General features: G+C 63.4%; 55 protein-coding genes and 2 tRNA genes (1 of these 57 cut by a window edge). 30 read left to right on the plus strand and 27 right to left on the minus strand.

Annotated elements, in window-relative coordinates; translation table 11 throughout:
- The first annotated feature begins 230 nt into the window (after positions 1 to 230).
- From pepN to AC1DS6_RS08460, 9 genes are all read left to right on the plus strand, one after another.
- On the plus strand, positions 231 to 2,930 hold the full coding sequence (gene pepN, locus AC1DS6_RS08420; RefSeq protein WP_477102405.1) for an aminopeptidase N: 2,700 nt from the start codon (positions 231 to 233) through the stop codon (positions 2,928 to 2,930).
- Between the two features lie 127 nt (positions 2,931 to 3,057).
- Positions 3,058 to 4,074, plus strand: coding sequence for a class 1 fructose-bisphosphatase (locus AC1DS6_RS08425; RefSeq protein WP_045238606.1), 1,017 nt, complete (start codon positions 3,058 to 3,060; stop codon positions 4,072 to 4,074).
- 345 nt (positions 4,075 to 4,419) lie between these two features.
- Positions 4,420 to 4,495 (plus strand) — tRNA-Thr (locus tag AC1DS6_RS08430).
- Between the two features lie 164 nt (positions 4,496 to 4,659).
- On the plus strand, positions 4,660 to 5,595 hold the full coding sequence (locus tag AC1DS6_RS08435) for a LysR family transcriptional regulator (RefSeq protein WP_477102406.1): 936 nt from the start codon (positions 4,660 to 4,662) through the stop codon (positions 5,593 to 5,595).
- 114 nt (positions 5,596 to 5,709) lie between these two features.
- A complete protein-coding gene (locus AC1DS6_RS08440) occupies positions 5,710 to 6,549 on the plus strand; it encodes an alpha/beta fold hydrolase (protein WP_477102407.1) in 840 nt (279 codons plus the stop codon).
- 8 nt (positions 6,550 to 6,557) lie between these two features.
- The gene (locus AC1DS6_RS08445; protein ID WP_477102408.1) at positions 6,558 to 6,848 is read left to right on the plus strand and encodes a YciI family protein; all 291 of its coding nucleotides are present in this window, start codon (positions 6,558 to 6,560) and stop codon (positions 6,846 to 6,848) included.
- A gap of 18 nt (positions 6,849 to 6,866) precedes the next feature.
- A complete protein-coding gene (locus AC1DS6_RS08450; protein WP_477102409.1) occupies positions 6,867 to 7,931 on the plus strand; it encodes a 2,5-dihydroxypyridine 5,6-dioxygenase NicX family protein in 1,065 nt (354 codons plus the stop codon).
- A complete protein-coding gene (locus AC1DS6_RS08455) occupies positions 7,928 to 9,583 on the plus strand; it encodes an FAD-dependent monooxygenase (protein WP_477102410.1) in 1,656 nt (551 codons plus the stop codon). The genes AC1DS6_RS08450 and AC1DS6_RS08455 overlap by 4 nt, the downstream gene beginning before the upstream one ends.
- A 42-nt stretch (positions 9,584 to 9,625) precedes the next feature.
- A complete protein-coding gene (locus AC1DS6_RS08460) occupies positions 9,626 to 10,609 on the plus strand; it encodes a Bug family tripartite tricarboxylate transporter substrate binding protein (RefSeq protein WP_477102411.1) in 984 nt (327 codons plus the stop codon).
- A 289-nt stretch (positions 10,610 to 10,898) separates the two neighbouring features.
- On the opposite strand, the gene AC1DS6_RS08465 is transcribed toward AC1DS6_RS08460, so the two are convergent.
- Entirely contained in the window at positions 10,899 to 12,242 is a 1,344-nt protein-coding gene (locus tag AC1DS6_RS08465) for a hypothetical protein (RefSeq protein WP_477102412.1), read from the minus strand.
- Positions 12,243 to 12,917: 675 nt separating this feature from the next.
- Between AC1DS6_RS08465 and AC1DS6_RS08470 the strand changes: the two genes are divergently transcribed.
- The 3 genes from AC1DS6_RS08470 (at position 12,918) to AC1DS6_RS08480 (ending at position 16,209) form a co-directional block, all read left to right on the plus strand.
- Positions 12,918 to 14,306 (plus strand): ATP-binding protein, encoded by a 1,389-nt coding sequence (locus tag AC1DS6_RS08470; protein WP_477102413.1) that lies wholly within the window; start codon positions 12,918 to 12,920, stop codon positions 14,304 to 14,306.
- A 738-nt stretch (positions 14,307 to 15,044) separates the two neighbouring features.
- Positions 15,045 to 15,647 (plus strand): recombinase family protein, encoded by a 603-nt coding sequence (locus AC1DS6_RS08475; protein WP_477102414.1) that lies wholly within the window; start codon positions 15,045 to 15,047, stop codon positions 15,645 to 15,647.
- A complete protein-coding gene (locus AC1DS6_RS08480) occupies positions 15,640 to 16,209 on the plus strand; it encodes a hypothetical protein (protein WP_477102415.1) in 570 nt (189 codons plus the stop codon). The genes AC1DS6_RS08475 and AC1DS6_RS08480 overlap by 8 nt, the downstream gene beginning before the upstream one ends.
- Here the strand turns inward: AC1DS6_RS08480 and AC1DS6_RS08485 are convergent.
- Positions 16,202 to 16,861 (minus strand): NUDIX hydrolase, encoded by a 660-nt coding sequence (locus tag AC1DS6_RS08485; RefSeq protein WP_477102416.1) that lies wholly within the window; start codon positions 16,859 to 16,861, stop codon positions 16,202 to 16,204. The two genes, AC1DS6_RS08480 and AC1DS6_RS08485, sit on opposite strands and share 8 nt — an antisense overlap.
- Before the next feature lie 133 nt (positions 16,862 to 16,994).
- Here AC1DS6_RS08485 and AC1DS6_RS08490 point away from each other — a divergent pair, with 133 nt between their 5' ends.
- The 4 genes from AC1DS6_RS08490 (at position 16,995) to AC1DS6_RS08505 (ending at position 22,841) form a co-directional block, all read left to right on the plus strand.
- Complete coding sequence (locus AC1DS6_RS08490; RefSeq protein WP_477102417.1) at positions 16,995 to 17,225, plus strand: hypothetical protein; 231 nt, start codon at positions 16,995 to 16,997, stop codon at positions 17,223 to 17,225.
- Between the two features lie 85 nt (positions 17,226 to 17,310).
- Positions 17,311 to 19,668, plus strand: coding sequence for an EcoAI/FtnUII family type I restriction enzme subunit R (hsdR, locus tag AC1DS6_RS08495; protein ID WP_477102418.1), 2,358 nt, complete (start codon positions 17,311 to 17,313; stop codon positions 19,666 to 19,668).
- 18 nt (positions 19,669 to 19,686) lie between these two features.
- Positions 19,687 to 21,156 carry a type I restriction-modification system subunit M gene (locus tag AC1DS6_RS08500; RefSeq protein WP_477102419.1) on the plus strand — a complete coding sequence of 490 codons (1,470 nt, stop codon included), beginning with the start codon at positions 19,687 to 19,689 and terminating at the stop codon, positions 21,154 to 21,156.
- On the plus strand, positions 21,153 to 22,841 hold the full coding sequence (locus AC1DS6_RS08505; RefSeq protein ID WP_477102420.1) for a restriction endonuclease subunit S: 1,689 nt from the start codon (positions 21,153 to 21,155) through the stop codon (positions 22,839 to 22,841). The genes AC1DS6_RS08500 and AC1DS6_RS08505 overlap by 4 nt, the downstream gene beginning before the upstream one ends.
- 147 nt (positions 22,842 to 22,988) lie before the next feature.
- On the opposite strand, the gene AC1DS6_RS08510 is transcribed toward AC1DS6_RS08505, so the two are convergent.
- Entirely contained in the window at positions 22,989 to 23,612 is a 624-nt protein-coding gene (locus tag AC1DS6_RS08510) for a hypothetical protein (RefSeq protein ID WP_477102421.1), read from the minus strand.
- 388 nt (positions 23,613 to 24,000) lie between these two features.
- Between AC1DS6_RS08510 and AC1DS6_RS08515 the strand changes: the two genes are divergently transcribed.
- On the plus strand, positions 24,001 to 24,273 hold the full coding sequence (locus AC1DS6_RS08515; protein ID WP_477102422.1) for a hypothetical protein: 273 nt from the start codon (positions 24,001 to 24,003) through the stop codon (positions 24,271 to 24,273).
- Between the two features lie 65 nt (positions 24,274 to 24,338).
- On the opposite strand, the gene AC1DS6_RS08520 is transcribed toward AC1DS6_RS08515, so the two are convergent.
- The 3 genes from AC1DS6_RS08520 to AC1DS6_RS08530 form a co-directional block, all read right to left on the minus strand.
- Positions 24,339 to 24,695: a helix-turn-helix domain-containing protein gene (locus tag AC1DS6_RS08520; protein WP_477102423.1), complete on the minus strand. Its 357-nt coding sequence runs from the start codon at positions 24,693 to 24,695 to the stop codon at positions 24,339 to 24,341.
- Between the two features lie 206 nt (positions 24,696 to 24,901).
- Positions 24,902 to 25,432 (minus strand): hypothetical protein, encoded by a 531-nt coding sequence (locus tag AC1DS6_RS08525; RefSeq protein WP_477102424.1) that lies wholly within the window; start codon positions 25,430 to 25,432, stop codon positions 24,902 to 24,904.
- Positions 25,429 to 25,710, minus strand: coding sequence for a hypothetical protein (locus AC1DS6_RS08530; protein WP_477102425.1), 282 nt, complete (start codon positions 25,708 to 25,710; stop codon positions 25,429 to 25,431). Before AC1DS6_RS08530 ends, AC1DS6_RS08525 begins: the two co-directional genes overlap by 4 nt.
- Positions 25,711 to 26,231: 521 nt before the next feature.
- On the opposite strand from AC1DS6_RS08530, the gene AC1DS6_RS08535 reads away from it, so the two are divergent.
- Positions 26,232 to 26,837 carry a lysozyme inhibitor LprI family protein gene (locus AC1DS6_RS08535; RefSeq protein WP_477102426.1) on the plus strand — a complete coding sequence of 202 codons (606 nt, stop codon included), beginning with the start codon at positions 26,232 to 26,234 and terminating at the stop codon, positions 26,835 to 26,837.
- A gap of 405 nt (positions 26,838 to 27,242) precedes the next feature.
- On the opposite strand, the gene AC1DS6_RS08540 is transcribed toward AC1DS6_RS08535, so the two are convergent.
- From AC1DS6_RS08540 to AC1DS6_RS08570, 7 genes are all read right to left on the minus strand, one after another.
- The gene (locus AC1DS6_RS08540) at positions 27,243 to 27,686 is read right to left on the minus strand and encodes a hypothetical protein (RefSeq protein ID WP_477102427.1); all 444 of its coding nucleotides are present in this window, start codon (positions 27,684 to 27,686) and stop codon (positions 27,243 to 27,245) included.
- A 14-nt stretch (positions 27,687 to 27,700) separates the two neighbouring features.
- Complete coding sequence (locus AC1DS6_RS08545; RefSeq protein WP_477102428.1) at positions 27,701 to 28,870, minus strand: DUF1376 domain-containing protein; 1,170 nt, start codon at positions 28,868 to 28,870, stop codon at positions 27,701 to 27,703.
- Positions 28,870 to 29,121, minus strand: coding sequence for a helix-turn-helix transcriptional regulator (locus AC1DS6_RS08550; protein ID WP_477102429.1), 252 nt, complete (start codon positions 29,119 to 29,121; stop codon positions 28,870 to 28,872). The genes AC1DS6_RS08545 and AC1DS6_RS08550 overlap by 1 nt, the downstream gene beginning before the upstream one ends.
- A gap of 390 nt (positions 29,122 to 29,511) precedes the next feature.
- The gene (locus AC1DS6_RS08555; protein ID WP_477102430.1) at positions 29,512 to 29,970 is read right to left on the minus strand and encodes a hypothetical protein; all 459 of its coding nucleotides are present in this window, start codon (positions 29,968 to 29,970) and stop codon (positions 29,512 to 29,514) included.
- Positions 29,967 to 30,176, minus strand: coding sequence for a DNA-binding protein (locus AC1DS6_RS08560; RefSeq protein ID WP_477102431.1), 210 nt, complete (start codon positions 30,174 to 30,176; stop codon positions 29,967 to 29,969). The genes AC1DS6_RS08555 and AC1DS6_RS08560 overlap by 4 nt, the downstream gene beginning before the upstream one ends.
- A 237-nt stretch (positions 30,177 to 30,413) precedes the next feature.
- Entirely contained in the window at positions 30,414 to 31,202 is a 789-nt protein-coding gene (locus AC1DS6_RS08565) for a hypothetical protein (RefSeq protein ID WP_477102432.1), read from the minus strand.
- A 104-nt stretch (positions 31,203 to 31,306) separates the two neighbouring features.
- A complete protein-coding gene (locus AC1DS6_RS08570) occupies positions 31,307 to 32,614 on the minus strand; it encodes a tyrosine-type recombinase/integrase (protein ID WP_477102433.1) in 1,308 nt (435 codons plus the stop codon).
- 284 nt (positions 32,615 to 32,898) lie between these two features.
- On the opposite strand from AC1DS6_RS08570, the gene AC1DS6_RS08575 reads away from it, so the two are divergent.
- Positions 32,899 to 33,081, plus strand: coding sequence for a GrpB family protein (locus AC1DS6_RS08575; protein ID WP_441628160.1), 183 nt, complete (start codon positions 32,899 to 32,901; stop codon positions 33,079 to 33,081).
- 116 nt (positions 33,082 to 33,197) lie between these two features.
- Here AC1DS6_RS08575 and AC1DS6_RS08580 read toward each other — a convergent pair whose 3' ends face one another.
- Positions 33,198 to 33,884: an HAD family hydrolase gene (locus tag AC1DS6_RS08580; RefSeq protein WP_441628162.1), complete on the minus strand. Its 687-nt coding sequence runs from the start codon at positions 33,882 to 33,884 to the stop codon at positions 33,198 to 33,200.
- 549 nt (positions 33,885 to 34,433) lie between these two features.
- On the opposite strand from AC1DS6_RS08580, the gene AC1DS6_RS08585 reads away from it, so the two are divergent.
- Positions 34,434 to 34,973: a hypothetical protein gene (locus AC1DS6_RS08585; protein ID WP_477102434.1), complete on the plus strand. Its 540-nt coding sequence runs from the start codon at positions 34,434 to 34,436 to the stop codon at positions 34,971 to 34,973.
- Positions 34,974 to 35,272: 299 nt separating this feature from the next.
- On the opposite strand, the gene AC1DS6_RS08590 is transcribed toward AC1DS6_RS08585, so the two are convergent.
- On the minus strand, positions 35,273 to 36,928 hold the full coding sequence (locus tag AC1DS6_RS08590; protein ID WP_477102435.1) for a DUF342 domain-containing protein: 1,656 nt from the start codon (positions 36,926 to 36,928) through the stop codon (positions 35,273 to 35,275).
- Positions 36,929 to 37,325: 397 nt separating this feature from the next.
- On the opposite strand from AC1DS6_RS08590, the gene AC1DS6_RS08595 reads away from it, so the two are divergent.
- Both AC1DS6_RS08595 and AC1DS6_RS08600 read left to right on the plus strand, forming a co-directional pair.
- Complete coding sequence (locus AC1DS6_RS08595) at positions 37,326 to 38,276, plus strand: bestrophin family protein (protein WP_441628168.1); 951 nt, start codon at positions 37,326 to 37,328, stop codon at positions 38,274 to 38,276.
- Positions 38,277 to 38,423: 147 nt separating this feature from the next.
- Positions 38,424 to 39,311, plus strand: coding sequence for a class I SAM-dependent methyltransferase (locus tag AC1DS6_RS08600; RefSeq protein WP_477102436.1), 888 nt, complete (start codon positions 38,424 to 38,426; stop codon positions 39,309 to 39,311).
- 67 nt (positions 39,312 to 39,378) lie between these two features.
- Here AC1DS6_RS08600 and AC1DS6_RS08605 read toward each other — a convergent pair whose 3' ends face one another.
- Positions 39,379 to 39,945 (minus strand): DUF1415 domain-containing protein, encoded by a 567-nt coding sequence (locus AC1DS6_RS08605; protein ID WP_035859476.1) that lies wholly within the window; start codon positions 39,943 to 39,945, stop codon positions 39,379 to 39,381.
- A 72-nt stretch (positions 39,946 to 40,017) separates the two neighbouring features.
- Positions 40,018 to 40,395, minus strand: a complete 378-nt coding sequence (locus AC1DS6_RS08610; protein ID WP_441628172.1) for a hypothetical protein — start codon at positions 40,393 to 40,395, stop codon at positions 40,018 to 40,020.
- Between the two features lie 170 nt (positions 40,396 to 40,565).
- Here AC1DS6_RS08610 and AC1DS6_RS08615 point away from each other — a divergent pair, with 170 nt between their 5' ends.
- Entirely contained in the window at positions 40,566 to 41,840 is a 1,275-nt protein-coding gene (locus tag AC1DS6_RS08615; protein WP_477102437.1) for a TIGR03862 family flavoprotein, read from the plus strand.
- Between the two features lie 17 nt (positions 41,841 to 41,857).
- On the opposite strand, the gene AC1DS6_RS08620 is transcribed toward AC1DS6_RS08615, so the two are convergent.
- Positions 41,858 to 43,480 (minus strand): NAD(P)/FAD-dependent oxidoreductase, encoded by a 1,623-nt coding sequence (locus AC1DS6_RS08620; RefSeq protein ID WP_441632072.1) that lies wholly within the window; start codon positions 43,478 to 43,480, stop codon positions 41,858 to 41,860.
- A gap of 231 nt (positions 43,481 to 43,711) precedes the next feature.
- Between AC1DS6_RS08620 and AC1DS6_RS08625 the strand changes: the two genes are divergently transcribed.
- A complete protein-coding gene (locus AC1DS6_RS08625; RefSeq protein WP_045238616.1) occupies positions 43,712 to 44,017 on the plus strand; it encodes a single-stranded DNA-binding protein in 306 nt (101 codons plus the stop codon).
- A 16-nt stretch (positions 44,018 to 44,033) separates the two neighbouring features.
- Here the strand turns inward: AC1DS6_RS08625 and AC1DS6_RS08630 are convergent, their stop codons facing one another.
- Together AC1DS6_RS08630 and AC1DS6_RS08635 are read right to left on the minus strand one after the other, a co-directional pair.
- Entirely contained in the window at positions 44,034 to 45,017 is a 984-nt protein-coding gene (locus tag AC1DS6_RS08630) for a threo-3-hydroxy-L-aspartate ammonia-lyase (protein WP_441632075.1), read from the minus strand.
- A gap of 60 nt (positions 45,018 to 45,077) precedes the next feature.
- A complete protein-coding gene (locus tag AC1DS6_RS08635; protein ID WP_477102438.1) occupies positions 45,078 to 45,434 on the minus strand; it encodes a hypothetical protein in 357 nt (118 codons plus the stop codon).
- Between the two features lie 174 nt (positions 45,435 to 45,608).
- Here AC1DS6_RS08635 and AC1DS6_RS08640 point away from each other — a divergent pair, with 174 nt between their 5' ends.
- The 3 genes from AC1DS6_RS08640 to AC1DS6_RS08650 all read left to right on the plus strand — a co-directional run bounded on the left by AC1DS6_RS08640 (position 45,609) and on the right by AC1DS6_RS08650 (position 49,378).
- Positions 45,609 to 47,105 (plus strand): aminotransferase-like domain-containing protein, encoded by a 1,497-nt coding sequence (locus AC1DS6_RS08640; RefSeq protein WP_477102439.1) that lies wholly within the window; start codon positions 45,609 to 45,611, stop codon positions 47,103 to 47,105.
- Between the two features lie 181 nt (positions 47,106 to 47,286).
- Positions 47,287 to 47,700, plus strand: a complete 414-nt coding sequence (locus tag AC1DS6_RS08645) for a hypothetical protein (protein WP_477102440.1) — start codon at positions 47,287 to 47,289, stop codon at positions 47,698 to 47,700.
- A 247-nt stretch (positions 47,701 to 47,947) separates the two neighbouring features.
- Positions 47,948 to 49,378 carry a sensor domain-containing diguanylate cyclase gene (locus AC1DS6_RS08650; protein ID WP_477102459.1) on the plus strand — a complete coding sequence of 477 codons (1,431 nt, stop codon included), beginning with the start codon at positions 47,948 to 47,950 and terminating at the stop codon, positions 49,376 to 49,378.
- Between the two features lie 93 nt (positions 49,379 to 49,471).
- Here the strand turns inward: AC1DS6_RS08650 and lpxO are convergent, their stop codons facing one another.
- Both lpxO and AC1DS6_RS08660 read right to left on the minus strand, forming a co-directional pair.
- Entirely contained in the window at positions 49,472 to 50,374 is a 903-nt protein-coding gene (gene lpxO, locus AC1DS6_RS08655; protein ID WP_035859469.1) for a lipid A hydroxylase LpxO, read from the minus strand.
- Positions 50,375 to 50,550: 176 nt separating this feature from the next.
- The gene (locus AC1DS6_RS08660; RefSeq protein ID WP_035859468.1) at positions 50,551 to 50,862 is read right to left on the minus strand and encodes a hypothetical protein; all 312 of its coding nucleotides are present in this window, start codon (positions 50,860 to 50,862) and stop codon (positions 50,551 to 50,553) included.
- A gap of 247 nt (positions 50,863 to 51,109) precedes the next feature.
- Here AC1DS6_RS08660 and AC1DS6_RS08665 point away from each other — a divergent pair, with 247 nt between their 5' ends.
- Positions 51,110 to 51,415, plus strand: a complete 306-nt coding sequence (locus AC1DS6_RS08665; protein WP_035859467.1) for a hypothetical protein — start codon at positions 51,110 to 51,112, stop codon at positions 51,413 to 51,415.
- 178 nt (positions 51,416 to 51,593) lie between these two features.
- On the opposite strand, the gene AC1DS6_RS08670 is transcribed toward AC1DS6_RS08665, so the two are convergent.
- Positions 51,594 to 52,277 carry a Fe2+-dependent dioxygenase gene (locus AC1DS6_RS08670; RefSeq protein ID WP_441632085.1) on the minus strand — a complete coding sequence of 228 codons (684 nt, stop codon included), beginning with the start codon at positions 52,275 to 52,277 and terminating at the stop codon, positions 51,594 to 51,596.
- Between the two features lie 266 nt (positions 52,278 to 52,543).
- On the opposite strand from AC1DS6_RS08670, the gene AC1DS6_RS08675 reads away from it, so the two are divergent.
- A complete protein-coding gene (locus AC1DS6_RS08675; RefSeq protein WP_276287725.1) occupies positions 52,544 to 52,831 on the plus strand; it encodes a hypothetical protein in 288 nt (95 codons plus the stop codon).
- A gap of 124 nt (positions 52,832 to 52,955) precedes the next feature.
- A complete protein-coding gene (locus tag AC1DS6_RS08680; RefSeq protein WP_441632087.1) occupies positions 52,956 to 53,402 on the plus strand; it encodes a hypothetical protein in 447 nt (148 codons plus the stop codon).
- 144 nt (positions 53,403 to 53,546) lie between these two features.
- Here AC1DS6_RS08680 and AC1DS6_RS08685 read toward each other — a convergent pair.
- The 4 genes from AC1DS6_RS08685 to AC1DS6_RS08700 form a co-directional block, all read right to left on the minus strand.
- Positions 53,547 to 53,622, minus strand: a tRNA-Met gene (locus tag AC1DS6_RS08685).
- Positions 53,623 to 53,788: 166 nt separating this feature from the next.
- Positions 53,789 to 54,028, minus strand: coding sequence for a hypothetical protein (locus AC1DS6_RS08690; protein ID WP_477102441.1), 240 nt, complete (start codon positions 54,026 to 54,028; stop codon positions 53,789 to 53,791).
- A gap of 273 nt (positions 54,029 to 54,301) precedes the next feature.
- Positions 54,302 to 54,583: a hypothetical protein gene (locus AC1DS6_RS08695; RefSeq protein ID WP_441632091.1), complete on the minus strand. Its 282-nt coding sequence runs from the start codon at positions 54,581 to 54,583 to the stop codon at positions 54,302 to 54,304.
- Between the two features lie 101 nt (positions 54,584 to 54,684).
- Positions 54,685 to 55,410, minus strand: partial view of a DUF1266 domain-containing protein gene (locus tag AC1DS6_RS08700; RefSeq protein ID WP_441632093.1) — the 3' portion only. It continues 111 nt past the right edge of the window; the window shows 726 of its 837 coding nt (coding positions 112-837); its start codon lies beyond the right edge, outside the window — the gene reads right to left on this strand; it ends in the stop codon at positions 54,685 to 54,687.

The raw sequence follows: 55,410 nt of genomic DNA on the forward strand, positions 1-55,410 counted from the left end.
TCCGGTCATGACGCCCCCACACCGATTGTTGTTAGCCACGTGATTCAGACCGTGCCGGGCGGGCGAAATTCCGCGGCGGCGCGGCGCATCCGAGCCGTCGTCCCGCCGCTTGGCTACAATGGGTTTTTCAGTGCCTGGGCGCGCGGCCCGGCAGGGGCTGCGCCCCTCCCTCCCCCGTGCCCATGGCGACCAAGCCGCCCAAAGTGGCCCACAGAGGACAGGATTCTTCCATGCTGCGCACCGACACGCCCGTTACCGTCCACCGCAAAGACTATACTCCGCCGGCCTTCGCATTTGAGCACGTCGACCTTGTGCTTGAACTCGATCCCGCCCGCACGGTGGTCACCAATACCTTGCGTTTCACCCGCCAGGGACCGGGCCCGCTGGTGCTGGCCGGCGAGGAACTGGAACTGGTCGGCGTCAGCCTCGACGGCAAGCCGCTGGATGGCGCGCGCCAGGAAGCGGACAGCCTGACCCTGCCCGAACTTCCCGCGCAAGGCACGCTGGAAATCGTCACCGCCTGCCAGCCGGCCGCCAATACGTCGCTGTCCGGGCTCTATGTGTCCAACGGCAACTTCTTCACCCAGTGCGAAGCCGAGGGCTTCCGCAAGATCACCTATTACCTGGATCGCCCCGACGTGATGTCGACCTTCCGGGTCACGCTGCGCGCGCAACGCGCGGCCTACCCCGTGCTGCTGTCCAACGGCAACCTGATCGGCGAGCGCGAGCTGCCGGACGGGCGCCACGAAGCCGTCTGGGAAGACCCGTTCAAGAAACCCGCCTACCTGTTCGCGCTGGTGGCCGGCAAACTGGAGTGCATCGAGGAACGCATCGCCTCCGCCTCCGGCAAGGAAAAGCTGCTGCAGGTCTGGGTGGAGCCGCAGGACCTGCCCAAGACGCGGCACGCCATGGATTCGCTGATCCACTCGATCCGCTGGGACGAGCGGCGCTTCGGCCTGGAGCTGGATCTCGACCGCTTCATGATCGTCGCGGTGGGCGACTTCAACATGGGCGCGATGGAGAACAAGGGCCTCAACATCTTCAACACCAAGTACGTGCTGGCCAACGCCCAGACCGCCACCGACACCGACTTCGGCAATATCGAATCGGTGGTCGGGCACGAGTATTTCCACAACTGGACCGGCAACCGCGTGACCTGCCGCGACTGGTTCCAGCTCTCGCTCAAGGAAGGCCTGACGGTATTCCGCGACCAGGAATTCTCGGCCGACATGATGGGCTCCGAATCCGGCCGCGCGGTCAAGCGCATCGAGGACGTGCGCATGCTGCGCCAGGTGCAGTTCCCCGAGGACGCCGGCCCCATGGCGCATCCGGTGCGTCCCGACAGCTACGAGGAAATCAACAACTTCTACACCGTGACGGTGTATGAAAAAGGCGCCGAAGTCGTGCGCATGTACCAGACCCTGCTGGGCCGCGATGGTTTCCGCAAGGGCATGGACCTGTACTTCCGGCGCCATGACGGACAGGCCGTGACCTGCGACGATTTCCGTGCGGCCATGGCCGACGCCAACGGGCGCGACCTGACCCAGTTCGGCCGCTGGTACAGCCAGGCCGGCACACCGGTGGTTGCCGTGCGCACCGCCTGGGATGGCGCCAACGGCAGCCTGACGCTAACGCTGTCGCAAAGCTGCCCCAAGGTGGGCATCGAAACGCATCCCGGCACGCCGGACAAACTGCCTTTCCACATCCCCTTTGCGCTGGGCCTGATCGACGCCGACGGGAAAGACCTGCCGCTGCAGCTCGAAGGCGAAAGCCAGCCCGGCGCCACCACGCGCGTGCTGGACTTCACCGAAGCCGAGCAAAGCTTCCGCTTTGTCAACCTGCCGCGCGGCGCCGAGCCCCCGCTGGCGTCGCTGCTGCGCGACTTCTCCGCGCCGGTCATCGTCGATGCCGACTACAGCGAGGCAGTGCTCACCTTCCTGCTGGCCCACGACAGCGACCCGTTCAACCGCTGGGAAGCGGGCCAGCGCCTGACCACGCGCGCCCTGTTGCAACTGGTGGCGCAGTCCCAGGCCGGCCACGAGCTCAACCTCGACCCGGCACTGGTGGCGGCACTGCGCACCGTGCTCAACGATGCGCAACTCAGCCCCGCCTTCCGCGAACAGACGCTGACGCTGCCGGCCGAGGCCTACCTCGCCGAGCGCATGGGCGTGGCCGATCCGGCCGCCATCCACCGCGCGCGCCAGTTCATGCGCGAAGCGCTGGCGCGTGCGCTGAAGGCCGACTGGCTGGCCGCCTTCGAAGCCAATGCCACGCCCGGCGCCTACAGCCCGGACGCCGTGTCCGCGGGCAAGCGCGCACTGCGCAACCTGGCACTGGGCTACCTGGCCGACAGCGGCGACGCCGCCATGCAGGCGCTGGCCGAGGCGCAGTACCAGGCCGCCGACAATATGACGGACCGCTTCGCCGCGCTGAGCGCGATGGTGAACACCTTCGCGCCGGGGCGCGAAGCCGCGCTGGCGGATTTCTACCAGCGCTTCGAGCAGGACGCGCTGGTGATCGACAAATGGTTCTCGCTGCAAGGCATGCAGCGCGGCACCGTCGGGCCGCAGGCCGCCGGCCACGCAGGCAAGCGCACCATCGAGACCGTGCGCGCGCTGATGCAGCACCCGGCCTTCAACCTGCGCAACCCCAACCGCGCGCGCTCGCTGATCTTCAGCTTCTGCGCGGCCAACCCGGCGCAGTTCCATGCCGAGGACGGCTCGGGCTATGCCTTCTGGGCCGAGCAGGTGCTGGCGCTGGACGCCATCAACCCGCAGGTGGCCTCGCGCCTGGCGCGGGTCATGGACCGCTGGCAGAAATATGCCCTGCCGCTGCGCGACCGCATGCGCGCGGCGCTGGAGCAGGTGGCCGCGGCCAGCGACCTGTCGCGCGACGTCCGCGAGATCGTCAGCAAGGCGCTGGCGGCGTAACGCAGCACAGCGGTTGGTGGCGGATGGCGGGCCCCCGCCCGCCCGCCACCGGCAGGCCGCGGGCCCGCCCCAGTGGCCGGCCGGGCTGGCGCCCATGTAGAATTGCCGCCATTCAAGGAGAATCCCCATGAGTCGCATCAGCCTCACCCGCTACCTGGTCGAGGAGCAGCGCAAGCACAACACGATCGAGCCCGAACTGCGGCTGCTGATCGAAGTGGTGGCGCGCGCCTGCAAGGCCATTTCGAATTCCGTCAGCAAGGGCGCCCTCGCCGGCATCCTCGGCTCCGCCGGCACCGGCAACGTGCAAGGCGAAACCCAGCAAAAGCTGGACGTGATCGCCAACGAAGTCCTGCTCGACGCCAATGAATGGGGCGGCCACCTCGCCGCCATGGCCTCGGAGGAAATGGACAGCTTCTACGAGATCCCGAACCGCTATCCCAAGGGCGAATACCTGCTGCTGTTCGATCCGCTCGACGGCTCGTCCAACATCGACGTGAACGTGTCGATCGGCACCATCTTCTCGGTACTGCACATGCCCAAGCCGGGCCAGACCGTAACCGAGACCGACTTCATGCAGGCCGGCAGCCGCCAGGTCGCCGCCGGCTACGCCGTGTACGGCCCGCAGACCACGCTGGTGCTGACCGTCGGCAACGGCGTGCACATGTTCACGCTGGACCGCGAAGCCGGCAGCTTCGTGCTGACGCAATCCGACGTGATGATCCCGGAAGACACCAAGGAATTCGCGATCAACATGTCCAACATGCGCCACTGGGCCCCGCCCGTGCGCCGCTATATCGACGAATGCCTGGCCGGCGACGAAGGCCCGCGCGGCAAGAACTTCAACATGCGCTGGATCGCCTCGATGGTGGCCGACGTACACCGCATCCTCACGCGCGGTGGCATCTTCATGTACCCGTGGGACAAGCGCGAACCGGAAAAACCCGGCAAGCTGCGCCTGATGTACGAAGCCAACCCCATGGCGATGCTGGTCGAGCAAGCCGGCGGCGCGGCCACCAACGGTGTCGAGCGCATCCTGGACATCCAGCCGGAGAAACTGCACCAGCGCGTGTCGGTGATCCTTGGGTCAAAGAACGAGGTGGAACGCGTCACGCGCTATCACCAGGAAGAGAAGACGGCGGGCTGATTGCCGCCAGCGAGCAGCACGCGTTGAAAGGAACGGGGCCAGTCGCTGGTCCCGTTTTTTTATGCTTTGTCCCTGTCCCGCACGCCAACGGACGACGCGCCCGCATGTGGCCGACATCGTCGCAGACGGTTGGTGCGGTCGGTCGCTGCATCGCGAATAACCTCCGCTGCATCCACCGCGGTGATCGTGCTGGCCTGAGCCAAGAACGCCACCCGAATGGCCGCGGCGCCACCCTGAGGCGGCAACCGCAGTTCGCTCCGAGGATTTTTTTGGCGCAGGGGTTCACAGGAAAAATAAACGCTGCTATTATTGCGGGCTCGTTCGGGTTGTCTTACGAACGATGTGGCCGAAGTAGCTCAGTCGGTAGAGCAGCTCATTCGTAATGAGAAGGTCGGGGGTTCGATTCCTCTCTTCGGCACCAGTAAAATCAAAGGGTTACAGCGCATCAGCCTGTAGCCCTTTTGTCTTTTACGGCACCATGTAGGCACCATGTAGGTTTTCGCCGGGAATGCTCGTCAACGTCTGCAATGCTTCCCAGCACCGAGAAAGTTCCTCGCCGCTCTTGCACATCAACCAAGAGCAAGGGTGAAGATTCCGTCAACCCCGGAGCGCCCGGTGCTCAATCCATCAGAACTCTTCAACCTATCGCGCGTGGTGCATACCGGCAGCTTCATGCGCGCTGCGGCGGAGCTGGGCATCAGCCAGCCCGCCCTGAGCAAGAGCGTGGCTAGGCTTGAGCGGAAGCTGGGCGTGCGCCTGCTCGAGCGCAAGGCCAGGGGTGTGGTGGCCACGCCGTTCGCAGAAGTGCTGCTGCAACGGACATTGCCCCTTATCGCAGACCTGCACGCTGCAGCAGAGGAAATTGAAGCTATGAAAGGCGGCGTCGGTGGCTCGGTCGCTATCGGGGTCGCGCCGGCCGTGGCCGCGAGCTTCCTGCCCTCGGTGGTCGAGCGCCTGCGCGAAAGCGGCCGCCCGATCGGCCTGCGCGTGACCGAGGGCCTGGTCGAGGACCTGCTTAACGGCGTGCGAAACGGCGTCTTCGACATCGCGGTGACCACGCGCACCGCGTCGGTGGCAGCCGACGAATTTCGGGTGCAGACGCTGTTCGAGGACCGCTTCGTGGTCTGCTGTGCGCCCTCGAACCCCCTTAGTCGGCAGGCCGCGGTCGAACCAGGCGAGCTCTCCGCTATGGCCTGGGTGCTGGCCCCGCGAGGCGGTGTGTTGCGCTCCGAGTTCGACGCCTGTTTCCGCCAAGTCGGGACACTGCCGCCGTCGGCCATGGTCGAGACAGCTTCTGGAGCATTGTCCAAGGCCCTGGTTATGGACCGTGGCTTCCTGAGCTTCCTGCCGCGCGAGCTGATCAGCTTCGAGATGCGCAAGGGCGACATCGCCGAGCTGCAGGTGCCGTGGCTGCAATGGCGCCGCAGCGTATTGATGGTGATGCGCCGGGGAAGAGTGCCACCTGGATCGCAACTCGTCGTGGCCCAGCTGATGCTTGAGACTGGCCAGGCTATGAGCTGAACCTTGGCGCAAACCATTCCCATTGGTTATAGCTTTTTAACCTAGGGCGCCTAGGTCGGCGCGGGCCCCGATGAAAGAATGAATCCGTCCCCCACTCCATACGGATTCAAGCGAATGTCAGTCACCCCCGAGCCGATGCCCGCGCCCCCACTTGAACGGACCAGCGGTACGCCGCGCATCGCCTTCGCGCGCAAGGGCTTCGGCGAGACGGTTGTCTTCCTCCACGGCATAGGAGGCAACCACGACAACTGGCGCGACCAGTTGCACGCCTTGGCGCCCACCCACCAGGCAGTGGCCTGGGATGCGCGCGGCTATGGCGACTCCGACGACTATGACGGCCCCTGCCGCTTCGAGGACTTCAGTGACGACCTCGCGCGCCTACTCGATTACCTAGGTGTTACGCGCGCACACTTAGTCGGCCTGTCCATGGGCGGGCGAATTCTCATGGACTTCGCCGCCCGCCACCCGGCGCGCGTTCAGTCGCTAGTTATCGCAGCCTCCTTTCCGAGCTTCGGTCGCACCTTGAGCCCCAACCAGCAGGAAGCCTTCATGCGCCTGCGCCGCGAGCCACTGGAGCGGGGTTGTACCTTTGCGGAACTTGCGCCCGAACTGGTGGAATCGCTCACCGGGCCTCACGCGACCGATGTGATGCGCGAGCGCATGCGTCAGAGTATCTGCCGGCTGCGACCTGGGTCCTACCTCAAGACCCTTGAAAGCACGCTGCACTTTGACCGTACAGAGGCTCTGCCTCTAATCCAGGCGCCCACTCTGTTGATGTTCGGCGAGCTCGACCAGTTAGTCACCCCCGCAGCCGGACGTCAGGTCCATGCTCTCATGCCCCATGCGGAATACCTAGTAGTAGCCGGCGTGGGGCACCTGATCAACATCGAAGCGGCCGAGGCTTTCAACCGCGCCGTGCTCGATTTCATCTCGCGCTATCCGGCGCGTGCCTGAGGCACACCATGCTCTACGTCATCCACTGCCTGGACCACCCCGAGCGTGCCGCACTGCGCCAGGCCAACGCCGACGCCCACGCGCAATACATGCGAGCTCACGCGGACAGAGTGCGCTTGGGCGGCCCACTGGTCGGCACCGATGGCCAGACTCGCATCGGCGTGCTTGTGGTGATCGATTTCGACGACCCGGACGCGCTGCAGGCCTTCATCGAACACGAACCTTACCTGCGCGCCGGGCTGTTTGCCCGTGTGGATGTGCACCCCTTCGCGCGCGTCATGCCCGCCCCCAATCATTGAACACCAAGGAGACATTACATGCTTGTCGAACGGATCGAAGGAAAATGGATCGCGATGTTCGTGCGGACGCTGCGTCTGTGCGGCATCGGTCCGGGCGATGCAGTCGCCATCCTCTCGGAGACCCAGTCGCGCGACATCAATGTCCAGCTCGCGGAGCTAGCGCTGTACGAGATCGGCGCACGCGCCTTCCACCTGAGGCTGCCCACACCGCCGCTGGTCGACCACGTGCCGGTGCGCTCCACCGGTTCGTCCGCCGCCATCGGCGAACTCGCGCCAGTGCTTGCCGCGCTGTCGCGCACACACACTGTGGTCGACTGCACGGTGGAGGGTCTGTTGCATTCCCGCGAACTTCCCTCCATTTTGCAGAGCGGCACGCGACTTTTCATGATCAGCAACGAACACCCAGAGGTGCTCGAGCGGCTGCAGCCCGCCACTTGGTTGCGGCCTTATGTCGACGAAGCCAAGCGCCGGCTCGCGGACGCCACGCGCATGACGGTTCGCTCGGCCGCTGGCACCGCGCTCGCGATTGACGTTCGCAATGCCCCGGTGCGCGGCGCCGCCGGCTATGTAGACCAACCCGGGCAGGCGGCTTACTGGCCAGGCGGACTCTGCCTGTGCTTTCCGAGCGCTGGCTCGGTCAACGGCACGGTGGTGCTCGACGAGGGCGACGTCAATCTGACCTTCAAGCGCTACGTCTCGCGCCCGGTCGAGCTGATCTTTGAGAACGACCATGTCGTCGAGATCCGTGGCCGTGGGCTGGATGCTGACCTGCTGCGCAGCCACTACGCAGCCTGGAATGACCCAAGCGCCTACGGTATCTCGCACGTTGGCTGGGGTCTAAACCCGCTGGCACGCTGGGACTCGCTGACCATGTACGACAAGTCGCAGATCAACGGCACCGAGCTGCGCGCCTTCGCGGGCAACTTCCTGTTCTCCACCGGCGCGAACGAACACGCGGGGCGCTATACCCGCTGCCATTTCGACTTCCCGATGCGCCGCTGCACCATCGAGCTCGATGGCGACTGCGTGGTTCGCGAAGGCGAGCTGGTGCACCAGCCCACGGCGGTGGGAGAGGCGCAATGAGCCAACCAGTCGACATCGAAGTGCCGGTGCTCATCGCCGGCGGCGGCTCGACCGGCCTGTCGCTTGCAGCGGAACTTGGCTGGCAGCAAACACCCTGCCTGCTGGTCGAGCCTGCGCGCCAAGTCAACCCGCACCCGCGCGCCAATGCGCTTGCCAACCGGACCATGGAGTACTTCCGGCGTTGGCAAATCGACCGCGCGCTCAGCGGCGCTGGCGTGCCTGCCGACTACCCGGCCGCCTACTACTGGGTGTCCACCCTGCACGGCGAGGAAATCCACCGCCTCATGCTACCCGGGCAGGCCGAACTCGAGCGCATGCGCCTCCAGAGCCGCGTGGACCCGACGCAAGAATTGCACTGGTCTCCCTACCTAAAGACCATCGTCGGGCAGCACGAGGTCGAGCGGGTGCTGCGCGAACGCGTCGCGCACTGCCCAACAGTCGAAGCGCGCTATGGCTGGGCGCTCGAAGACTTCGAGGAGGCTCCGGACCATGTGTGTGCGCGCATCCGCGACATGGCTACCGGCGATCTGCGCACGGTGCGTGCACGTTGGCTGGTCGGCTGCGACGGCGGACGCTCCACGGTGCGGGAACGCCTGGGCATAGGCCTGCAGGGGCAGGGCAGCCTCGCGCACTTCATCTCCATCTATTTCCACGCACCGGAACTGATGTCCTGCCACCGCTTCGGACCGGCCAACATCTACTTTCCGGTACACCGCAGGCACCGTGGCTTCCTGCTCAACTGGAACACGGGAACCACCTGGACCTACCACCTAATCCTGGAGCCGGGCGTCGATTGGAAGACCATCGATCCACAGGCCGTGATCCGCTCGCTGGTGGGAAGCGAGACGTCGTTGGACGTAGTCTCGGTGCAACCGTGGACCGCACACGCGCTAACGGCCGAGCGCTACCAAAGCACTGGCGGGCGGGTGATGTTGGCCGGTGACGCAGCCCACCTGTTCACCCCAACTGGCGGTCTTGGCATGAATACCGGCGTGTCTGACGCGATCGAATTGGCTTGGCGCCTCACCGCCGCCGTGCAAGGCTGGGCCGGCCCACGTCTACTGCCCAGCTACGAGACAGAACGCCGCCCAATCGGCATACGCAACACGCGCGAAGCGGCCGACAACTTCCATCGACTCTTCAGCGTGATGCAATACGGCGACGAACTCGACGCCCCCGGCGCCGACGGGAAGGCACTGCGGGCTGCGCTCAAGGCCGAACTGGTGACACAGGAGAAGCTGCTTAAGTCGTCGGGTGTGCTACTGGGCTACCGCTACGAGGATTCGCCGATATGCTGCCCGGACGGCACGCCCGCGCCACCAGACGACCCCCTGGTCTACGTGCCGGTCGCACGCCCCGGTCACCGCGCGCCCCATGCCTGGCTTGACGAGCAGCGCTCGGTGCTCGACACCTTCGGTCCCTGGTTCACCCTGCTGTGCTTCGACGGCGAGACCTCGGCTGCGGCCGAAGTCGAACTGGCCGCGCGAGCGCAGGGGCTGCCGCTGCAGCGCGTGATGATCGAGCGCCCCGACATCCGAGCCCTCTACGGCAATCGCTCGCTGGTGCTAGTCCGACCGGACATGATGGTGGCCTGGCGCGGCGATGTACCGGACGATGCGGCCGCACTGGTGGCTCGTGTGCGCGGCGCTTGAACACCGATTGACCCTTCCCTTGCCATCCTTGGAGAAAACCAAATGGTCGCGACCCTCCCCCCTCTCTTGCGCCGCCTCCTGGCCGCTATCGTGCTCACGGCGGCCAGCACCATCGCCCTGGCCCAAGCCTTCCCCTCCAAGCCGCTTCGCTGGGTTGTGGCCTACCCGCCAGGTGGTGGCACTGACCAGTTGGCGCGCACCGTCGGCGCCCAGGTGGCGCGCCAGACCGGTCAGAGCGTCGTAATCGACAACCGTCCCGGTGGTGCCGGGTTTATCGGCGCCGAGGCTGTGGCGCGTTCGGCCCCCGACGGCTACACCCTGTTCACCGGCGACAACGGCACCCTGGTCTACAACAGCGCATTGTTCAAGAAAACGCCCTACGACCCCCGCCGAGACTTCGCGCCGGTGACCCTGCTGGCGCGTTTCCCTCTGGTGCTGCTGGCGAACGTCAACACGCCTCACGCCTCGGCTAGCGCACTGTTCGACCAAATGCGCAAACACCCGGGCGCGCTGAGCTATGCCTCGCCTGGCCCTGGCAGCCCGCATCATCTAGCCATGGAGCTATTCAAGCAGAAAGCAGGCCTTTTTATCCTCCATGTGCCCTACCGTGGTAGCGGCGGCGCGATGCAGGATCTGATTGGCGGCCAGGTCCCCTTGTTCGTGGCCGACGCCGCGGCGGCACTGCCCATGATCAAGGCGGGCAAGGTCAAGCCTATGGCGGTATTCTCGCGCCAGCGCAGTAGCGCACTGCCGGACGTGCCTACGCTAATCGAACTGGGATACGCGGGCGTCGAGGCCTATGGCTGGCAGGGCCTAGTGGTGCCTAGTAGCACGCCCAAGGAGGTGATCGCAACCCTCCAGCGTGAGGTGGGCGCGGCCCTGAAACATCCGGACGTCGCCCGCAAGCTGCAGGAGTTCGGCCTGGAATTGATCCCCAGCGATCCGTTCACTATGGAGCAGTACATTGCCTCCGAAACCCAGCTCTGGCACGGGCTGATCAAGGAGCGCCAGCTGGGTCTGGATTGACGTAACGGGCAACGCGCGGGCCTCCTCAAATAGAAACAATAGGAAAATGGCTCAGGACGGGCCAATTGGGTAAATTGAGGAGACCCACAAGACTATGTTGAACCAGCCGTGAAGTTCTCTCTTCGCATCGATTGCCGTTCGTGTAGGCGCCATGCAGGAGGTCTTTTTCGGGAATGCCGGTCAACGCAGGCGAAGGTTCCCAGCACCGGGGAAGATGGGCCGATCAACCTGCGATGAGTCGATAAAATCTGGCGTATGATGGCGCCCGGCAAAGCTAGCGGCCCCAGCGTTAGATTGGCGGCGGTGGCGGTGACTGATGCCAAGCCGGCAAGTCGTTGTTGAGCCGCCGGGAGCGGCTGAGGATTTTCCGAGGCAGCTTCGGGCTGATCCCCTCGTGATTGAAGAAATCAACCGTCTCATCAATCAACCAGGAGTGTACTTCCGTCACGCGAGGCACAAAATAATGCAGGCGGATTGCAGCCATTTTGCTTTTGAACGCGAAATTGCTTACCGCTTCAAGATTCCGCTTTCGGCGTAGGTCTGCAGCCCGAGTATCGCGCTCTGCATCCATGGCGATATGCGCTATGCCGGCCGGCGAGGATTTCATCTGCCCGTCGACGTCAGCCAGCTTCGACAGGATGTAGCGCGCGCGCGCATTGATAGAGCCGGCTGCGATGCACTGCCATGTGACAACAGAGCCAAAGTCGAGCCGCTCCACAAAGCGAGCGTCGCGGGGGTCTGGCTTGGCTCCCGCGGTCATGTTATACGCCCCTTCGGATACGGGGGCACCGACCAGCAGGCGCGCCATCTTGGGGCCAAACAATAGCGACGAGGCTCGTATGTCTCGATGTACGGCGTTTATATCCGCCGGTTTTATTCGCCCCTCCCCGAACTCGTCTTTCCATGGAAAACCCTCCGGCAGGAGGATTCGGCAGCTTAACGACGCTTCAACCCATTTCGCGAGGTAGTCTATGGGAACATCCTTCAACTCCCGCGTGTAGACGACGTCGACATGAACGCTGAGTCGATGGCCGTCAATAAATTGAGCGAATGCACGAAAAAGCTGGCGCTGATACTTGGATTCACCTTTTTCGTATTCGCCCTTTTGCAGGCGCTTGCATTCAACTTCAGCAGCAAAGCGGCCCCGGTCAATGGCAAAGTCCGGGCGGCGTTCTCCGCCCGGCTCCTCGGGTATGAACTGAACCGAATAGCCCTGCTGCGCATACCTCACAGCGGCAGCCAATTCAAAGATTGCACTTTCCGGGTCTACTGTCTTCTGGCGCAACATCCGACTCGCGCGTTCCGCAGCACCCGGCATCTGCCGAAGCAACTCTATTCCGACGCCCAATTGCTTGATGAACGGCACGATGCGGGCGCCCAGTACAAGGTCATAAACGCCGCGGTTATGCAAGAGCGCGTCGGCCTGCGCCAGGTACGACGCGACCTTATCGTGGCCAAGGTCCTCAAGTCGCAGGTCTTGCCCATAGTTGGCAGGCTGAGCAACCGATTTGCCGTAAGAGTCTTGCGCTTTTTCTATGCGATGTCGAAACGCGGCGGCGTCACCCGAGACCGAGCCGAACCAATCCAGCACAGCCCGGACGTCCGAATCCTCTTCGACTGGACCCTTTAGCATTGAAGACCTCATTCGTCAGTAGCTGGATCCAAATACTGCCATATCGACAACATCAAAGGCCATTGCTCTGGCGAAGAGTCCCGGGAGTGTCCCAAACGACCAAGAATGAACAAAGGGCTTGCGGAAAACTACCCGCAAACCATTTGTTTGTATGGTGGGCCTCCCGTGAGCGGAACACGGCACCAACCGATTCTGAGTCTCAACCAAGGAACAAAGGGCGACTACAGAGAGACAACTAGCTCAATCAGATCAAAGACTTATGACTCTTGGTTGTTGCAGCGCCCTCCCCATCCCCATCCCCATCCCCCCTGAGTGTCCCATGACCGAAAGCCTACCAAACAAGTGGTCAAAATGCCCATAGATACAGAATTCTTGCCCGGCCGATTTCGAATATGCCCCCAATGTTGCCCCCACACACAACATGCTGTATTAGACACATTTTTATCCGGCTGCGGGCCAAGGCCATTCCGATGCCCTCCAGCGAGCGGTCTACCATGTCTTGACAATGATCCGCCGCGAGTTTTGCGCTACTGTAAACCTTGGAACTGTTGGTGCCGGCTGCGAAGATGTCCCTGATGACAATTTCCACCTGCGCGGGCGACACACTGCTCTGCGTCTCCCTCTCAATGCTTTCTTGGTATGATTCTTACCCCACTTTCGTACCGGAACCTCTTCATGCTTACTCGTGCCTTGGATCGCAGTGAGGCAATATTGTTGATCGAGCGCCCAGAAAGCCATTTTTTAGACAAAAAATCGGCGAGATTGTCAGGGGCATCCCTTCAGAAAATCGCTGTAGCTTTTGCCAACGCTGACGGCGGCGATATTTTGATCGGCATCGAGGATGACAAATTTGATCCCTCTCCTGAAAAACGATGGGCTGGCCTTGCGACTATTGAAGATTTCAATGGCTTGCTTCAGGCGTTCCAGGGGATTATCCCTCAAGTGCCGGCGTCGATGGAATTTCTTGTCGCAAAGGATCTTCCGGGGTATGTGTTATTCATTAACATCGATAAAAGCCCGCAGGTTCACCAGACCGCCGCTAGAGAAGTGTTTATACGGAAGGGTGCCCAGTCGCTTCCTATCAAGGATCCAGAGCAACTCGTCGCATTGAAATTTGCGAAAGGTCTTGCATCTTTCGAAGATGCTGCCGTCAACAATGTACCGACGGAAGCAGTTGTTGACTCAGTAGAGTTGCGAACTTTTCTGCTCGATTTCTCCCCGAAAACGGATGCATTAAATTTTGCCGTCAACGAAAATCTGATCGATTTGAAAACTTGGGACCCGAAGGTATGTGGATTGGTCCTGTTCGCACCCAACCCATCGGCACTGATACCTACCCGATCCGGCGTGCGAATTACTCGCTACGAAACTAAAGAGGATGATCCGGAACGCGATCATCTCGCATTTTCAGAGGCATTGGAAGGACCAGCTTATCGGTTGATTCAAGACAGTGTAAATCGCATTACGGCGATTATGTCTGATATCAGCGTATGGACTGTAGAGGGGCTCAAGAAAATATCGTATCCCCCAGAAGCAATCTGGGAAATCGTCGTAAATGCCATAATTCATCGTGATTACTCGATTTCGGACGACGTTCATGTGCGCATCTTTGACAACAGAATTGAAGTGCAAAGCCCTGGGCGACTTCCTGGATTTGTAACAGTCGAGAATATACTCGATGTTCGTTATTCAAGAAATAAGCAAATTGTTCGGACATTGGCACGCTATAAAACCCCTCCGAATAAAGATATGGGTGAGGGCTTGAATACGGCGTTTCAAAAGATGAAGGAATGGAAGCTCAAGGATCCCGATATTGCAGAGTCGCAAAATACCGTGATCGTGACAATACCGCACACCCCACTTGCGAAACCAGAAGAGCTAGTATTGGATTTCCTGAGAAAAAATGGAAAAATAACCAACAGACAGGGCCGCGATTTGACTGGGATCAAGTCAGAAAACGCAATGAAGAATGTGTTTTACGGCCTGCGAGATGAAAAAATCATTGAAATGATCCCGAAGGGGAATCGAACAGAATGGGTGCTGACCAATGATGTGAACACATAGGCCCAATTCCGTTAGGCCGCGCTTCCGGGGCATTGTCAAAATTAACAATACTCATTCGAAGGTAATCAAATCTTCGTTAGGGCCAGCCTCGTACTTGCGCCGGGCGGGCAAGCCGGTGTTCTTCTAGTTCACCCCGCGCCGCCATGCCGGCGACAGGCGCAGCGCGCGGGCCATGCTCAGGATTTGCGACGCGAGGGCATTTCGCATGGCCACCAGGCCGCAACGCACGCCCAGTTGCTCCATGTTCCTGGGCGATAGGGGCAGGTGGCCACGAAGAAGGCGACAAGCAATGGTTCGTCGCCGGCCTCGAAATGTTCGGCCGTTACCGACTTCCTGATATCGGTCCACGCCTGGCGCTCGCCTTTCGTTACTAAGCTCGGGGGTGGTTTGGATCAGCGGCAGCCCTGGTCAACTTATAACCGATCATGGAGGCGTCGCGCACCCTGACGCTGAAGTGTTCCCCGCGCACGCGGGGATGAACCGCATGGTGGATTGCGCAGGCGGCTCGCGAGCCGTGTTCCCACTCAAGCTCGATGAGAGCGCCGGGCCGCCTTCGTTGGTCACCACTAGGTAGCGCTCTCATCAAGACATACCAATCCTCTTCTTTTTCGAGATGAACTGTCCGAATACGACCGTCTACGTACTGGGGCCGCAGGTATGTACGTAAATTAACCTTTACTTATTTCGTACTGACCACATAATGCGTACACCCTCAACGTACAGATCAGGAACGCAGCCATGTCCCGAACCTTCGCCTACGCCCGGGTTTCCACCGCGGACCAGACGACCGATAACCAGGTACTCGAGATCCAGACGGCCGGCTTCGCGGTCGAGCCGCACCGCATCGTCGTTGAGAACATTTCCGGATCGGTCGCCGCCGGCGAGCGCCCCGGGTTCGCCAAGCTGCTGCACAAGCTGGAGGCGGGTGACGTGCTGATCGTCACGAAGCTGGACCGGCTCGGGCGGAATGCGATGGACGTGCGCACCACGGTCGAGCGTCTGGCCGCGATGGGCGTGCGGATCCACTGCCTTGCGCTCGGCGGCGTCGACCTGACCAGCGCGGCCGGCAAGATGACGATGGGCGTGCTAAACGCGGTTGCGGAATTCGAGCGCGACCTGCTGATCGAGCGTACCCAGGCCGGGCTCGCTCGCGCCAAGTCAGAGGGCAAGGCTCTGGGCCGCCCGGCGGCGCTCGCTGAAGCACAGCAGGCCGAGGCGCTGGCGAAGCTCGCCGCCGGCGTCTCGATCGCCCAGCTCGCCCGCGACTACGGCACGACCAGGCAGAGCATCATGCGCGCCCGGGACAGAGCAGCAAGCCGCCAGAGAGTCGACCATGCATGACGATCAGCGGAGGCAGCTCGCTGCGCTAGTGGAGCAGGCCCGCGAGGATCTGCTCAGGATCGGCAGAGCACTGATCGACGACGAGAGCGTCAAGGTCTCGAAATTGGTGGGCGAGCTCTATGAGATCCAAGAGATGGTCGATGATATCGGCAATCCCTACCTCGGCTTCTGCTCGCAGAGCGGCCGGCTGGGAGGCGTCATGTTCGTGATGGGCGAGATTGGCGCTGCCATCTTCGAGCTGGCCCGCACTGAAGCCGCCGAATCCGATCGGCAGCTGAGGCTCGAGCTGCAAGGCTACGTGCACGAATTTGGCCGGACTGGGAAGAGGCTGCTACGGATCAGCGAAAACGACGTCGTGTTCATCGTGGGCGATGCCCGCGTCCTGCACGACCTTCCTGATCTTGCCCAGGCCAATGAGGTCAGGAGGCGCTTGGCGGCGGCGACGGACTACCTGGAAGAGCAGTCGGAAGTCTGGTGGTTGATGGCCGAGGAAGCCCAAGAAATGGCTGCCGCCTACGAAGCGGCGCTGGCCGCCCATTCGTTCCCGCAAATGATCAATTGACTAGGTGCGTGCCAAGCCCAGCCTTGCTGGCCACGGTGCGATCGACGTCCCGGTTCACGTAGCCTGCCACCTCGGCGGCAGGCACCAGCGCGACGCCCTGCGTTTCCCAACCCATGGCCGCCGGCGTTCCGCCGACGCGGCGTGCGCGATAGTAGCGCGTCATGGTTTGCATGCGTTCCACGTCGCCGATCAGGCCAATGATTGCCACCTTGAGTCCCGATTCCTCAAAGGCCTCCTTGATGGCCGTGGCCTGCAGGGAGAGCTCCTCGTCGCCGTGCCCCTTGGGGAAGGTGGCGCGGTACCCGGCGAAGCCATTGGAAGGGTGCACAACCCAGACGCGGCCGTCCGGCTCCACCACCACTACGCCTGCTGCTGGCTTTTTGCCATTGGTCTGCATGGCGGGCTCCTCCAGGTCGTCCATCTGGCCATCGACGTAATCCCAGCCGGCTTCAGTCACCCGGTAGTCGGCCCAAGGTGTGAACGGCACGCCATTCAGCTCGGCCGGTACGGCGCTGTCGGGCGTCCACAATGCGATGGACGCTGGATCCGCCCAGGTTTCCGGCTCGGTGGGCGTCGAGGGTTCGTGGATCTTGAAAGGATTCCCGTGCTCGTCGGGACGCGGGTGCAGAACCCAAATGGGTGTTTTCGCCATGTTTCCGCCTTAATGTGCCGGCAATACTAGCATCGGGTCTTATGCCTGGCCGGCGTTTTGTTACACTTTGCCCCATTCTGTCAATCAGAATCCCATCCCTGCCACCACACCCACGGCCATGCCGAGAAGCGCTTTGCACACTCTGACTGAACTGCAACTGCTGGCCCTGGCCCAAGCCAACGCCATCACCCAGTGCGAACTGGTGCGCAGCCCGGGCGGCTGGGTCATCCGCGTCAACGGTGACTGGACCGTGCGCTCGGCCCGCAAGGAGGTGCGGCACTTTGCTCGCGCCGACACAGCCCTCGCCTTTCTGACTGACCTGCAGGTTTCCCGCGTCACGGTCGACCTCATCCGGCCCGCATAGCGCGATAAACAGCATCCGTATAGTTCGTCCTTAGAGTCGGGCTGAACGGTCATTGCGAAACAGGTACTCATCGCCAGGAATAAAAATGAACAAAAAAGCACTTTCTGAACGGGATATCTGCAGCAAATTCATTTCGCCGGCCCTGGCGGAAGCGGGCTGGGACCTGCACACGCAACTGCGCGAAGAGGTGGCGCTAACCAGCGGCCGGGTCGTGGTGCGCGGCAACAAGGCCCGCCGCGATGAGAAAACCATCCGCCGGGCCGACTACGTGCTGTTTTTCAAGCCGGGCATCCCGCTGGCCATCGTCGAGGCGAAGGACAACAATCACACGGTGCGCGACGGCATCCAGCAGGCACTGGCTTATGCCGAGATGATCGATGTGCCGTTTGCCTTTTCGAGCAACGGCGACGGCTTCGTATGGCACGACAAGACCGCCCAGGACGGCGTCATCGAGCGCGAGATCACGCTGGCGGAATTTCCGTCGCCCAGTGCGCTGTGGCAACGCTACCTGGCGTGGAAGGGCATCGCGCCCGAGGCCGAGCCAGTGTTCGCGCAGGACTACCATCCGGGCAAGGAGGCGCGCTATTACCAACTCACCGCCGTCAACCGGGCCATCGAGGCGGTGACCAAGGGCCAGTCGCGCATCCTGCTGGTGATGGCTACCGGCACCGGCAAGACCTACACCGCCTTCCAGATCATCTGGCGGCTGTGGAAGGCGCGCGCCGCCAAGCGCATCCTGTTCCTGGCCGACCGCAACATCCTGGTCGATCAGACGAAGACCAACGACTTCAAGCCCTTTGGCGGGGCGATGACGAAGATCGAAAACCGTACCGTCGAAAAGTCGTACGAGATCTACCTGTCGCTGTATCAGGCCGTCACCGGCACGGACGAGGCACGGAACATCTACCGCCAGTTCAGTCCGGATTTCTTCGACTTGGTGGTGATTGACGAGTGCCACCGCGGCAGCGCGGCCGAGGATTCGGCGTGGCGCGAAATTTTGGACTATTTTAGCTCGGCGACCCATCTTGGCCTGACCGCGACGCCCAAGGAAACGGCGGAGGTCTCGAACATCACCTACTTTGGCGAGCCGGTCTATACCTACTCGCTGCGGCAGGGTATCGAAGACGGCTTCCTCGCGCCCTACAAGGTGATCCGCGTCGATCTCGACAAGGATTTTGGCTGGCGGCCGACTGCCGGCCTAGTTGACAAGTTCGGGCAGGTGGTCGAGGACCGCATCTACAACCAGTCCGACATGAACCGCTCGCTGGTGCTTACCCAGCGCGACGTGGCGGTGGCCAAGCGCATTACCGAGTTCCTGCGCGTGACCGACCGCATGGCCAAGACCATCGTGTTCTGCGAGGACATCGACCATGCGGCCCGGATGCGCCAGGCGCTGATCAACGCCAATCCCGATCTGGCCAGCGCCAACGACAAATACGTCATGCGGATCACCGGTGACAACCCCGAGGGCAAGCTCGAGCTCGACAATTTCATCAATCCGCGCCGGCCTTATCCGGTGATCGCGACCACCTCGCGCCTGATGACCACGGGTGTCGATGCCAAGACCTGCAAGTTGGTGGTGCTGGACCGCACCATCAAATCGATGACCGAGTTCAAGCAGATCATCGGTCGCGGCACCCGCATCGACGAGGAGCATGACAAGCTGTGGTTCACCATTCTCGACTTCAAGAAGGCCACCGAGCTGTTCGCCGATCCGGCGTTCGATGGAGACCCGGTCGTGGTGTTCGAGCCGGGGTCAGATGACCCCATCGTCCCGCCGGACGAGCCCGACACCACTGGCGATGACATCCATGGCGGGGAAGGGGACGTCGGCGAGGAGATGACCGGCGGGCCGGACGGCCCCGGTCCAGGGCCTGGCCCGGGCCGCACCAAGTACGTCATTGACCACGTCACGGTCTGCGTCGCCAATGAACGCGTCCAGTACCTGGGCCCGGACGGCAAGCTGATCACCGAATCCTTGCGTGATTTCACGCGCATCCAGATCGGCAAGCGCTATGTCTCGCTCGATGGTTTCCTGCAGGCGTGGAACGCGGCGGAGCGCAAGCAGGCGATCCTGGCCGAGCTCGAAATGCAGGGCATCCTGTTCGACGAACTGGCGCGCGAGACCGGCAAGGAACTCGACCCATTCGACCTGATCTGCCACATCGCCTTTGGACAGCAGCCGCTGACCCGGCGCGAACGCGCCGAGCAGGTCAGGAAGCGCGATGTCTTTGGCAAGTACGGCGACAAGGCCAGGAAGGTGTTGCAGGTGCTCCTCGACAAGTACGCCGATGACGGCATCGCCAACATCGAACAACCCGAGGTGCTGCGGCTAGCGCCGCTCGACCAGTTGGGCTCACCGGTCGAGATCATCACGGCTTTTGGCGGTCGCGCCCAGTACCAGGCTGCGCTCCAGGAACTCGAGCGTGCGCTCTATCAATAACGTTTCTAGCAATTTTTCATGACCATCAGCTCGACCTTTATCAAGTCCATCCAGGACATCATGCGGCAGGACGCCGGCGTCGACGGCGATGCCCAGCGCATCGCCCAGCTCAGTTGGCTGCTGTTCCTCAAAATCTTCGATGACCAGGAAACGGAGCTGGAACTGATGCGCGACGCATTCAAGTCGCCGCTGCCGGACGGGCTGCGTTGGCGCAACTGGGCGGCCGATCCTGAGGGAATCACCGGCGAGGAGCTGCTGGCCTTCGTCAACGACGATCTGTTCCCGTCGATCAAGGCGCTCAAGGTGGACCCGCAGCGCAATGCGCGCGGCTTCGTGGCGCGCGAAGTGTTCAGCGACGCCTACAACTACATGAAGTCCGGGCAGTTGCTGCGCCAGGTGATCAACAAAATCAACGAGATCGACTTCAACAACCGCGCCGATCGGCACCTGTTCAATGACCTCTACGAGCGGATCCTGAAGGATCTGCAGAGCGCCGGCAACGCGGGCGAGTTTTACACGCCGCGCGCGGTCACGCAGTTCATGGTCGACCAGGTCAACCCACGGCTAAGCGAGCGCATCCTGGATCCGGCGTGCGGTACCGGCGGCTTCCTTGCCTGTGCGATCGAGCACCTGAAGGCGCAGCGCAAGCGCGCCGACGACGATATCGTGCTGCAAAATGCCATCACCGGGGTCGAGAAGAAGCAACTGCCCCACCTGCTGTGCATCACCAACATGATGCTGCACGGCATCGAGGTGCCGTCGCAGATCCGCCACGACAACACGCTGTCGCGGCCACTGGCCGACTACGGCAACCGGGATCTGGTCGACGTGATCCTGACCAACCCGCCCTTTGGGGGCACCGAAGAGGCGGGCATCGAGGCCAATTTCCCGGCCGACGTGCGCACCAAGGAAACGGCCGACCTGTTCCTGGTGCTAATGATCGAACTGCTCAAGCACAACGGGCGTGCGGCGGTGGTACTGCCCGATGGCACGCTGTTCGGCGAGGGCGTGAAAGCCCGCATCAAGGAAAAGCTGCTCACCGAGTGCAATCTGCACACCATCGTGCGCCTGCCCAACGGCGTGTTTGCGCCCTACACCGGCATCAAGACCAATCTGCTGTTCTTCACTAAGGGTACGCCGACGCGCGAGGTCTGGTACTACGAGCATCCCTACCCGGCCGGCTACAAGAGCTACTCGAAGACCAAGCCAATCCGCATCGAGGAGTTCGCGCCGGAGAAAGCCTGGTGGGGCAGCGAGGCCGACGGCTTTGCCAGCCGCGTCGAGAACGAATTCGCCTGGAAGGTCGACATCGCCACGCTGAAGGCCAACGGCTACAACCTCGACCAGAAGAACCCGCACCGTGGCGAGGCAGTCAGTCACGACCCGGACGAACTCCTCGCGCAGTACCAGCGTCTGACCGCCGAGGCGCAGGCGTTGCGCGACCAGCTCAAGGACATCCTGGCTAAGGCGCTGGAGGGCCTGGTATGAAATTCCGAGAAGGATTTGACCTACTGGCGGTGGCTCCGGATGGAGTAGAGCGTCTACGTGAGTTGATCTTGTCGCTTTCGATTCAAGGGAAGCTAGTTCGTCAAAAATCGGAAGACAAGCCGGCCGCTGAGTTCCTGAAGGGAGTTCGGGCCAACCAAGAAGCTCTTGTGTCCGACGGGACGATAAGGAAGAGTCTGCTTCTAGCTCCGATGACCGACGATGACAGCGCATGTGAAATGCCGGCCGGATGGACGTTGTGCAGGATTGGCGATCTTATCTACTCGATTAAGAGCGGAGGGACACCGAGCAAACACAATCCTTCGTTCTGGGAAGGCGATATTCCCTGGGCAAGCGTCAAGGATCTGGGGTTCGGAACCCCAGTGTGGGACACCAAGGACAAGATCACACCGGCAGGACTTGATGCCGGTTCCACCCTTGCCCCCGCTGGATCCCTGTTGATATGCACCCGAATGGGACTAGGTAAGATTGGGGAGGCAATGGTGGATGTCGCGATCAATCAGGATCTCAAGGCCATCACCCTCCCGCACGAGGTCGATAAGCAGTACTTTATCAATTACTACAAGACTCTCAGGATTGCCGGTGCAGGCATGACAGTAGCCGGCATTAAGCAAGAGCAACTACTGGACTTCAAAGTGCCTCTCCCCCCTGTGGCAGAGCAGAAGCGCATCGTTGCCAAGGTTGGCGAATTGATGCAGCTCTGCGACGAGTTGGAGTCCAACGGGCGCCTGGAGTCGGAACACCACAAGCGGCTGATCGTGTCGCTGTTCGATGCACTAGCCGCCAGCGAGTCGGCGCACGCCTTGGCAGAAAACTGGTCCCGTGTCGCTGCGCACTTCGACCTGCTGCTCGACCGCCCGGAAGCCGTCGACACGCTGGAGCAGACTATCTTGCAACTCGCCATGCGTGGGCTTTTGCTTCCGACCGGCGATACGAAAATATCGCCTTGGTCCGGCGAGAACTCTGTCCAGGACGCTGCCGAGCAATCGATTGAAAACAACGCACGCTTTGATCCGCCATATGAAATTCCATCGTATTGGGCATGGATCCGGTTTGGCGATGTAATCGGCGAATTGCGATATGGTACGTCTGTGAAATGTGACTACGAGATCGATGGTACCCCTGTTCTCCGAATACCGAACCTCAAGGACGGGGCGGTTACAATTGATGACCTGAAATTCGGCCCCCTCAGCCCGGAAGATGCGGATCGCTTAGCCCTTGTTCCCGGAGATCTGCTAATTGTCCGATCCAACGGTAGCGCGACTCTGGTTGGATCGGCTGCACTGGTTGAAGAAGATGCTCGGGGATTTGCCTTTGCCGGTTACCTGATGCGGGCAAGGCTTCGAGAGGACCTTGCGCTCCCAAAATATGTCCTCCTCGCACTGGCAACGAAAAGCGTACGAGCGCAGATAGAGGGTCCAATTCGAACCACGTCGGGCGTGAAAAACATCAATAGCACAGAGGTATCTCGCCTAGCATTTCCGCTTCCTCCGCTATCCATTCAATCCCACATTGTTGAGAGTGTCGAAGCACTGCGTCGTGTGTGTGCCAAGTTGCGCGTCCGGTTGAACGATCGGCAAGCCTGCCAGGCCCACTTCGCCACGGCGTTGGTCCAGCAGGCAGCGGCGGCCGACCCGGAAGAGAGCCGCCTGGAACTGGCGGCATGAACACGAGGGCGGCCGGGCCCCTCCCGGCCGCCCCTCAATTCTTCCCATCCTGAAACGATCCTTCGTTCGCCAGCCGAACAGGTGGAGGCCAGCCGGCCAACTCGCGATAAAAGGTGTTATCAAGAGTGGGCGCACTTGGCGTGCCCATCAGGTGCCACCCCGGATCACTGTGACCTTCACGGGGCCATCGTCGCCCGAATCCAGCCCCCAGGCCTTGCGCTCGCTGTCCTGGATAGTCTTCACCGCCTCCGCGGCGGTCTTGGCCGTGCGCGCCTTATCCAGATCCTTCGACTTGATCGCGTCGTAGGCGAGGTTGCGCACGGCGCCCCACTCCCGGCGATGGCGGGTCAGCAGCTCGGCGCGCGCATCGATCGCAGCAGCCGAGGTGATCTGGTGGGCTTGCTTAGGGGGCGCGTCGGCTGGAAGAACGGGGCGCGACAACCCCGCAAAAACAGGTCCTGGAGCGACAACCCGCGGCGTCTCTGCGTGGCTGGCGTCCGCATCACGCTCCATACTCCTTACAATCTCCTCATCAGCTTTCGCGTGGGCTTTGGCAATGAGGGTTGGCATGTCCAGTCTCTGGCGCCAGCCGAAGCGCTGAGCGTGTTTCGCCACAGCCTGCTTTGAAATTCCAAGCAATACGGCGACGTCCGAGAACGTCATCTGAGGCTCGGCCTCCCAGCGCGCCCGCGCCAATACCCACTGCTGTGCCTCTTTTTTCCCTTGCGCCACGACCATCGCTCCTGATTGACCTTGCTCCATGCCGAGCATGGCGTCACGACAACCGACAACCGTTTTCGGGGTTGTCCCTCTCGACTGGTCGTGACCCAACGCTCTCTCCACCAGAACACCTGGGGAAAGAGCAGTCCCGATGCAAGTTCACTACGAAGAGAGTCCCGACTATCCAGGCGTACGCCTTTTCCGATGCGAGCCCCTGAAGGCGAATCTGACGCCAACCGCCTGCGCTCGAAACATCGCCACCAAGGCGACAATTCAATGCAACGCATGCCCTATCGGGGAGATCCACACGTCGGAGTGTCTGCCACAGCCAGAGGCAAAGCGAGAATGGATGGGGCTCCCGTACCGGGGAGTCGAGCCCGCAAGGCGTTGCGTGCGATGCAGCACCGCAACATTCCGCCTCCTCGGTGGGGCGCTGTGCGTGAGCTGCTATAACCGCGAGCGAGAGTTGCGAATTGGTGCCAACTCCAAGGGGGCGCAACCCAAGAAAGCCGCGGAGCTCCTACATCGGGCCGTCTGCCTTGTCGAACTAAAGGGGGATGCACTGCTGCTCGAGCTGGAATACTGCACCGGCTGGGCCGAGGCCAAGCAGGTCATCAAGCACCGGTGGCCAGGCGCAAGCCTGGTGGACTACGAAGCCCAGCCGGCCAGGATAGGGGCGGGGAAGCAGGCGACGGAAGCGCCTATGAATTAGGGAAATCCGACGAGCCCAGGAACACCAGACGGACACAGAACGAGCGACAGGCGGCGCCTGGCCGCTCATGCGCTGCACGCGTCGCCACACCCCACTGGCCGGGCAAACATCTGACCATGCGCACCAGCTCGCTGTATCGCGTGATTCGGCAACCAGTAGCGAGCCACCGACGCCAGCCGGCCATTGTCACGTGTCGGCACCTCAATCTCCGTCGTCATGATCGGCCAGCCGAACTCCCTGCGAAGTTGATATATGGCCGAGCCCAGGCGCGACGTGGCCCAGCGACAAAGAGCATCGGTCTGCGTGATCTGCTCACCGCGAAGCAGCGCGGCAAGCACGCGACCGCGAACGCTGCCGGCGGTCGGATAAATGAAGCCCAGCCCTTCCTCAGCCAGTTCCACGGGGAAAAAATCCTGCTTCACAGCGCGCTCCTGAATCCCAAAAATATGAAATTCAGGTTGAGGTCACGACCAACCGAGTACCTCCCCGCGAAGCTGAGGCCGGCCATGCGCGATGCGCTGCGATACCTACCGGTCCCGGCCGGCGGCCGATTAGACGCCAGCCATACCGGACTGCGCCCCACGACAACCAGATGCGCAGCGCGGGAGGCCGGCCTCCCCTACAGATATCAGCTCGCCGGGGGCGGGGGCACCTGAAACACGACCGCCCGGTGAAGGGCTTCGGATGGCTTCCAGCTTCGATTGAGTTGTTGGTGGCCACCGCCGGCCTGCTCGATGCCGAGCTGGTGCAGCTCGGCGATTGCTTGGCACAGCATGGAATCGAGGCGCGCGATGCGCTCGTCCAGGCCCTTGATCACCGACTCGCGCTCCGCGCGCGCTAAACCCTCCTCGGCGTGCCGCAGGGCTTCCGCGGCGGCATTGCGGACCTGCTCCGCGTTGGCTGCCTCGGAGCGTACCTCGGTGGCCAGCTGCTCGAGGTCTGCGATATCGGCCTTCGCGACCGCCATCCGCGCAGCGCCGACATCTTCCTGAAACTCACCAGACCGCAGGCCAGCGAGAGCGGCCGCCATACGCGACTGTGCATCAGCGATGCGCTGAGCGGCTTCGCTGAGGCGCAAAGCGACACCAGTGACGGCCTGGGTGGCGTCCGAAAGCTTGGCGCGTGCGTGCGCCACCCGAACGGCGTTCTGCTCAATCATTGTTGCGAATCCTCAATGGAAAATGCCGCCAAAAGTGCCTGCACTCGCTCGGCCGACTCAGCGGCAATACAGCCTGCGTCATATTGAATTGATGCCTCGGCAGCTCTCCGTGCGTCTTGCACGGCGGACGTCGCGGCCTGAGTCTCCAAGGCTCGCTGGTGGGCCAGTTCGGCCTGTAGGCGCCCCAGTTCGGCGCGATGGGTGCCGGTGTCCTGCCCTGCCACCAAAGCGGAGCGCAAGCACTCTTCGGCGGCCTTGATCTGCGACTCAATGCTCATGGCAAGCCCTCAATGACTTCAGCAGATGATCAGCCTTGTCACATAGCTGGTCCAGCGGGCTCCTCTCCCTGGCTCCGACCACGAGGGGTGCCCTCCGTTCGTGCCACCACCCTGGAACAGGAGCGCGCGGCGATGAGCCTGCGGCCTTGTCCCCCGATTTCGTCTTCATTGCGCCTCCTTGGCAATTTGATCGACACTCAGGATTGAGTCACGACCAGGTGCCGGGGAAGGCAGCGTGCTGGGGCTTCGTGAGCGCGGCAAAACGCCCGCGCTGCTGCACCTTGGCTATAAGTTGCCGTCGAGGCATAGTTGCGGTGAAATCACAACGAGTTGGGAGGAAGTCTATGTCGCGTCACTGGCCTTGGCTTGCAGCCATGCTTGTGTGTCTTTCGAATATCGCGGGATGCTCAAGATCGGAGCCAGCAGCGCCCTCGCCTGAAACTAACGAGGCAGCAGCGCAGGTTGCCCGTGCTGTTGGGCCGAGATACGCGCCCAGATACTACGATAGCGAGGCGAAACGCGTGCACTGCTTGCCTGTTTACGGGGACTATGAAAGTGATACTGTTGCAAACATCGAGGGGGCGGAGGGCCGGCGTGTAGCGAACCACGAATCGTTCTCGGACGGCATTATCGTGACCTTTAAGGATGGGGGCCGCTTACTCGTGTGGGATAAAGCGATCGACTGCAAAGACCTGCCATTTGATCCTCTGGCAAAAGCAGAGCCAGCGCCCGCTATCAACCCCGCACCCGCCCAGGAGCCGAGAGGCGAACCGACGAGCCAGAGCCCAACACCACCAGCCACAGCGCAAGCCACTTTGTCCCCCGGCTTCGACTGCAACAAAGCAAGGACTCAGGTCGAGCACATGATTTGCGCAGACCAGGATCTATCTGCGGCCGACCATCGAATGGTCAAGTTCTACAAGGAGGTCATGGCGGCAACCATGGACAAACCAGCGTTCAAGCGCGAGCAGGACAACTGGAGATCAATGCGGCGCGACACATGCCCCGATGTTGCATGCGTGCGAGAAGCGTATGTAAAGCGCAATGAGGAATTAGAGAACCTCGTGGCACTTACACAGCGCCATATATTCGTCGGCCCAGCGGGCACCGGAGAAGCGACTCAATGAATGCCCGAGCCGCCTGCGCGGCGCGCGGGCTCGAGGCGCAGTCTCGGAAGAATGCCAGACTCGCGGGGATGGCGTGAAGCGGTTCCCGAAGCGCATGAGATTGGACGGCTGCCGGTCGCGAGGTCTCGCCCAAGAGCACCGAGACCTCCCCGATCAGCGCAACCAACTCGGCCCGCAGCAGCATTTCCGCCTGCGGGCCTGCCACTTGCGCGCCAGCCGGATCCGTCCCGGTAACCAGTGCCTCGTCAACGAGTTGTAGCGCGGCGACAATCTCCGATTCGACATCGGCAATCTCGTCCACTAGCACGCGCACCATGCGCGGTGGCCCCGAGACATTGAGCTGGCCATGGTCAACCCGAAGGTCGACGCCCAACACCCTGGCCCGGCTCAAGATTACCGACGCGCTCACCAGAATCCCCCCTGCGCCACTTCCTCGCCGGAAGCTGCCAGGCGGCCGGCCTGGGCACACTCCAGGCCAGAGGTCGCCAAGACGAGTCCAGCAGCCGCCAGATCGGCAACGTCTCGGCCCCCTTCCAGACGAACGGCATCCAGCAGCGCGCGGATTGACGAAAACCGCTTGACGGCCAGATCGAGGTAGTCGATCGCATCGATCTCACAACCGTCTTTCAGATGCGGCAGGTAGCCGGCGCCCTCGGTGACTCCATCTGCAACGCGGCGTGCCGCGACCTGCGCCACCGCTCCGGCAATGCCATCTGAGCAACCATCGGCGGCATAGGCGGCCTCGACCCGCGTGATCGAGCCCAAAATTTCTCGGAGCTGGGAGAAGCGATCAGCCGAGAGCTTGGCAACCGCGATAGCGATGTCGTTTGGGTTTTCGCCGCTTACCATGTTCGCTGTCCGTATCATTCAGCCATTTCCTCGTCGTTGAAGTGGGCGAGGACACGCTCGTGCTCAGCTGCCTCGCGCGAAATTTCCTTGAGGTATTCGTCCTGCCACGGCCCGGGGCCGGCGGTCTTCAGCACGCGCACGCGGAACTGGCGAGGGAGTTCGCCCTTGTCCTCGCGTTGCGTCAGGCCCAGCTCGGTGCCACGCGCGCGAACACCCTCGGGGGACAGCCACCAGGACATGGCTGTCGATGCCTGCGCGGAGCCAGCGTGCTTACCAGATGCAGCCCCAGCCTTTGCCGCCTTTCGCCTAGCACTGAGAATCATTTGATGGATATACCCCACGTTCGGCTTTTCGCCGGGCTTGAGCCCCTTGAACATCTCAACCGCCTCGGCGATTTCCTGGTCCGACACGGCCAAGCTAGCCATCTCCAGCACGTCTGAGGCATTGTTGGCCGCCTTCATGCCGTGGGTATCGCGCATTATGGCGGCGAGCTGCTCCGCTCGCGGGTTCTGCTCCCCGGTTGTTCCGTTCGGCAGATGTGGCGTGATGGCAGGCGGCACGCCGCCCGTTCCGCTAGGAGCGGAATAAACACATCCCTTTCCTTCTCTCTTTCCTTCTCCCTTTCCTTCTCTCTTTCTCTTGGTCTCAGCCACAGAGTCTGTGACAGACTGTTCAAAGGACAGGTACTCAGCCTGTGACAGGTATTGTCGAAGTTCCTTCAGACCCTCTGTGACAAGGGATTCGATGTGGGCGAACTCGATGCTGTCACCGGGCTTCGACAGACGTGTGAGGAAGGCAGTGATGCGAGCCTTGCAGGTGCGCGCGCGCTGGGTCTGCTTGCCCTTCCAGGCGTCGTGGACTTTCTCCGCGACGACTGGGTGGTATAGCCGGCCATCGGAGCACTTCACCCACCCGTGCAGCGCCCGTGCACGCAGCTTCTTCCAGGTCTTCAGGTCGCGGCCAAGTTCTGCCAAGCGTGCCAGCGCGACGTCGTCGTCGGGCAATGATGCTGCCGGCACCTGGTGGAATGACTTGAGCCACAAGGTCACACCAGCGCGCCACTCGGAATCGCTGGCCAGCGCGTGGAACGCAGAGCCGAAGAGGCGCGCGATATCGATCGGCAAGAAAGGGAAGCCGCGCAGGTCGCAGTCTGATGGCGTCAGAGGTAATTGATCGGCGCGCATCAGATGCTCCCCATGGGGGGCTGGCTGGCCTCCGCAGGCGAGCCAGCCGCTGCGTCGCGCTTCGCGATGCGCTCTGCGAGCCAGGCGTCAACTTCGTGCGCCAGATAGCCAATGCGATTCCCACTATCACTCAGGGGGACCGAGCGCGGAAATTCATCGCGTGCCTCCATGTTTGCCAGGGTCTGACGGCAAACGCCGAGCTGGGCGGCGATAGATTTCGCGGAGCGGATTTTTACTTCAGAAACGTCCACCTTGGAGGACCTCCAGAAAGTGGACAGGCGACACAATGCCACACCGCGGCTTGCGAAAAAAGCAGCCCAGTGTTAGCATTTTTTTGGCTACATCGCAGAATGTCGTCCCGTCCATGGGTTGATATTCACGGGGTAGGCCACCGCGCTAACGGTGCCCTACCCAACCATTTTCCGCTCTTCTGATTTTATTATTTGCCAGGATTGGCGCGTTGGCTCGGATCTTACGATTCGTCGCGAAGCGTTGTCCAGTAAGGGTTTTCTGCGGATAGAAGAGTTTCTCTCGAATCTCTTTGTTTTTCCGAATAAAGTGGCAAGCAGATTTTTTTGTGCAGAAGAGTAGTTGACTGCGCAAGTCGGAATTGAGCCTACGCATTACGCGCGCACGAATCGCTATCCATCCATCCCGGCCAACGCCGCGTCTACGTCCCATGTCTCCAGGTTCGGCGCAAAGCCGATCATCGACCACGACAGGAACGCACCCACCACGTACAGGAAGGCGCGGGCCTCCTTGCCGTGCAGGTCGCCCAGCACTACTAGGTGGCGGTGCAGTTCGGCGGGCAGGGAGTCGGCCAGGTTGACGGCGCGGTCCTCATGGTCGCGCAGGAATGACAGCGCCGCTTCGGCGCCGGCACGCTGGGTCGGACATTCGACGATAGCGTGCTCCACAAGGATCACGCCATTGCAGACCGGCATCCGTTCTTCGAAGGCGATGACGGCGTCGTTCAGGCTCTCCTGATACTTGGCCAACTGCTCGGATGTTGCATTTACGGGCGGCCACGCAGCCAACCTTGCGGCCAGCAGCAGGTCTACGGCATAGCTCGGAATCGGGGTAAGGCGGGGTGCATTCATTGCGCACCCCGACCCAGGCGTTCCACGGTATCGCCGGGCCAGAGCAGGCGACCGCTAGGCAGCTTGACCGGACGGACGCCCCAATAGGAACCGGTAACGCAAAAGCGCTTGCGGATGCCTTGCGCAGTGATTTTCAATATCTGGGCCAGTTCCTCAGTGGAGAGGTGCTGGCCGATGACAACGGCAGGTGTGGTAAGCGATTGCATGTGGCTAACTCCCAAGGTTACGAAACATGGTTTCGCGTCGCGTGGCGTCCGGGCGGGACCGCATATCCACCCGCCGCACCGGCAAGCCACGCAAGGCGCTTGGGTAGCAGCCTGATTGACGGAAAAAAGGCGAGCAAATCACCGCATTTTCACCGCATTTAATTTCCAGACTCGGCGCGGGTTAGTGGGAACTGGAACCGCATTTTTCCGCCTTTTCACCGCATTTTCGAACCGCATTTATTCCGCGTAGTCCTGCCACAGGTCTCGCCACTTTTCGAACTGCATAAGTCCGAAAATGGCGTCCAGCTTCTGGCGCGAGGCTCCTTCGGTGAAGAGATGCACGGCAATGGCGACGGGATTCCACGTTGCAGCGTTGCCTCTTCCTCTACCGCCCTCACCCAAGCGGAATTTTTCCAGCCACTTTGGCGGATCTTTGAGCCGGGCACTCCACTCATCCTTATCCCAGCCGCCGAGGCCTGCAAAAGCAGCGGCTATCCTTGGTGAACGGATTGGCGGAGGGGCATCCGCTTGCGAGGGATGGATCGGCACGTTTGCCCCTTGCCTTTCCGGCGCCCCGGGCGGGTTCGGCTTTTTTAGCCCCGCGCCAGGGAGTTCGATTTTGTTGTGTCGGAGCAGGTCGTAAATCTCTGCAGCGATGAAGCCGTAGTCCTGATATGCCTCACAGGCTCCGAAGTGAATCAGGTCATATTCCTTATCACCGTGGAAGCCCCAAACCGCATCACGTGGTATGTGAGGGTCATACATGCGGTTCTCATCGCTGCACGCGAGCTCCTCAAGCATGAAGAAGGCGCGACCTATGCTTGTTTTGTCGATTTTTGCTGGCCCCGTACAGTCGCTGTACTCGTACCACGCGGGGGCACCCTCCCCCGCCTGCTTCAGGCAACTTGAAAGCACGCTGGCCGCTTCGCGCTCGCTGCATCCTCCGGCGTCCGCCATCCGATGTAGCAGGTCTCGAACGGGAACGAAGAGTGCCTTCTGACTAGCCAAGAATTCTTTTACGTCCATTGATTGCGCCCTTCATGCACGAACCCTTCGAAAATGGGAGCCCCTGCCAGGCCGGTGAAGGTATCCGGCTTTTCGCCCGCTAAAGCTAGGCAGGAGCAAAACAGTCATTTCACGGCGTGCAGGCCGATAGTTTGCTGCTCGGGGCCGAACTTCACTCCGGCCAGGTCAAGAATGTGCCGCTCCACCTGCTGAAGGAAGGGCCTCAGCGCGTCGATGCTACGCGGGCGATATCCCTCGGCGGTCGCACTTGGTTTGTGGCCCATGACTTGCGCAATGGCGCCAGCCGGCGCTCCTGCTGCCTCTCCCAGGAGCGAGAACGAGCGACGCAAGCCGTGCGTCGTCAGGCTCTGGATTCCGGCGCTCAGTAGTGCCTTCGCGTGACTGGCGCGGGTGTCGGTAATGCGCCCGCCCTTCCCGCGTGATGCGAAGACAAATTCATTATCTTTGACCCGCGGCAGCGTGCCCAGCAGCCAGGTCAAGTAGTCGGTCAGCGGGATAGTGCGGGTCGCGTCCACCTTGTCGGCAATCGTCAGCTTGCGCCAGCGGAAATCCACGTCTTCCCACCGCAGTGCGGCCATTTCCTCCCGCCGCGCGCCGGTCAGCAACAGCGCGCGCAGGTAGACGCTCGCCGTCCGGTTACCCAGTTGCTCTACCCCGGACCACCAGCCCGGCACCTGCGCGGCTTCCAGCGCATCGGTGCGACGGGTACTGCTCGGCAATGCTTCCACGATAGACGCGGCCGTGCCGGCATCGCGGTCAACCAGGGCACGGTACTCTGGGCGAGCGGCGCACCAGCGCAGGAACCCCCGGAACATCATCAGGGCTCGGGCAGCTTGATGCTTCCCCGCAAGTGCCTCGCGGTCGAACCAGGACTTCAGTGCATCCTCAGTCAGCTCCGAGAGTGTCAGCGTCATCAGCGGGAACAGCGGCCCCGGTCGCGTGGTGCCCTTGCCCCGCTTTTTCTTCTCGCCACCAGGCGCGGCCATCGCCTGCAGGTCGGAAAGATATCGCGGCTTCCAGGCGTCCTTGCGCTTGGGCCGCCCTTCTTCCAGATAACGCGGCCACACCTCACCCACCGTCACGGCTTGCGCAGCAGCGGCGGCGGCTCTCGCCTCATGCGCGGCGCGGGCCTCGGCCATCAGTTCGCGGGGGTCCTGACCGGCGTCAATGACAGTTTTCAACCGGGCGGCCTCGGTGCGGGCCTTCACCAGATCCCAGGCTTTTGGGCTCCCGATGGTCATGCGCACCGTTTTCCCGAACAGACGGGACTCGAAGATATATGACCGCGCCCCGGTGGCAGTCACGCGCAGGCCCAGGCCTGGCATGCCGCTATCCCAAAAGATGGACTGCTGCTTGCCGGCCTCGCACTGATAGCCGGCAACCCGACCAGCCGTGAAGTTCTCTCTTCGCATCGATTGACGTTCGTGTAGGCGCCATGTAGGCACCATGTAGGTTTTTTGAGGGAATCAAAGGGAATCCGAATCAACGTGGCAGTGTACACCATCACCAGAAAAGCCTTATCTGGCCTAGGTTTCCGGTTTTTCTGGGATGTCCGTCAACGCACGGAAATGCCCCTTTCCGCTCATTCGTAATGAGAAGGTCGGGGGTTCGATTCCTCTCTTCGGCACCAACAGATTCAAGCACCTAGCCCAGCCATCGCGGTTGGGCTTTGTTGTTTCTGGGCTTCATGTAGCCAGTGGTACGGTCTTGGCCGCCATGCAACGATATCGTCCGGCACCTTGCGTTTCGGGATTGCCTTCGCCAGAACGCCGACGTCGCTCGGGCCTACGATCAGGAGAAGGCACGATGCCAGCGGCTGCACCCCAATGACTCGCACGCCTACGGCGATTGCAAGGATCGCCTGGATCAGAGAGGTTGAAACACGGGTGCTCGCGGCGCTGAAGAATCAGTAAAACCGAAGCGCTCACGCCGGCGCGACCAACATACGTACAGGCGCGGCGCCGGGAAGCCAGTGGGCTCGCCCGCGCCCGCCGCTCAGCCCGCCACCAACGCGAGGACCGGAGGCAAGTCGCCAAAGCGGGCTGCGGCTATTGTGGCTTCCTTGCCCGTATCGCGGTGCCCGTAACCCCACCCGGCGAACACCGACGGTATGCCGAGCGCCCTGGCGGCCAGCACATCTACGCGATTGTCGCCAATCATCACAGCACGCTGCTGAAGCAGGCCGGCACGCGCCAGGGCATGTTGAAGGTGCACCGGGCTCGGCTTGCAGCATGGGACTGTATCGGCGCCGCAGACTACGTCGAAGAATGAGAGAACGCCGAGTTCCTCAAGAATGTGGATAGCTGCGGCCTCGATCTTGTTGGTGCATACCACCAGGCGCCACCCCTCTCCAGTCAGTTCAGCCAGTACCTTCCTTACCTCCGGATATAGCCGTGTCTCCGCTACGGGTGCATCCAAATAGCCCTGGATGAACGACGAGGATTCGTCATCCCCGATCTCGGCGCCGCGCAGTTGAAACGCACGCGACGCAAAGACCCTGAGCCCGTCTCCGAGCAGCGTGGTCGCCTCGGCGACTGTCAAAGGCTGGAGGCGTCTTGCCTGCAGGAGCAGATTGATCTGCGCCGCAATATCCGCGGCGGCATCGATGATCGTCCCATCCAGGTCGAAGATCGCAACCCGCGCAGGCAGCTCGTGACGATAGCAGGCAGGCGATTCGGTCATGTGATTCCATTTCCACTCAGATTCCAGCTCCGGCGCGCTCTCGGAACGCCCGGTCTGCCTGGCGAGCCAATTGCACTATCAGGCAAAACATACACGTCGAAGAAAGATTGCGACCAGGCAAATCGATTGAAATTACCTTTGAAAATATTCATTTAATTTCAATCCCGATACTTGTTGCCACATCCTGGCCCATCCGGCGCGCGGAACGCTCCTGCCGGCCGCGACGTTGACAACCGCTTGCCCTCCAATCCCCTCCATAGGCTTAGAGCGTTCGACGGATTGAATCGACCGCGCCGGAGCACCAGACTGGTATCACGATAAGTACAACCACGGACCGCCCGACCGGGTGGCCGCGAAATATGACGAACCGGCCGGCAAGCACGCGGCACGAGTTCGCGTTTGCCACGCAACCGGGGGAACACCATGCATACCGCTGCCACCTAGGGCTACCGGCGCCATGCCGGACTCGCGCAGGATGGCTGGACCCACGCGTCGACTGATGCGCGCCCAGCCCGCCCACAGCCACGAAAAACAAGAAAGGAAGCGGCCATGGATGCCTATCCAGTCCCTGGCGCGGCGGGATATCGCCTTTTTCCGCGCGGACTGCTCATGGTGTTTGCCTTGTGCGCATCAATGTGGAACGTACCCGTGCGCGCGGACGATGCCACGCCGCCGGAGGCCCCGGCGCCCGCCTTCAGCCCGCAGGTCTGGCTGAACGCAGGGTTTCTCTCGTATCACTTCAATCACACGGCGCACTACAACGCGTACAACTGGGGAGTCGGCGCCGATTTCCGCGTGAGCGAGGATTTCACCTTATCCGCCGGCGAGTACCGCAACAGCATGCGCGAGCACTCTACTTACGCGAGTCTCTCCTGGCAGCCCTTGCACCTGGGCCCGCTCCGGATCGGCGCGATGGCCGGCGCGGTGCGCGGGTACCCGGACATCAATCATGGCGGCTGGTCCCCGATGGCCGCGCCGGTCATCAGCATCGAATACGGACGCCTGGGTGCGAACCTGATCTATGTCCCAACCATGCGGGGCAAGGTGGACGGCTGCATTTCGCTGCAGATCAAGATTCGGGTCTGGTAGCACTGTGGAGCCGAAGCCGCAAAAAAGAAGCGCCGCATACAAAAGTATGCAGCGCTATGGAAAGAGGGCCAAGGGGTCGGGCCCTCATCGGGGATACCACCCCGGGGAGGAGCGGTATGTGGCTACTTTAGCGAGTAGCCATGCCCCGACATGCCAGCCCTTTCCTAATCTACAAGGAGAAATTTCTGCAAAATGAGCCGGGAGACTTGCGCGCAACCTGACCAAGTGGTCATGCCCCTGGCGCGGCCAACCGGCTGCCAGCTGCCGGCGGAGCGCAAAACGCCGCCAGGCAGCGGGTTTCAGACCAGCGCGATGCGATCCTCCACCAGCCGGATCTGGCCGCCCGGCTTGTCCTCCATGATCTTCATCGACTTCTGCCCGATGTGCAGGCTGACCCCACCATGGATACGCCGGCTTACTTCGATCACGGCTTCGGGAGACGGGCGCAGCTTTTCGGCCAGTTTGGCCAGCCTGGAGTCGAGTTCGATCGAGTCGCGGGTGAGCTTGAACAGGGTGGCGCGCGCCTTCTCGCGCAGGTCGCCGACGGCTTTCTCGGGATGCTTGGCGAAGAAGCTGACCAGTTGCTGCACCTTGCCCTGCTCGGCTTCCAGCTTCTGGCGCTGGGCCTCGGCCTCGGCCTTCTCGGCTTCGGCATAGGGGTTGGTTCCGACCTGCACGATGGTGGCCGCGCCTGCGGCGCCACCGAGGATGGCGGTACGCACGGCCAGTTGCGCCCGGCAGCGTCCCCCGGTGATATTGCCCTGGCCGCCCTTGGGGCTGCCGGCGACGATGCTGGTCCCGGCCGCGACATCGCTTTGGCGAATGCCGCTTTCCACCTTGACCTCGGTGCCGGCCTCCACCACCGCGCTTTCGATAAAGCGCGCATGCAACGAGCCCTTGCAGCGTACCCGCGCCTCGGTGGCGGCGTTGTCGGCACTCTGGTGAGCGCCTTCGGCCTTGCCGATGATGCCGCCTTTCACCACCACGTTGCCGCCCGCCTCCACATGGGCGGCCTCGATGGTGCCGCTGACGATCACGTCGCCGGTCACGCGCACGGTCATGCCGGTCTTGATGTCGCCGTTGACACGCAGGGTGCCGTCGAACGTGACATTGCCTGAGTGCATGTCCACCGCCTCGACATCGACCACCGGGCTCACGCTGGCGCCTTGCGCCGACAACACCGGCGAGCCGGAAATAGCCGCCAGCAGGACCTCCGGATCCGCAGGATCGGGGGCCACCCCGGTCAGGCCTTCCGCGAACGGCGGATCGGCGGCGGGTACGGCTGCCACGGTCTTGCCGAAGACATCGACGCCATCGGTGCCCTGACGAGCCGGGATACGCCGCATCAGCGGCGTGCCTGGGTTGACCAGCATTAAGGATCCGAGGTCGCGCAGATCGATGCGGCCGCTTTCATCCTCTGCCACCAGCGGCTTGCGCGGCGCCAGCAGGCTCTCGAAGCGAGCCGGCGTGCCGGGCAGCGCGGCGCGTCCCGTGGCGATTTCCAGTCCGTCGCACAGGCCCGCTTCGACCGCGCCGCGCAGCACCTCCCGGTCCGGCTCCGCAACGACGCCGCGCTCGGCCAGCGCGGTGCGGATGTCGTCCCGCGTGACCGCGCGGCCGCCCTGCGGCGGCAGCAGGTTAAGCCGTACGCTCAGGTTGTCGCTGCTGACGCTGAGTTCGAAGTAGCCGTCCGTCAACTGGCCGATCAACGCTTCTACCGGCATGCCCTCCGTGGCACGCTGGCATTGCGCGAGAAAGGCGCCGATCGCGGCCGTGTCCATCCTGGCCTCGGCCCAGCCGCCACCGGCCAGTACCGCTTCCAGCCCCGCGCGGTCCGGCGGCAGCCGGCCCGGTGCAACGGCGAATATTGCGCGCAACTGTCGCGTGCCTTCATCCAGGCTGACCTGCAAGCCTGCGGCTACGCCGGCTACTGTGTCTTGTCCCCGGTTTTCCATTCAGTTCTTCCCTTGATGGATCGTGTCCGGGCGGCGCGGCCCCGTCTTCCGCGCCGCCCGCGGTCCCGGCCCGGGTATCGCCGCGCCCCTGCGCCGCATATCCGGCGCTGGTTATATGGCGAGGCGGCATGCTGCCGATGGCTGGCGCTGCGTACCTGGCGGCACGCCTGGGTTGGCTCGGCCACCGGATGCTCGGGCCTGCCGGGCAGGCCCCTGGGCCGGGTGTCATTTGCGCGCCGAAGGGTCTATGTCCTTTCTGGCGCACACAACACCAACGGCCGTTTCGCGGAAAACTTGAGCCGGGTGACTTGGCCGGCGGACGCTCCACCGCCAGCGGCGGAAAATGTACACTTCCGTCCATCGACGGAATGCCACACCGTAGCAAAGAGGATCACTGATGATCGTGCGAGAACGCCCCTCGGGACTGAAGCTGTTCCTGGTCCTGCGAGGCTCGGTCCTGCCCCGCATCTGGCGCGCGCTGCTGGTGAACTTGGTGGTGGCGGTAGGCGTCACGCTCAGCCACGGTGCGTTTTTCCAGCACAAGATCACCCTCACGGCCATTCCCTTCACGCTGATCGGCTTGCCGCTGGCCATCTTCCTGGGCTTTCGCAATACCGCCGCCTACGACCGTTTCTGGGAAGGCCGCAAGCTGTGGGGAGACCTGGTGGTACGCAGCCAGAACCTGGCTCGGCAATGCCTCGGCCTGATTGCCGAGGCGCCGGGTAGCGCCGCCGCTGCCCCGGCCGGGCTGGACGATGTGCGGGTTCGCATGATCTCGCGCGCCATGGCTTATGCCTACGCGCTGCGCAACCGCCTGCGCGGCAGCAGTGCGGATACCGGGCTGGAGCGATCCTGGCTGCGGCCCGCGGAGCTTGCTGCACTGCAGCGCAGCACCAACGCCCCAGCCGCGCTGATGATGGGCATGGGCGAGGATCTGGGCCTTTGCGTGCGGCAAGGCCGTGTCGATCCTTGCCTTGCCGCCGGCATCGACGACACTTTGTCGCACATGGTGGCCACGGCGGTGGCATGCGATCGCATCCGCAACACGCCCATCCCCTTCTCATACACGCTGCTGCTGCACCGCACCGCATACCTGTATTGCTTCCTGCTGCCGTTCGGGCTGGTCGATACCATCGGCTTTGTCACGCCCATCGTGGTGGCGATCGTGGCATATACCTTCTTCGGCCTCGATGCGCTGGGCGATGAACTGGAAGAGCCGTTCGGCACCAGCCCCAACGACCTGCCGCTCGACGCGCTGTGCCGCGCCATCGAGATCGGCATGAAGGAAGCACTGGGCGAAACCGAGTTGCCGCCGCCGCTCGCGCCGGTGGATTACTGCCTGCACTGACGCGCCATTGCCGGCCGGACCGGCATGCGCCGCTTCCATCACTCGCCCGGCCTGGCGCGACTTTCGGTAAACTCTCGCTGTGCCGGCGCAGCGTCGTCCGGCTTTGGCGCACGCCTCACCGCTTTTCCCAGGTTCGAAACATCCCAGATGGCCCAGAAGTCCCCGGCGTCCAAGACGCCCGCCGCACCGGCGTCCAGCCCCAACGAAATCCGTCCCGGCCAGTCCATCGAGCTGCTCAAGGCGCTGCATATCCTCACGCGCGACGGCAAGATGAACCAGGACAGCCGCCGCAAGCTCAAGCAGGTCTATCACCTGTTCCAGTTCATCGAGCCGCTGCTGCAGGATCTCAAACAGGATCACCCCGACGTGACGCTGGTCGACCACGGCGCCGGCAAGTCCTACCTGGGCTTTATCCTGTACGACCTGTTCTTCAAGGAGCAGCTCGACCAGTCGCACATCTACGGCATCGAGACGCGCGAGGAACTGGTGCGCAGTTCGCAGGAGCTTGCCAGCCGGCTGGGCTTCAAGGGCATGTCGTTCCTGAACCTGTCGGTGGCCGATTCGATCACCTCGCCGCAACTGCCGCCCACCATCGACATCGTCACCGCCCTGCACGCCTGCAATACGGCCACGGACGATGCGATCCGCTTCGCGCTGGAGAAGCGCGCCAAATACATCGTGGTGGTGCCTTGCTGCCAGGCCGAAGTGGCCGGCGTGCTGCGCAGGAACAAGGCAAAGCTGCTGGCCGGCAATCCGCTCACCGAGATCTGGCGCCATCCGCTGCATACGCGCGAGTTCGGCAGCCAGGTCACCAATGTGCTGCGCTGCCTGCAACTGGAGGCGCACGGCTACCAGGTCAGCGTGACCGAGCTGGTGGGCTGGGAGCACTCCATGAAGAACGAGCTGATCATCGCGCAGTACAAGGACCTGCCGCGCCGGCGCCCGGCCGAGCGGCTGCATGAAGTGCTGCGCACGCTGGGACTGGAGGAGATGGAAGAACGCTTTTATACGCAAGAGCCGGCCGCTGCCGGCTGATGCTGCCTTGCGTCATGGCCCCGGCGCTGCCGGGGCTGATCAACGCGCCGCCGCGACGGCGCGTTTTTTATTTCCCGCCGTCTTCGGCCATCAGCTTGCGCCAGCCCTCGTGGCCGAGCCGGCGCATGGTCTGCTCGTTGCGCTCGTAGATTTCCGCCGCATCGGGAAACGCCTCCACGGCCCGCGCGATGCTGTCCTCGCGCAGCAGGTGCAGGATGGGGTAAGGCGCGCGGTTGGTGTAGTTCTCGATGTCGTCCGGCTCGCTGCCGCCGAACACATAGTCCGGATGAAAGCTGGCGATCTGCAGGATGCCCGCCAGCCGCAGGCTCTTGAGCAGGCGCTCGGCGAAGTAGAGGAAATCGTTGTACTCGAGGAAATCGGCCAGCGCATGCGGCACGATCAGCAAGGTGGTGTCGATCTCGGCGGGATCGGCATCGGCGAGCGTGCGCATCTCGGTTTCGAGATCGGCCAGCACGCCCTCGGTATCGGTGGCCTCGCACACCGCATAGCGGATCTGCCGCTTCACGTGCACGGCCTTGGCGAAGGGACACAGGTTGAGGCCGATCACGGCGCGCTCCAGCCATTGCTGGGTGGCGTGCACGACGGACTGGCCGGATGGCGAAGCGAAAGACATGGCGATGACGGACGGCGCTAAACCGTTATTTTAGCGCCCGCTGCCCGCACCGCCGCTACGAGGCGGTGCCGCCTAGCGGCGCGGCGCGTAGATCTGGCGCGCCAGCGTCTCGGCCTGCCGCATGGCCGCATCGCGCTCGGCCGCGCTGAGCTTGCCGCAGACGTACTCCAGATTGGCGCTATCCAGGTCGGTGACATGGCGATCGCCCGACAGCAGGATGACCTTGCGCCACATGCAGGCCTTGACGCGGTCGCGCTCCAGACCGAGGCAACCCGACTGCAGGCAGTAGGACAGGTTGCGCTGGGCCAGGAAGTCGCCCTTCATCGCCTTGTCCTGCAGGCCTTGCGCTGTTTCCTGGGCCTGTGTCACCCCTGCCAGCAGACTCAGCAAGACCAGCACGACAGCCCGCGCGGCGGGAAGCGGGAACGACAGGCGAGACGGCAAGAGCATGGGGGAACGCAGGAAACCAGTAGCACGCGGGAAAGCGCGATCTTAGCAGTTGCACCTCGCAGGCGTTCCGGCACGGGCAAGCTGCCTCGCCCTGCCCTATATAATCCGATCCGCCGCACCATACCTTGCGCCGCATTCCGCGACCGACCGCTTTCCCCCGGATTCAAACCATGTCTGCACCCACCGCCCCCCTCCCAGCCGCCAGCATCGCCGTGATCGGCGGCGGACCCGCGGGCCTGATGGCGGCCGAGGCACTGGCTGGGCGCGGGTTTCGCGTGGACGTGTACGACGCCATGCCATCGGTCGGCCGCAAGTTCCTGATGGCCGGGCGCGGCGGCATGAACCTGACGCATTCCGAAGCCGCGCAGCCTTTCCTGGCGCGCTACGGCAGCCGCAGCGCGCAGATCGCGCCGCTGCTGGCGGGCTTCGATCCGCAAGCGCTGCGCGACTGGGTGCACGGCCTGGGCATCGGTACCTTCGTCGGCAGCTCGGGCCGTGTCTTTCCGACCGACATGAAGGCCGCGCCGATGCTGCGCGCATGGCTGCACCGCCTGCGTGAAGCCGGCGTGCAGTTCCATATGCGGCATCGCTGGCTGGGCTGGGCGGACGCCGGCGGCGACTTCCCCCGCAAGCTGTGCTTCGCCACGCCGGAAGGCGAGCGCGTGGTGCAGGCCAGCGCGGTGGTGCTGGCAATGGGCGGCGGCAGTTGGGCGCGACTGGGATCGGACGGCGCCTGGGTGCCGCTGCTGGCCGCGCGCGGCGTCGGGGTAGCGCCGCTGCGCCCGGCCAACTGCGGTTTCGACGTAGCGTGGAGCGAGCACTTCCACACGCGTTTTGCCGGGCAGCCGGTGAAAGCGGTGGCAATCGGCCTGCGCGACCGGGATGGCATTGAACACTATCGCCAAGGCGAATTCGTCATCACCGCGGGTGGCATCGAGGGCAGCCTGGTGTATGCGCTAAGCGCGCCGATGCGCGACCTGCTCGAAGCCACGGGGGAAGCCGTGATCCACCTCGACCTGGCGCCGGGCCTGAGTGCCGAACGCGTAGCCGACGCGGTACAGCGCCCGCGCGGCGCGCGCTCGCTGTCGAGCCATCTGCAAAGCAAGCTGGGCATCACCGGCGTAAAGGCCGGACTGCTGCGCGAATGCCTGTCGAAGGAAGCGTTTGCCGATCCCGCCCGGCTGGCGGTAGCGCTCAAGGCGCTACCCTTGCGCCTGCTGCGCGCGCGCCCGATCGACGAAGTGATCAGCAGCGCGGGCGGCGTCGAGTTCGAGGCGCTGGACGCCGGTCTGATGCTGCGTGCCATGCCGGGCGTGTTCTGCGCCGGCGAGATGCTGGACTGGGAAGCGCCCACCGGCGGCTACCTGCTGACCGCCTGCTTTGCCAGCGGGCTTGCCGCCGGCCTGGGCGCGGCGGCCTATCTGGAAGCCGCTGCCGCGGATTAAGGCCGCGCGGCAGGCGCTCAGGCCGCGTTGCCGTTGACGATGCTCAGTGCGACCGCCTCGGCCACCTCGATGCCATCGATGGCCGCCGAGTAGATGCCGCCCGCATAGCCTGCGCCTTCGCCGGCCGGGTACAGGCCTTCCACATTCATGCTCTGGTAGTCATCCTTGCGGCGGATGCGCAGCGGCGAAGACGTGCGCGTTTCCACACCGGTCAGCACGGCATCGTGCATGGCAAAACCAGCGATTTTCTTGTCGAGTTCGGGTAGTGCTTCGCGGATGGCCTCGATCACGTAGTCGGGCAGCGCGGTCGAGAGATCGGTCGGCGTAACGCCTGGTTTGTACGAAGGCTCGACCGAGCCCATCGCGGTGGAAGGCCGGCGCGCGATGAAGTCGCCAACCAGTTGCGCCGGCGCGTTGTAGTTGCGCCCGCCGAGTTCGAACGCACGCTCTTCCCAGTGGCGCTGGAAGGCAATGCCGGCCATCGGGCCGCCAGGGAAATCTTCCGGCGTGATGCCGACCACGATGCCGGCATTGGCATTGCGCTCGGCGCGGACGTACTGGCTCATGCCGTTGGTGACCACGCGGCCCGGCTCCGAAGCCGCGGCCACCACCGTGCCGCCGGGGCACATGCAGAAGCTGTAGACCGCGCGGCCGTTGCTGGCGTGGTGCACCACCTTGTAGTCGGCGGCGCCCAGCAGCTTGTTGCCGGCGAACTTGCCAAAGCGGCTGCTGTTGATCATGCCCTGCGGATGCTCGATGCGGAAGCCCAGCGAGAACGGCTTGGCCTCCATGAACACGCCGCGTTCAGACAGCATCTCAAAGGTGTCGCGCGCGCTGTGGCCCACCGCCAGGATGACGTGGTCGGCCTCCAGGTACTCGCCATTGGACAGCTTGAGGCCGCGCACCTTGCCGCGTTCGATGTCGATATCCTCGACCCGGGTCTCGAAACGGATCTCGCCGCCGAGCGAGAAAATCTCGGCGCGCATCTTCTCCACCATGCTGACCAGGCGGAAGGTACCGATGTGCGGACGCGCGAGATAGAGGATGTCTTCCGGCGCGCCGGCCTTGACGAACTCGTCGAGCACCTTGCGGCCGTAGTGCTTCGGATCCTTGATCTGGCTGTACAGCTTGCCGTCGGAGAAGGTGCCGGCGCCGCCTTCGCCGAACTGCACGTTCGACTCGGGATTGAGCACGCTCTTGCGCCACAGGCCGAAGGTGTCCTTGGTGCGCTCGCGCACTTCCTTGCCGCGCTCCAGGATGATGGGCTTGAAGCCCATCTGCGCCAGGATCAGGCCAGCCAGCAATCCGCACGGCCCCATGCCGATCACCACCGGGCGCAAGGCCGTGCCCGGCGCCGGTGCCTGCGCGACGAAGCGGTAGGCCATGTCCGGCGTCACGCTCCAGTTCGGCTTGCCGGCCATGCGCTTGATCGCCGCCGCTTCGTCCGTGACTTCGATATCGATGATGTAGGTGAGCTTGATATCGGAGCGCTTGCGGGCATCGTGCGCGCGTCGGAACACGGTGAATCCGGTCAGGCCGTCGGCCTTGACGCCGATTTCGGCGAGGCGCGCGAGGACGGCGGCCTTCAGATCGCTCTCGGCATGATCGAGCGGGAGTTTGACTTCACTTAGACGTAGCATGGGAACCTGGAATTCTGCGGCCGGTGGGTCGGCCCTGGAAGGGGCGCTGACTGCACTCTGGTTGAGCGTCGGGCTGGCCGGACCGCAATTTTATCGTTTTTAGGGCCAAGGTCCGCATTCTCCGCCACGAGGCCACGAAATTGTGAGATCTTCCGCACCCCGGCAAGGTGGAAACGTGTCCCGGCACGCGTTGCCCGCAGCCCAACCAGACAATCCCAGGAAGGAAGAAAAATGATCGACGCACTAGTCAGCGGCCGGCTCCACGGCCATGCGAGCGAGCGTACCGGCCAGGGCGGCAGCCTATACGTCACCGCCAAGCTCAAGGCCGCGGTCAACGACGGCGATACCGTCATCGTCAACGTGATCGCCTTTGCCGACAAGGTGCGCGCCGCGCTGCTGGCGCTGGAGGATGGCGAGTCGGTGGCGCTGTCGGGCAGCCTGACGCCCAAGGTCTGGACCGACAAGAACGGCGACACCCGGCCCGCGCTGGACCTGGTGGCGCATGCCATGCTGAGCGCCCACGACCGCCAGGACTGAGCGGCGCGCCAGCCCTTCAGTCCTGCGCCGGCTGTGCCGTCTGCACCAGGGCGGCAAAGCGGGCCAGGTCCACATTGCCGCCGGACAGCAGCACGCCCACGCGCTTGCCGGTCACGGCAACCCGCTTGGCGAACACGGCTGCGGCCGCCAGGCAGCCGGTCGGCTCGACGATCATCTTCATGCGGCTGGCGAAGAAAGCCATGGCCTCGACCAGTTCCGCGTCGCTGACCGTCACCACATCGTCCACCAGGCTGCGCAGCACCGGGAAGGTGAGCTGGCCGAGATGCTGCGTCTGGGCACCATCGGCGAGCGTGGCGGGGGTATCGATGTGGACGATCTTGCCGGTGCGCAAGCTGCGCTGGCCGTCGTTGCCAGCCTCGGGCTCCACGCCGATCACCAGGCAGTCCGGGTTGAGCGCGCGCGCGGCCACGGCGCAGCCCGACAACAGGCCGCCGCCGCCCAGCGGGGTCAGCAGCACATCCAGCGGCCCGGCCTGCTCGAACAGTTCCTTGGCGGCCGTGCCCTGCCCGGCCATCACATGCGGATGATCGTAAGGCGGGATCAGCGTCAGGCCTTGCTCCTGCGCCAGACGGCGCCCGATGGCTTCGCGATCCTCGGTATAGCGGTCGTACAGCACCACTTCGCCGCCATAGCCGCGGGTGGCGGCGATCTTGATCGCGGGCGCATCGCGCGGCATCACGATCACCGCGCGCACGCCGAACAGGCGCGCCGACAGGGCGATCGCCTGCGCATGGTTGCCCGAGGAAAACGCGATCACCCCGCCCGCCCGCTGCTCGGGCGTGAACTGCGCGATGGCGTTATAGGCGCCGCGAAACTTGAACGCGCCCATGCGCTGGAAATTCTCGCACTTGAAAAACAGTTGCGCGCCGCTTGCCGCATCGGCGGTAGTGGAAGTCATCACCGGCGTGCGGTGCGCCACGCCCTCCAGGCGGCGGTGGGCCTGGACCACGTCGTCGTAGGAAATTGCCAGTTCGGTCATCGTGTTGCTCTCCATGTATGCATTGCCTGCATTGCCGCGCCACCAATGGCGCTCCCGGCGTTACCTCGCCAGCCAGCGGGCCCACCAGGCCCGCGCCGGCGGTGGCTGAAGCCGCAGCGTGGCCGCTCGCCGCGCCAGCACTTCCACCCAGCCCGCCGGCAGTTCCGCCGCGCTGCCAGCCGGCAGGCGCCGCGGCAGGCGCCACACCGTGCCGGACAGCCAGCGCGGCGCCTCGACCATGTCCACTTCGCCCTCCAGCACATAAAGCGTGGTGCCGGCCTGGGCATGGAACCGTAGCACACGGCTGGTTTCGAGGTCGAGCGTCTGCGCTTGCGGCACGCTCGCCGCCGGCGTGGCGTGGGCAACCTGCACCGGCTCGACAGCGACGATGATTGGTTCTGAACGATAGCTTTGCATGATGCCTGTTCCCTGGCTTTGACAGGGTTCCAGACTACCGGGCAGTACCGGACCAAAACAGGCACACGCCAGCGGCTTGTGAACCATAACAGAGGCGCCTCAATCCATCTGTTACGATACAGAAGCCATACATCTGTATCTGTTGTGCCGGCTCCCGCCGCGCCACCATGCCGCATGGAATCCGCCCCGCTCTATCGCCAGCTCGCCCAGCACTACCTGCATGCCATCGAAACCGGCGCACTGAAGCCGGGAGATCGCATCCCCTCCGTGCGCACCCTGATGGAGCTGCATGGCGTGAGTTTGTCCACCGCACTGCAAGCCTGCCGGCAGATGGAGAGCGATGGCCTGCTCGAAGCCAGGCCGCGCTCGGGCTATTTCGTGCGGCATACCCGCCACAAGCCGCTGGCACCGATCGAGGAACCCGCCGCCACGCTGCCGGACCCCGCGCAGTACGTCGGCATCCATGAGCGCATTTCCGCCATCACCGCACGCGGACGCCAGCTTCCGGTCGAGGTGAGCTTCGCCGGCGCCTGCGGCGCGCCGGCACTCTACCCGGCGGAGGCCCTGCGCAATGCCGCGGCGCGCGCGCTGCGGCGCCACCCGTATCTGTTCGGCAGCGCCGCCGACGCCGAAGGGCACCCGGCTTTTCGCGCCGTGCTGGCGCGGCACGCACTGCTTTCGCGCATCACCGTGGCGCCCGAAGACATCATGGTCACCCATGGCTGCACGGAAGCCCTCAACCTTGCCCTGCGCGCGGTGGCGCGCCCGGGCGACGTGATTGCCGTGGAGTCGCCCACCTACTACGGCCTGCTGCAGATACTGGAAAGCCTGGGCATGCGGGCGCTGGAGATTCCCAGCAGCCCGCAGACCGGCATCTCGCTCGAAGCGCTGGAACTGGCGGCACAAACCTACGACAACATCCGCGCCGTGGTGGTGGTGCCGAACCTGCAGAATCCGCTGGGCAGCATCATGCCGGACGCCAACAAGGCGCAACTGGTGGCATGGTGCGAGCAGCGCGCCATCGCGCTGATCGAGGACGACTGCTTCTCCGCGCTGGCGGACAGCGACGCGCCACTGGCCGCGCTCAAGGCCTGGGACCGCGGCGGCGGCGTGATCCATTGCGCCTCGTTGCACAAGATACTGGCCCCTGGCATGCGGCTGGGCTGGATTGCCGCGGGCAGATGGCAGGCGCGCGTGGAGATGCTCAAGTACAGCCAGTCGCGGCCCAACGAACTGCTGGCGCAGATCGCTGCCGCCGAGTACATGGGGTCGGGCGCCTTCGAGCGTCACCTGCGGCGCCTGCGCGAGCAACTGCGCAGCCAGCGCGGGCAGGTGGCGCAAGCGATTGCAGCCGAGTTCCCCGCGGGCACGCGCGCCTCCAACCCGAACGGCGGCCTGCACCTGTGGGTGGAGTTGCCGGGATCGGTATCGTCCGAGACGGTGTTCGACAAGGCCATGGAGGCCGGCATCCGCGTGGTCCCCGGCGTGATGTTCTCCAACTCCAACCGCTTCGACCATTTCCTGCGGCTCAACTGCGGCACGCCGTATTCGCCTGCCATCGAGCGCGCGCTGCGCACGCTTGCTGGCGTGGTGGCGCGCGTGGCCGACAAGCCAGGGCCAGGGCCAGGGCCAGGGCCACAGGGCGGCGCGGGAGCCAGGCGCGGCGGCTGAGGGCCGCTAGCCACGGCCGGCGCCGGGCAAAGCGGCCTGGAGCGCAGCATCCGTCGCCCAGCGCCACCATTCACTCCTCCCATCGCGCCGTTCATCGCAGCCCCCTAGGCACCCTCGGGGGCTGCCGGCATCCTTGCGAACATTGCCGAAACCGGCAGCCCACGCTCACAAGGAGAACCAGATGCCGCACCCCTCCCTCCCCCTTGCCGTCGAGACCGTGGGTTCCGCCTTGCGCCTTTGCACGGCTCGCCGCGCCGACCAGGCGCATCGCCTGGCGCCGCGCGCGGACATCCGCGAGACCAAGGCTAGCCATGACGCCAAGGACGGCGCCAGACACACGAAGCATGATCAAGGACAAAGCGGACATGGCTTGCTTGCCGATACCATCCGCCATGTTCCTGTCCAGACAGTCACCGACATGACTTACGCCCAAACCGCAGCCGGCGGCAAGCTCGACGAGCTGCGCACGCTGGCCGCCCATCTGACCGCCGGCTCGCTGCTGCAGGCGGCCACGCTGCAACTGATTGCCGAGCAAGAAAAATCGCCGCACGGGCACGCGCCCGCGCGCATTGCCGAGCTTTCCCGCCAGGCCTGAGCGGCGGGCCAGCGGCTGCGGCAACCCGCCAGGCGTGTTTTTACGCCACACACCACCCATTTCTTCCTCTGCTGCCATATGCTATCGCCCGTAGCGAGCATGGCGGCAACCTTCCCGGCAGATTCCGGATGGCCCGATCAGCCGTGCCGCCTGCGCTCCGGCCCGGCTGGCGCGCTTATCGGGAAAGGGAGAAAAGAGATTGGTAGCCACGACTGAGACGTCGCGTATCGACGCCGAATACAAAACCATGTTCCAGCTCGCGCCGGTCTCGCTGTGGCTTGAAGACTTCAGCGCGGTGCGCGAGTACTTCCAGGTCCTGCGCGCGCAGGGCGTCAGCGACCTGCGCAGCTACCTGCGCACCCATCCGCAGGAAGTCGCCCGTTGTTCGGCACGGATCCGGGTGCTGGATGTGAACCAGCGCACACTGGACCTCTTTCGCGCCTCGGACCTTTCCGATCTCGTCAGCAATCTAGATACCGTCTTTCGCGACGATATGTTCGACCAGCACGTCGAGGAGCTCGCCCAGCTATGGGACGGCGGGTTGCGTTTTTCCAGCCAGACCGTCAACTACACGCTGGAAGGCAAGCGGCTGGACATCCGGCTGGAGGCAACGGTCATGCCCGGCCACGAGGCGACCTGGGAACGCGTGCTGCTGTCGATCGAGGACATCACCGCGCGCGTCGCCACCGAGCACGAGCTGCGCCGCAGCGAGCAATACGCGATGGGCTTGTTCGAGCATTCGCCGGTCTCGCTATGGGTCGAGGATTTCAGCGCGGTCAAGCTGCTGCTGGACGAAGTGCGCGGCGCGGGCATCACGGATTTCCGCACTTTCCTCAACGTGCACCCGGATTTTATTTCGCGCTGCATGCAGGAGATCCGCGTACTCGACGTCAACCAGCAAACCCTGCTGATGTTCAGCGCGTCGTCCAAGCGGGAACTGCTGTCACGCCTGGGCGATGTGTTCCGCGACAATATGCGCATCCAGTTCGCCGAGCAGCTGATCGACCTCTGGAACGAAAAGCTCTGGCAGCAGCGCGAGGTGGTCAACTACGCGCTGGATGGCCGGCCGGTGGATGTGTTCATGCAGTGGTCGGTCTTTCCCGGCCACGAGGCGGACTGGGACCAGGTGCTGGTCTCCCTGACCGATATCACCGCGCGCAAGAAGGCCGAGGCCTATGTTGAGTTCCTGGGCAAGCACGACGTGCTGACCAAGCTCTACAACCGCGCGTACTACGAAGACGAACTCGCGCGCCTGGGCCGCAAGGGCCCGTGGCCGGTCAGCGTGATCGCGGTGGACCTCAACGGGCTGAAGCAGGTCAACGACCAGCTCGGCCACGGCGACGGAGATGCCTTGCTGCGCCGTACCGGCGAGGCGCTGAAGAAGGCCGTTGGCGAGCAGGCTTGCGTGGCCCGGGTGGGAGGCGATGAATTCATGATTTTGCTGCCGGCGCGCGACGAACGCGGCGCGGCCACGGTGGTCGAGCAGATCCATCAGGTGGTCGAGCTCAACAACCAGTTCTATCCGGGCACCGCGCTCAGCCTGTCGATCGGCACGGCAAGCTGCAGTGCCGGCGATCGCCTGAGCGACACCGTCAAGCTGGCCGACTCGCGCATGTACCAGGCCAAGCGCGCCCATTACGAAGCGCTCGACGACGAGCGCGAACGCCGCCGCCGATAGCGCACCGCAAACAGAAAGGGCCGGCATCAGCCGGCCCTTTCTGTTTTTGCGCGCCGCGGTCCGCCAGGGACCGCGCTGCGTTTGAAGCTCGCGTTACAGGTACACGATCAATGCCACGCCCGCGGCGATCAGGCCGAACTTCACCACGTAGTACGCCGGCCGGCTCCATGCCTTAAAGCGGCGGCGATACTGCCCGCCCAGCCAGACAACACGGAACAGGCGATTGATCACGCCGGTCTGGTCGGATTCCTCGTTGGGCGAACTCGCCGCGGTCATGACCTTGCGGCCCAGCCAGCGGTTGACCTTGCCGGCCCAGCCGAAGCGCATCGGACGCTCGATATCGCAGAACAGGATCAGCCGGTTGCTGTCGCTCTTGTTCTCCGCCCAGTGCAGGTAGGTCTCGTCGAACACCACGCCTTCCCCGTCGCGCCAGCTATGGCGCTCGCCATCGACCTCGATAAAGCAGCGGTCGTCGTTAGGCGTGGCCAGACCCAGGTGGTAACGCAGCGAACCCGCGAACGGATCGCGGTGCGGGTTCAGCTTGCCGCCGGGGGGCAGTTCGGCAAACATCGCCGCCTTCACGCTCGGCAGGCCACGCAGCAGCTCGACAGTGCGCGGGCACAGAACCTCGGCCGAAGGATGGCGGGCTTCATACCACTTCAGGTAGAAACGCTTCCAGCCGTATTTGAAAAACGAGTTGAAACCCGCGTCATCGTTCTTGTCGGCGGCCTTGATCTTGCGCATGGCGGCCAGGGCCAGGCCCTCATCGCGGATCTCCGGCCACGCGGCACGGATCTTCTCGAGTTCCGGAAAGCGCTCGACGGGGATGTAGGGCGTGCGCGGCACGCCCGAAAAAACATACATGAAGCAGTTGACCGGCGCCACCAGTGCCGAATGATCCAGCAACTGGCGCCAGATGCGCAGCCTCACCTTGCCGCGAAAATGCACGTACAGGATCGCTCCCAGGTACGTCGCGACGATTATCCACTTGATCACCCGAAATCCTCCATTCCATGTCAACAGCACCGCGCAGTTGCATACGCGGCAACAGGACGGTGTCGGGGGGCGAAAACCCGTAGTTTATCGAAATGGCGGGCGCCGCGCTCAATGAGATTGATGCACCACACACCAATTCGTCACATGAGACGGATGGGGAAACCGGCCGGTCCGGTTCAAGGCGTGCCGCGCGATTGCCGGGCGATGCGCTCGATCAGCGCATTGGCGTCATCCGGCAAGCCCTGCAGCGTCAGCAGCCGCGCGTTGAGCACCATATTCTCCAGCACCAGCTTGGCGGTGGAGGCCCACATGGTGGCCAGCAGCGCATCCACCGGCATGCCCGCCGATTCCATCGCGCTGGAACGCTGCGCTACCAGATGGCACACCAACGCGCGCAACGTCGCATCGTCGAAGGGCAGGTCGGCATAGTCGATCGGGTCCTCCTTCTCGACTTCGACCATCAGTTGCATGAGCATGTCTTCGGTCATCGGCAAGCTCCCACCGGATCGGATGTTCCTGACGATGACGCTAACCCTCGTCCATCGCGTTGTCAATGCGGCGGACGATCGACCTCAAGCGAACAACAACAGATACGATACGCCGCGCGCGCTTGCCAGATCCGGGTTGCCAGATCCGATGACTCAGGGTAATCGATAGATAGGACGCATCATTTAAGACTGAACAAAGCGTGTAAGCTCCGGTCTCATTCCCATCACTAACTAAACAGTAGCGTTCATGACCAAGCGTTTGTTGTCGGCCATGCGTCAGTACGCATGGTTCGGTGGTGTCAAGCACCACGTGGTCCAAGGCGTGGAAGCGCTGGCCACCTTGCTCAAGTCTCCCGCAGTCGCGGCCCGCGCAGTGGCCGCAATCGTTGCCGAAACCGAACAGGGCGTGCAGGTGTGGGTGTCCTATTTTGGCAAGCCGATGGACCCGCATACCACGTACGTTTTCTGGCCCATGCAGCGCGCGCTCAAACCCGCGCGACGACGCGTCGCCGTTCCCTTGCCCCGGCAACACTGGGATCGCGATCGTCATTAGAGGCGCTGCACCCTCGTTACACCATCACGCGCCGGCCGATCGAGGCCGGTGACGAGAGGCGCCGGCCCCAGCGGTTCATGACGCCTCGCTTCCCCCATCTCCCTCCCGTTCCCCTCACTGCCAGCCGCCATTGCGGCAACCGCCTGATCCCGCCTCGCAGCGGATCGCTGCGCCGCCCTCAGGCGTCGGCCCAGCGCCGCAGCAGGTTGTGATAGACACCGGTAAGCCCCACCACGGCCGGCTCTTTTTGTCCAAGCGCCTGGCCTACCCGCTGGATCTGCGTATCGAGATCAAACAGGACCGAACGCTGGCCTTCGTCGCGCACCATACTCTGAATCCAGAAAAATGACGACACGCGCGCGCCGCGCGTGACCGGGCTGACGTGATGCAGGCTGGTGGCGGGATACAGCACCATATGTCCCGCCGGCAGCTTTACGCGCTGTTGGCCGTAGGTGTCCTCCACCACCAGTTCACCGCCGTCGTAATCCTCCGGCGCCGTCAGGAACAGCGTGGCCGACAGGTCGCTGCGAATGCGGAAGCTGGTGCCGCGCAGGTGGCGGATGGCGTTGTCGATGTGATTATCGAATGCATGCCCACCCTCGTAGCGATTGAACAAGGGCGGGTAGACCTTGAGCGGCAGCGCGGCCGAAATGAACAGCGGGTTGGCCCCCAGCGCATCCTGGATCAGGTCGCCGACCTGGCGCGCCACGGGCGAGCCTTCCGGCAACTGCAGGTTGCGCTTCGCCAGCGCCGATTGATGGCCGGAAGTGGCGTTGCCGTCGGTCCATTCCGCCGCGTCCATCCACGCGCGGCATTGGGCTACCTGAGCCTGTGTCAGCACATCGGGGATTTGCAGCATCATGATTTCGATTACCTCGGCGAGACGGTTAGCGGGCGGCACCTGCAGGCCAGTTGAGCCAGCAGCCTGATGGCGCTCCGGGGAGCGCCGATTGTAAGAGAAAGCGACTCGCCACACAAATAGGAATCATTACCATTTGCCGATGACTTGACCTGACGCAAGTCAACCGGCGTGCAGGAAACCGGTACTGTCAGCCGCGTGCCGACAGCCGCCGCGCATGCCGCCCACTACAATGAAATGCACCCAGCCACTCTGCCCAGGAGACGGAAATGCCCGAACCGGTACATGACGAAGCGTTGGTCAATCTTTACCTTGAGCAGATTTCCGCCCTGTCGATCAGTGCCTTCGATGGTGCCGATGTCGGCCAGGAACTCAGCCAGATCGTGCGCGAGGCCGTCGACCAGTGCGGCGCCAGCAAGGCCACGCCCGCGGGCAATAACCTGAGTGTGCTGATCGAGCGGCTGACCGCGCGCGCCGAGTCCGCGGCCCGCGAGGGTCAGCCGCAGGTGCGCGACACCTTTGCACGCGCCGCCGAACTGGCCCGGACGCCAGCCTGAGATTCAAGCGGGCGGCGGCCCGCGTGCGCGCTCGCGGGGTAATGAACCTCCCGGCGGATCGCGATCTCTAATTGGTATCGTCCGGCAACCGCCGGATGCGATCCATTGCCGGACTCAACGCATCATGCCCCGCGCCATGCTTCGGCTGCTGTTCACAGTATCACTGCTGTCGGTTGGCGCATGCGTGGGCTACCCCTATGACGCCGGCTACGCTTCCTACAACCCTTACGATCCCTATGGGTTCTATGATGGCGGCGTGGTCTATCCGGCTGGCGCGTACGGCTATGGATACGGCTACAACTACGGCTATCCGCTGCCGCTCTATAGCGGGTCCTACGGCGCCTCCTTCTATTACGGCTACGGCGGCTACGGCTATCGAGGCCCGGTCTACCGCGGAGGCTGGCGATACTACGGCGGCTATCCGTATGGCTATCCCTATCGTTCCGGCATGGGACGACCCTATTACCACGGCGGCTGGGGTGCCCATGGCAGTTGGGGAGGACATGGCGGCTGGGGAACCTCCGGGCAACGCGGCAGCGGCCGGAGCGGAGGTGGTCGTGGGCGGCATTGAGAGCGCATTAGCGAACTGCGTCTGCAGTGCGATGGTGCGACCAGCGCGGTTCGGCGCAAACAGCCCCGGGCAATGCGGATTTCGATCGTAGGAATTTACAGAGCTTGGCCAGGACGGCCGGGAGGCAAGACCGGAAAAGATCTTTGGTTGCGGGGGCAGGACTTGAACCTGCGACCTTCGGGTTATGAGCCCGACGAGCTGCCAACTGCTCCACCCCGCGTCCGAGAGGCCGGATTATGGTGGATCGCGCCGCGCATTGCAATCGCTTTGTGACGTCATCGTGAAAAAACCGCTTCCAGGCACTCTAGCCCTCCCTCTCCGCGTTGGATGGCCTGCGCCGCAGCGCAGGCACACCGCATCCCGGATCGCAGGTCCATGCGCTCCCATCAGGCGCGCCGCGCCGCACGCGGCTCCTCATCCTCGGACTCCAGCGTGCTCTTCAGGTACCGGTTGACCTGGTCCAGCGCTTCGAGCTTGGTATCGAAGGACTGGTGCGGAAACGGGTTGTGGCGCTTCTCAATGATCTCGCCATCCTTCTTGCGAATGACCTCGACAACGATTGCCCATTTACCCCTGGGCAGGGACAGGACCTCGTAAACGATCTTGTAGCCATTGAACTCCAACATGATGTACCCCCTTGCTGCTTGCGCGCCTGACAGGCTGCGCGCTTCAGCACCAGGATAGGCCGGGAGGACAATCGTCGCCGTGATCGCGATCAAAGACGAATAAAGAATGCATATCACGGCATAATATGCGATGTTGCGCATTTCGCAATAGCTACCCGAGGGCATCCCGAAGGGCGGCAGGCAGCATGTGCTGTACGCACTCCCCCAACCCCCGACGGAGCGCCGCGAGCCGTATTTCCGCCTGCAGCAAGCCCGCGACAAACGGACGGGCGGCTAATCCCCCCTGGGCCCCACCAGTTTGTCGACGAGTTGGTAGGCCGCGCCAAAGGCCGCCACTTCGGCAGCGTGCCGGGTAGCAAAATGCGCGGCACCGCTCGACAAGCGCTCCGTATCGCCGGCGTCGGACGGGTCCGCACCCTCCTGGCAGACCCGGACTTCGTATCCCCACTGAGCAACTTCGCCCAGCGCCGCGACGCCACCCGCCCGCGGCGATGAAACCAGGACATAGACGTCCATGCCCCGATAAGCCTCCACCCGCCAGTCCGCGTTGCTCATGAGATCTCCTGGGTTGTCCACGGCAAGCACGACTCGAGGAGTCATGCGCACACCTGAACCAGCCTAGCCCGCCGGCACGCGGCTCGCAAGACGGCATGCGCCTACGCGCCACAGGCCGCAGCACGATAAGGCGCAGCGCGCCAGGGACTGGCCGAGTCCTCAAGACAAAGACGAGCGAACGACAACTGCCGCAAGAGGCCGGCGCCGGGTCCGCCCCACATCGCGCGGCCCAGCAGATAGCTCACCGCAACCTCCTCCCAGGACTCAAGCTGCGCGAAGACCTGGGACGCCGCGCGCTCGATCACCGCCCAGGCCTGCGCCTCGGTCTGCATGCCGCAATCGTAGGCCGCCCGCGCGACATGGATCGCGCGGCTCATGTCCCAGGCCAGCACGCCACGCGCGAGATCGACCCGCGAACCAACCACGCGGCTCGCCCTGAGGTCCGGCATGGCGCGCTCGAGGTTGTCAACGCAGAGCGCGAGGCGCACCGGATCAAACAATTCATCGAGCAGCACGATCTCGCGCTCGCGGGCCGCACGCGGCACCGCAAACAGGATCCGGCAAACCTGAGGGTACAGTGCGCGATGCCCCTCCTCCAGCAACCACGCCAGCGTGCCTCGCGCTTCGCCGGCCGTATGGATATGCCAGGCGTTCGCCAGCAAGTCCGCCTGCGTGCGCGCATCGGCGCCGGTAGCCAGTGTGCGGGCATTCAGGGTGAAGCGCTCGTCATGCAAAAGACTCACCAGCAGGCAGCGCTCGCGGCCACCGGAGGTGGGCATCGCGCTACCATCGAGCACCACGGCGCAAGTGCCGCCGCGCAAGTCCAG

It is taken from the genome of Cupriavidus sp. 05L310 (assembly GCF_056398185.1).

Excerpts from the sequence above, each read along its gene's own strand:
- pepN (WP_477102405.1), top strand. The coding sequence starts at position 231 with ATGCTGCGCACCGACACGCCCGTTACCGTCCACCGCAAAGACTATACT.
- AC1DS6_RS08425 (WP_045238606.1), top strand. The coding sequence starts at position 3,058 with ATGAGTCGCATCAGCCTCACCCGCTACCTGGTCGAGGAGCAGCGCAAG.
- AC1DS6_RS08440 (WP_477102407.1), top strand. The coding sequence starts at position 5,710 with ATGTCAGTCACCCCCGAGCCGATGCCCGCGCCCCCACTTGAACGGACC.
- AC1DS6_RS08445 (WP_477102408.1), top strand. The coding sequence starts at position 6,558 with ATGCTCTACGTCATCCACTGCCTGGACCACCCCGAGCGTGCCGCACTG.
- AC1DS6_RS08450 (WP_477102409.1), top strand. The coding sequence starts at position 6,867 with ATGCTTGTCGAACGGATCGAAGGAAAATGGATCGCGATGTTCGTGCGG.
- AC1DS6_RS08455 (WP_477102410.1), top strand. The coding sequence starts at position 7,928 with ATGAGCCAACCAGTCGACATCGAAGTGCCGGTGCTCATCGCCGGCGGC.
- AC1DS6_RS08460 (WP_477102411.1), top strand. The coding sequence starts at position 9,626 with ATGGTCGCGACCCTCCCCCCTCTCTTGCGCCGCCTCCTGGCCGCTATC.
- AC1DS6_RS08465 (WP_477102412.1), bottom strand. The coding sequence starts at position 12,242 with ATGCTAAAGGGTCCAGTCGAAGAGGATTCGGACGTCCGGGCTGTGCTG.
- AC1DS6_RS08470 (WP_477102413.1), top strand. The coding sequence starts at position 12,918 with ATGCTTACTCGTGCCTTGGATCGCAGTGAGGCAATATTGTTGATCGAG.
- AC1DS6_RS08475 (WP_477102414.1), top strand. The coding sequence starts at position 15,045 with ATGTCCCGAACCTTCGCCTACGCCCGGGTTTCCACCGCGGACCAGACG.
- AC1DS6_RS08480 (WP_477102415.1), top strand. The coding sequence starts at position 15,640 with ATGCATGACGATCAGCGGAGGCAGCTCGCTGCGCTAGTGGAGCAGGCC.
- AC1DS6_RS08485 (WP_477102416.1), bottom strand. The coding sequence starts at position 16,861 with ATGGCGAAAACACCCATTTGGGTTCTGCACCCGCGTCCCGACGAGCAC.
- hsdR (WP_477102418.1), top strand. The coding sequence starts at position 17,311 with ATGAACAAAAAAGCACTTTCTGAACGGGATATCTGCAGCAAATTCATT.
- AC1DS6_RS08500 (WP_477102419.1), top strand. The coding sequence starts at position 19,687 with ATGACCATCAGCTCGACCTTTATCAAGTCCATCCAGGACATCATGCGG.
- AC1DS6_RS08505 (WP_477102420.1), top strand. The coding sequence starts at position 21,153 with ATGAAATTCCGAGAAGGATTTGACCTACTGGCGGTGGCTCCGGATGGA.
- AC1DS6_RS08510 (WP_477102421.1), bottom strand. The coding sequence starts at position 23,612 with ATGCTCGGCATGGAGCAAGGTCAATCAGGAGCGATGGTCGTGGCGCAA.
- AC1DS6_RS08525 (WP_477102424.1), bottom strand. The coding sequence starts at position 25,432 with ATGATTGAGCAGAACGCCGTTCGGGTGGCGCACGCACGCGCCAAGCTT.
- AC1DS6_RS08530 (WP_477102425.1), bottom strand. The coding sequence starts at position 25,710 with ATGAGCATTGAGTCGCAGATCAAGGCCGCCGAAGAGTGCTTGCGCTCC.
- AC1DS6_RS08540 (WP_477102427.1), bottom strand. The coding sequence starts at position 27,686 with ATGGTAAGCGGCGAAAACCCAAACGACATCGCTATCGCGGTTGCCAAG.
- AC1DS6_RS08545 (WP_477102428.1), bottom strand. The coding sequence starts at position 28,870 with ATGCGCGCCGATCAATTACCTCTGACGCCATCAGACTGCGACCTGCGC.
- AC1DS6_RS08555 (WP_477102430.1), bottom strand. The coding sequence starts at position 29,970 with ATGAATGCACCCCGCCTTACCCCGATTCCGAGCTATGCCGTAGACCTG.
- AC1DS6_RS08560 (WP_477102431.1), bottom strand. The coding sequence starts at position 30,176 with ATGCAATCGCTTACCACACCTGCCGTTGTCATCGGCCAGCACCTCTCC.
- AC1DS6_RS08565 (WP_477102432.1), bottom strand. The coding sequence starts at position 31,202 with ATGGACGTAAAAGAATTCTTGGCTAGTCAGAAGGCACTCTTCGTTCCC.
- AC1DS6_RS08570 (WP_477102433.1), bottom strand. The coding sequence starts at position 32,614 with ATGCGAAGAGAGAACTTCACGGCTGGTCGGGTTGCCGGCTATCAGTGC.
- AC1DS6_RS08580 (WP_441628162.1), bottom strand. The coding sequence starts at position 33,884 with ATGACCGAATCGCCTGCCTGCTATCGTCACGAGCTGCCTGCGCGGGTT.
- AC1DS6_RS08585 (WP_477102434.1), top strand. The coding sequence starts at position 34,434 with ATGGATGCCTATCCAGTCCCTGGCGCGGCGGGATATCGCCTTTTTCCG.
- AC1DS6_RS08590 (WP_477102435.1), bottom strand. The coding sequence starts at position 36,928 with ATGGAAAACCGGGGACAAGACACAGTAGCCGGCGTAGCCGCAGGCTTG.
- AC1DS6_RS08595 (WP_441628168.1), top strand. The coding sequence starts at position 37,326 with ATGATCGTGCGAGAACGCCCCTCGGGACTGAAGCTGTTCCTGGTCCTG.
- AC1DS6_RS08600 (WP_477102436.1), top strand. The coding sequence starts at position 38,424 with ATGGCCCAGAAGTCCCCGGCGTCCAAGACGCCCGCCGCACCGGCGTCC.
- AC1DS6_RS08605 (WP_035859476.1), bottom strand. The coding sequence starts at position 39,945 with ATGTCTTTCGCTTCGCCATCCGGCCAGTCCGTCGTGCACGCCACCCAG.
- AC1DS6_RS08610 (WP_441628172.1), bottom strand. The coding sequence starts at position 40,395 with ATGCTCTTGCCGTCTCGCCTGTCGTTCCCGCTTCCCGCCGCGCGGGCT.
- AC1DS6_RS08615 (WP_477102437.1), top strand. The coding sequence starts at position 40,566 with ATGTCTGCACCCACCGCCCCCCTCCCAGCCGCCAGCATCGCCGTGATC.
- AC1DS6_RS08620 (WP_441632072.1), bottom strand. The coding sequence starts at position 43,480 with ATGCTACGTCTAAGTGAAGTCAAACTCCCGCTCGATCATGCCGAGAGC.
- AC1DS6_RS08625 (WP_045238616.1), top strand. The coding sequence starts at position 43,712 with ATGATCGACGCACTAGTCAGCGGCCGGCTCCACGGCCATGCGAGCGAG.
- AC1DS6_RS08630 (WP_441632075.1), bottom strand. The coding sequence starts at position 45,017 with ATGACCGAACTGGCAATTTCCTACGACGACGTGGTCCAGGCCCACCGC.
- AC1DS6_RS08635 (WP_477102438.1), bottom strand. The coding sequence starts at position 45,434 with ATGCAAAGCTATCGTTCAGAACCAATCATCGTCGCTGTCGAGCCGGTG.
- AC1DS6_RS08640 (WP_477102439.1), top strand. The coding sequence starts at position 45,609 with ATGGAATCCGCCCCGCTCTATCGCCAGCTCGCCCAGCACTACCTGCAT.
- AC1DS6_RS08645 (WP_477102440.1), top strand. The coding sequence starts at position 47,287 with ATGCCGCACCCCTCCCTCCCCCTTGCCGTCGAGACCGTGGGTTCCGCC.
- AC1DS6_RS08650 (WP_477102459.1), top strand. The coding sequence starts at position 47,948 with ATGTTCCAGCTCGCGCCGGTCTCGCTGTGGCTTGAAGACTTCAGCGCG.
- AC1DS6_RS08660 (WP_035859468.1), bottom strand. The coding sequence starts at position 50,862 with ATGACCGAAGACATGCTCATGCAACTGATGGTCGAAGTCGAGAAGGAG.
- AC1DS6_RS08665 (WP_035859467.1), top strand. The coding sequence starts at position 51,110 with ATGACCAAGCGTTTGTTGTCGGCCATGCGTCAGTACGCATGGTTCGGT.
- AC1DS6_RS08670 (WP_441632085.1), bottom strand. The coding sequence starts at position 52,277 with ATGATGCTGCAAATCCCCGATGTGCTGACACAGGCTCAGGTAGCCCAA.
- AC1DS6_RS08675 (WP_276287725.1), top strand. The coding sequence starts at position 52,544 with ATGCCCGAACCGGTACATGACGAAGCGTTGGTCAATCTTTACCTTGAG.
- AC1DS6_RS08680 (WP_441632087.1), top strand. The coding sequence starts at position 52,956 with ATGCCCCGCGCCATGCTTCGGCTGCTGTTCACAGTATCACTGCTGTCG.
- AC1DS6_RS08690 (WP_477102441.1), bottom strand. The coding sequence starts at position 54,028 with ATGTTGGAGTTCAATGGCTACAAGATCGTTTACGAGGTCCTGTCCCTG.
- AC1DS6_RS08695 (WP_441632091.1), bottom strand. The coding sequence starts at position 54,583 with ATGAGCAACGCGGACTGGCGGGTGGAGGCTTATCGGGGCATGGACGTC.